We start from the raw sequence: 57,671 nt of genomic DNA on the forward strand, positions 1-57,671 counted from the left end.
TTTTGTTTGGTTTCTTGTTTTATTTTCAGCCCGATGTCAGATTGCGGACCCACTTCATCGATCGGATCCGCCAGACTCCCACCAGTGCTTCTAATACAATATTAATTTTAATGATTCCGATCACCGCCGCCGGTGGCCAATTGAATACAAAAGCACCTAATGATGCAAGCGGTATGGTAATCAGCCACATCGTAAAGATATCTGTGACCAGACCAGTCTTCCCATCTCCCCCGGCCCGCAGAGTAGCAATGATTCCGGTCATCTCGACACCGGAAAACGGCCAGATCAGTGCCAGAATCGCCATAAATTGTATGGCATAAGTACGTGTCTCATCAGTCAGCCGGTAAAGCTTTGTAAACGGTATCCCAAACAGAATCGTTATCATCCCCAGTATCATTCCTCCAACAAGTCCAAGAACCAGAACACTGTATGCCTGCTTTTTAATCTCCGTCTTCTTCTGACCTGAACCGATAGCTTTACCAATCGCAACACTGCAAGCCTGTAAAATTCCATTCATAACGCAGGCAACCAACTGGTAGAATGTATTTGCAATATTATAGCCGCCGACGACGCTGATACTCATCTGCCCGGTGATTGCACTTCCCGCTGTCGTTCCCGTTGACCAGATAAACTCATGGACAACAATCGGAATACCAACCAGGTAAAAATTTCGGCTTAACCGATTGTCCGTTTTCAGCAAATCTTTTACTTTCATCTGAATTCTTTTTTCTTTTTTAAAGACGAATACTCCCAGAATAGCAAATTCCACCAATCTGGCAATCACTGCCCCCAGGGCTGCTCCCTGTATTCCCATCTGAGGAAATCCAAACTTACCAAAAATCAGGCAATAATCCAGCAAAATGTTAATCGGATAAGAAATCACATTGGCAATAAATGATATCTTAACCTGTTCAATTCCCCGGCAGCAAGCAAACATCATAGTACTAACACCACACGGAAGATACATCCAGGCCGCGATCCGCAGATAAGAAGCCCCCAGTTCGATGATGGCCGGATCACTACTGTAAATCCGCATAAATATCCGGGGAAATGTCAGTACCAGAAATGAAATCACTGTACCGAAAACAGCAACTGCCCGAATACCTGTCGCAAATAGTATTCTTATTTCTTCCCTGCCCTGGCGCCCCCAATATTGGGCAATCAGTACGCAGCATCCGGCTGAAAAACCGTTGCATAAAGTATAAAAAATAAAAAATATCTGCTGCGCCTGGGAAACTGCTGACATTTGTACTTGATCAATCCGTCCCAGCATAATGCTGTCCGCCGTATCAACACTAACCCGCAAAAATTGCTGCAGGATGATCGGTACCGCTAATATCAGGATATTGGAATAAAACTGAGTCTCCTTAACAATCGGAAAGTACTTGCTCTTTACTGAACTCATAGTGTACGGCTGTTGCCAATGCAGCCAATCAACCACTCCTTAAATAAATCGACGTGGATGTCCACTGCTACTTTCACATTGGGCTGCCGTCCCAGGGTATTTCTTAAATCTACTGCCGTATGTCCCACCGTATAGGAATCCATGCACTCAACATCGACAAAGTAATCTTTATATACCAGACACTGCGGACACAACGCCGCCGCCAGGGCCAGGGCATCGTGCATCATCGCATCCTCACCGCCATTTTCATTCCGCCTGAACATATAATCCAGAATATCGGCTGTCAGCACCGCAGCTTTTGTTCCCATACTACTTAAAATTTTTGCATCCTGATGATTCAGAATTGCCAGTTCCGTCACATCCAGGCCAACCATTGTGCAAGGAATCCCGGATGCTAAAACCAGCCTGGCCGCTACCGGGTCCACCCAGATATTAAATTCAGCTGTGGTGGAAACATTTCCGCCTTTTACTGCCCCGCCCATGAACCAGATATGCTTGATCTTTTCTGCAATGTCCGGATAGAGCGAAAGAGCAATGGCAATATTGGTCATCGGGCCAATGACAAGCAGTTCCAACTCACCTTTCAGTTCGTCAGCTTTCCGACGGATCACCTCAATCGCATTTTCTTTTGCAAAATCACTAGTCGTGGCAGTTGGCAGCACGATATCACCAAGCCCTGTCTGGCCGTGAGTGTTACCATAGTGCGGTGCTCTTAGAAACAGGGGCTTCTCAGCTCCCCGGGCAACCATAATATCAGCGCCAAGATACTCCATCAGATTCAGATTATTCTGTGAAGTGTGCTGGTGCGATACATTTCCATTTACCGAAGTAATAGCCGCCAGTTCAATCTCCGGGCTGTATAAAGCAGCTATAATCGCAATTGCATCATCAGTACCCGTATCACAGTCAATAATAAATGTTCTCTTTGCCATTGCCGTCCTCCCTTTCCTCTTATGCCTTTGAACTATTTCAATAGGATAACGCTTTCCGAAAGTGTTTATTTTATTAAATAATATCACTTTTTTTCCATTTGTCAATTACTATTATATAATTTTAATAAAAATACACTTTAGGAAAACTATTTATTATGTACTTTTTTACATCTTTCATTATCTTCGTCGTTGACAAATATATCTTTCTGTATCATAATTCATTTATAACAATGAAATGGAGAGTTCTCATGACAATCAAAGAAATTGCCCAATTAGCGGGTGTATCTATATCAACCGTATCAAAAATCGTAAACGGCAAGGATGACAGCATTAATCCAAAAACCCGTAAGCGTGTTCTCGAGATTGTAAAAGAGTATAACTATACGCCTTATGCCAGTGTCAAACTTGTTTCCGAGGCCAAGACTTTTGTATTAGGGGTATTACTTAATTCCTTCACCAGATCGAGCCTGTTTTTGAATGGCGCTATTGCCGTAGCCCAAAAAAACGGCTATGGACTTCTGGTCTACGACAGTCTGGGGTCACTGGAAACCGAACTAAAAAACATCACTACACTATGTAAAAGTCAGGTAGACGGCGTAATCTGGGAACCGGTGAATAACGAAAGCAAAGAACACGAGCAATATTTTGAAAAATATAGAATTGAAGTCTGCCGCATTAATGCCCCATTTGATGCGAATCATTATTTTATCGATTTTTCCCAAATCAGCTATGAGGCGACCAAACTCCTCCTTTCTTATGGTCATACAAAAGTAGGATGCCTGATCAGGCGTGGCAGCATCCGTTCAAAATTAGCCCTTGAAGGTTTCAAAAAATGCCTTCTCGAACATGGGATTCCTTTTAGAGATAACATGATTCTTCCCGAGGAAAACGATGAATGGCACAATCAGATCTTTGCACATTTACTGACCGGCATTATCAGTACCCATTTTACTTCCGCTCAATTGCTGGTTGAAGATTTAGAAAAAAAAAGGCTGCAGATGCCATATAACCTTTCACTAATCAGCTTAAGGGATGATCTGCGGGGGATTACCCAGCCTTCGAAAATATCCAGCATCCGCATTCCTAATTATGAATTCGGTTCTTTTGTTTGTGAACGTCTCATTGAAAAATGTGAAAAGAGGCAGTTCAATACAGAAAATTTCCAAACCGCTTATCCGTTAGAGAACACACATAGCCTGGATGTTCCTTATTTTTCCCAGACCAAACAGATTGTTGTAGTTGGAAGTATTAACACAGATGTAATCCTGAATGTAACCGAACTGCCTCAGCCAGGCCAGGTTACCAGTACAAATACCAGCTTTACCAGTCCCGGCGGAAAAGGTGCCAATCAGGCCGTCGCTGTCGCCAAACTGGGACATCGGGTGTCCCTGATCGGAAAAGTAGGTAATGATTACGACTCTGCTCTCGTCTATTCGATTATAGAAGAAAACCACGTAAACACTCTGGGAATTCTGCGCGACCCCCAGGCCGAGACCGGCAAGGCGTATATCCACCTTCAGGACAACGGGGAAAGCACCATCACAATTTTGAACGGTGCCAACGAAACCCTATGCCCAGAAGAAATCCTGATGCATAAGGACCTCTTCCAAAATGCCAGCTATTGCTTATTACAAACAGAAATCCCGGAAAACACTGTTGAAGCAGCCGCCCGTCTGGCTCATGAATGCGGTGTAAGGAACATCCTGAAACCGGCAGCAATGAAGCGGTTGCTCCCGTCATTAATGAAGTACATAGATATCTTTGTACCCAATAAGACAGAAGCAGAGCTGCTGTGCCCGGAAGAAACCACAATAGAGGGAAAAGCAGAAGCATTTATCAGGCATGGTGCCAAGTCTGTTATTATTACCCTCGGACATTCAGGATGTTATATCAAAGATCCGACTTTTACCGGTTACCTGCCGGCGATCCATTTTTCGACTATTGATACCACCGGGGCCGCTGATGCTTTCATTGGCGCATTGGCCGCTTACTTAACCGATGGGTATCCGATTGAGCATGCTGCCCGAATCGCTACATATGCTGCCGCCTTCAGTGTTGCCAGACAAGGCGTCATACCGGCACTGATCGACCGCAATTCACTGGAAGCTTACATCAAAAAAGTGGAACCCGACCTTATTCAGATTGGAAATAGGGAGGTATTTACATGAAAATTAAAAAACAGATGCTGACCGATTCCTTAGAAAAACAAAAACAAGAACTAAAAGAGCTGGGCCGGACACTTTTTGCCTGTCCCGAAGTCGGATTCCGGGAAGAAAAGACCTCCGCTCATCTCCTGTCATTCTTTCAAAACAACGGTATCTCCTGTCAGGGCAATCAATCCCTGACCGGTGTCCGCGCAGATATTGGAGATCGAAATGGCTCCGGTTATCATATTGCTCTGGTCGCCGATATGGATGCCGTTTATGCCGGTAGCGGCGATAAAAAACAAGCAATTCACTCCTGCGGACACAGCATCCAAGTTGCTGATATGGCTTTTTCCATGAAGCTGATAAAAGAAAGCGGACTTCTTGATGAAACCGGCGGCAGCGTTACTTTTATCGCCACCCCGGCCGAAGAATTTATTGATCTGGAATATCGGGAAGCCCTTGTCCATGCCGGAAAAGTTCGTTTTTTTTCAGGAAAGCAGAATCTAATTGCCGATGGTTTCTTCGATGACCTTGACTGTATTTTATCAGCTCATGTAAATAGCGAAGAACATACCCTCTTTGATATTGGCAGCAGCCTCACCGGTTTTACAAAAAAGCGGATTATTTTCACCGGACAGGCCGCACATTCCGGAGCACTGGCCCACCAGGGGCGCAATGCCATGCATGGAGCAACGTTATTTATCAATGCATTATCTTTTTTAAAGGAACAGTTTCCACCAGAACAAGGAATTCATATTGCTCCGGTTATTACCAATTGCAGCGGCAGTGTCAATACGGTTCCAGACCAGGCCGTTTTGGAAACCTATATCCGGGCCAATTCGCTAAACAACCTGCTTGAAGCCTGTCAGTCACTAGATAGCTGTGCCAACCATTGCGCCCATGCACTAAATCTAAAAAGTTCTATTGAAAATCAGACCGGATATATGCCGCTTCAACAGTCTGAGCTGCTGCTTCAAGTTGTTTTCCAGAATTTGCTCACCGTTTGCACAGCCGAACGGATTCTTAAAAATCCAGTTTCTGGCGCATCCGGTGACATTGGCGATTTGAGTTACCTCATTCCCTCCGTGCAATTCGGATTTTCCGGTATTGAGGGTCAGATCCACAGTGCTAATTTCACGATTCGTGATGAAGAAAATGTCTACACAAATGTGGTCCAGGTAGTTTTAGGAACTATTTACGATCTGCTGACCGAGAAAGAACTGCAGATAAAATATGATGATTACGATATTCGTAAAAAAACATACTTAAAGGACTGGCTGGGGATATAAAGAACCAGATAAAAAAGATGATAGATACGGAAAAAGCCCAGCCTCAACGATTAATTCATCAACGAAAACGAGGATGAATTATTAATAATTTGGAAGGTACACAGAAGCCGCTTGTATCAATGGAAGAAGTTATGTGTGTGTTTAAAGTTATTAGGCATTACATTTTCTCGCAAAACACCCCATGAATTCATACAAATTCATGGGGTATCTTTACTTTCCATATCAGTTTGGGTAAGCCTTTACTCAAATTGGATCTAAACCGTTTCGCATAATGCTCATTTGCCATAGCGGCGTTTAACCCAATTATTTTTCTTTAACAGGCATTAGGTAATCTATGATTACCTTTTCGCTTCGGCTTAGCGGCTCAGAATAACGCTGATGGGTATAAACTTCACACCAATAGAAATTTTCATAGTCAATGACTCCACCGGTTTTTTCAATAGCTTCCGTAATCAACAAATATGCCGAATCGAGTATATCTGCAATATTATTGCCCTCAATTTGAACATGCGCAACTAAACCTTTAGGAATATATTTAGCAAACAGTCCTTCTGGTATTTTGGTATTGGTTTGTACAAAGTCACCAATGATGATATTGAAGTTCTGTTTATCGCCAAAATCATACATGAAGCCTATACCGTCATTTTCATCAATATCATCACAGCATTTGACATATGACAGCTTGTTAAGTATCTCAATTGTATCTCCTTGAAAAAAGTCCTGCCATGCATGACCAGCATTTGAAAAAGAAGTTTCACGGAACATACCAACCATTAGGCGTTCGTCCGCTTCCTTGTAGATAATTTTTTTCATTTCTGCCATTATTCGTTTTCCTCCTATAAATCTCATTTCAGAAAAGTTAATCGGAAGGTAATCATTAAGTTTTGCAGACCCGAGCTTTGCTTGCGAAGGCGTAATCCCATGATGCTCTTTGAATGCGCGGGTAAATGCAGAATGAGATTGAAAACCATATTTGAAATAAGGATGCCGGACTCATAGCAATTTTAGATATTTCATTATAATCAATATCACAACCATCAACTATAATCTTTTCCAGATACATTATAACGCCGTCAAAAGTTTTGCTGCTATTCATAATTACCTCCGTCATTTGATATATTAACAAATTTAAGGTTATGTGCTTTACATCTTGCGTACTTTTTTTGTGTAGTTACTCTACTTTATACTATATAAATAATATAAACTGCAACTTCCTATTTATATAAACATAATAAGAAGTTAAAATTCCAGACAAATAGGAATTACGGATTAAACTTTCCAATACACTCCATTCGGTAATTTACATAGATAACCAGAAATTTTTTCTTTTACCTTTCCCGTATCAAAATCTCTTATTATAACATTTTCATGATATTCCGGATCTTCATACCATTCGAAAAAATATAAATCATCTCCATCACGAAATAGTAATCCTTCCGTTTCCCCTATCTCTATTTTTTTATTTTCTGGCCAAACAATCTCATAGATTCCATTGTTCCCAGCCCGGCAGAGCATTAGAGGCGAAACTTTTAACATAAGATTATAACAATCTTCCACTATCCCCAAAGGTAGTTCTTTTATCATTTTAAGTCTTTGGCTATCTGGAAAATAGCTGTATATCTGTATTTTTTGTTTGTAAAAATCCACACCTAAAAAGTATAACGTTCCCTTGTCCCAGATTGGCTGCTCAATATATACATTTTCCTTCCGTTCAAATGGACTGTAAACAGTTCCTTCCGGAAAATGAATCAAATGACAGACCATACCAGAAAAAACTTCTCCAGATTTAACGATTTCTTCCGCCTCATATAAATCACAAAAACAATTATTGCTATCTTTGCAAAAATACCACTCGGTTGTACCATCTACCAGTTCAGGATATGAATCTGATACTCCCTCGATTTTTATTATATTCATCAAGTTCCCCCTTTTTAAGTACCTGTGTATTTGATCATAGCAAAGATGAAGTTAAAAATAAAGTACTAAATATTTATAACCAATATTAAGTGCTTATTTATAATTTACTTATTCTATAATTTACAAAGAGAATGACATAAGCTATTACTTTACCACTCTTCTTTATGAACTTCCCATTATGTAATAAAAAAGACCCCACACTCTCATGCGAAATCTTTTTATAGTCCAACTGCATTATATAAATAAGTACTGTATGCGCGAAAATATAAACTTATTATTAACTATAGAAAATAAAATCTTTAGGATCCTTCTTTAAGAATTCCTCTAAAACAATATTTTTATCGAAAATGACCGTTGTATATTTACAAATAGATCTGTTAAATGCTTTAGGTTGCAATAACTCGTAAATGTAAGAAGTGAAGTGACGTTGCAACTCCGTAGCATGTTGTAAATACTGTACTGCATCTGCTCGAATAAAAATATTATAGGAAAAAACCAGAAATTCAAGAGCTATATGACGATAACCTTGGTATGCTGTTGGTTTTTCTTTTCCAAAGGAATCGCCTTTATCTATATTTGGAAAGTAAAATCTTCCAAGTTCAATTTGTGAGGATAATTTTGAAAGTAATTCATATTTCTGTGATTCAACTAAACCGCCTGATTCTATCAGTAATTTAAGCTGTATCAGTATTATAGTAGTTTCTTGGTACCATTGCAGCAAATTATTTCTATATTGTTCGGTCAATTCGAATTTTTTTGTATTTGTTTTCCAAGTATATACAAATGAAACAATTGCTAATAGTAATGCTATACTAGCAATAATATTAGCAACAATCTCTGCTGTACTCATGGTTATTCCTCCTTAGATTCTCAAATTATTTTTATCTATCTACTGAAAATATATAGCACTATTGATATATATTTCAATTCATAATAAAACTTGATCCTATAATTAGCTATTATATACTATATTGCTACTTATTACCAGAATATGGCTATATTTTTAAACTATTATGTTTATCGCTTAATTACTCCATCAAATAAGACAAATGATATCATAAATAATAATATGTATCATACTTCATTCTTCAACAAATAAAGACAACAAAAAAGACCCCACATTCTCATGTGAAGTCCTTCTTATCACCGAACTCTTTTTTCAGTATCAAAACACTCCGAAAAAATCATCCCGATTTGTTTAAAATTGTTTAAACTCTATCTACCCTACTCGCAAACCCTTATAAAATAAGGATTTACTCCATAGTGTAAGGCATAAGAGCGATATGTCTTGCTCTCTTAATTGCAACAGTAAGCGCTCTCTGATGCTTTGCGCAGTTGCCAGTGATACGTCTAGGAAGGATTTTTCCTCTCTCAGATACATATCTTTTTAATTTGTTTACATCCTTGTAATCAATTACGCCGTTCTTCTCTCCGCAGAATACGCATACTTTTTTTCTTCTGCGCATGCCGCCTCTTTTGAACTTAGCGCCATCAGCTTTATCATTCTTATTATATGCCATTGGTACTACCTCCTGTTAGATTTAGTTGAATGGAAGTCCTTCGTCTTCGACTCCATCCGGAATATTCATAAATCCATCGCCGATTGCACTGGAGGGGGCCGGTCTGGAGACTGGCTGATAACCGCCGCCGCCTTCTCCGGAAGCTCCGCCCTTGCTGTCTGCGAATTCCTGATCTTCTACAACGATATCTGTTGTATAAACCTTAATGCCGTCTTTATTCGTATAACTTCCAGTCTGGATCCTTCCGGAAATCAGTACTCTCATGCCCTGACGGAAATATTTCTCCGCAAACTCTCCTGCTCTGTCAAATGCTACGCAATTGATAAAGTCGGCTGTCTGCTCATTGCCGTCCTGATTCCTGCGGCCTCTGCGGTCAACTGCAAGGGAATACCTTGCGACTGCCATAGCACGCTCTCCTTGGGAATATCTTACTTCTGGATCACGGGTCAATCTGCCCATAAGGATTACTTTGTTCATACGATCACGCTTTCTTTATCTATTATGCCTCTTGTCTAACGCATAAGTATCTGATGACAGGCTCCATAATACGAATGTGTGCTTCCAACTCGTTGGGAGTTGTGGAATCGCCATCAAATTTGATGAAGTAGTAGAATCCTTCTTTCATTTTCTGAATCTCGTAAGCTAATCTCTTCTTACCCCATTCATCAACGTTTGTTACAGCGCCACCGAAACGAGTGATGTAACCTGTAACTTTTTCCATGGCTGCTGCTCTCTCTTCATCTTCGAGCTTTGCGTTAATAACAACGGTTAACTCATACTTGTTCATGCTTCTTTACCTCCTTGTGGTCTCTGGCCCCTGCTTTCAGTTTCAGGAGCAAGGAATCTATATGTCACGGATTAATATTATACCGGAAACATCTGATAAAAGCAAGTCCTTTTCTCATTTTCCCGAACTTTTTCCTCTGTCTTCCATCATTTTAGGTCTTTGGCAGGCCATCCTGTCCTTTTAGGCCCCTGGTGTTCTTCTCGACCAGCTTCCTTGGCACCATGACCTGATGACTGCAGCCCATGCATCTTAAGCGGAAATCCGCACCGACTCTCAAAATTTCCCACTCCTGGCTTCCGCAGGGATGGGGTTTTTTAAGTTTCACAATATCTCCAACCACATAATTCATATCATTCGCTGCCCCTTCCATCCATGACAAATTTCCATTGCTTCTTACTTATTTTAAAATAGAATCAATCTTTTCCAATTCTTCCTGTGTAAATTTAAGATTATCAAGACAAGACACGCTGTCCTCCAGCTGTTTTACGCTGCTGGCTCCGATCAGAACGGAAGTCACTGCCTTTTCCCGAAGTACCCAGGAGAGAGCCATCCGGGCCAGTGTCTGTCCACGCTCAAGGGCCAACTCATTTAACTGTCTTATCTGCTCTAACTTTTCCTCTGACAGATAACGCCCGCCTACGGTCGTTCCCTGTCTTGCGGCTCTGGATTCCTGAGGGATTCCCTTTAAATACTTATCCGTCAGCGCTCCCTGAGCAAGAGGGCTGTAACAGATACAGCCTACGCCGTTTTCGAGAAGCGTGGAAAACAATCCATCTTCTGCCCCTCTTTCAAACATGTTGTATCTTGGCTGATGAATCAGGCAGGGGACTCCCATATCCTTTAACATAAGGACCGCATCTCTTGCCTCTTGATCACCGTAATTGGAGATTCCCACATAAAGAGCCTTTCCCTGTCTCACGATGTCAGCCAGCGCCCTCATGGTTTCCTCTAAGGGTGTCTCCGGATCCGGCCTGTGGTGGTAGAAAATGTCCACATAGTCCAGCCCCATCCGTATTAAGCTTTGGTCCAGGCTGGCCATTAAGTACTTTCTGGAACCCCAGTTTCCATAAGGTCCGGGCCACATATCAAATCCGGCCTTGGTGGAAATGATCAGCTCGTCCCGGTATCTTCCCAGGTCACTTTTAAAAATTTCTCCAAAATTCTCCTCCGCCTTCCCTAATGCCGGAGAGCCATAGTTGTTAGCCAGGTCAAAATGAGTGATTCCCATATCAAATGCCCTTAAAAGAATCTCACGCTGCTCCTGCAAAGGCTTCTCCAGGCCAAAATTCTGCCATAAACCCAGGGATACCATGGGAAGTAATACTCCGCTTCTTCCGCAACGCTTGTATTCCATTTTCTCATATCTGTTTTCCGCTGCCTGATACATACCTTTTCCTCCTAGTATTATTGTCATAGTCAATTCTTTTCTATGGGTTAGGCTATGTTGTTTTAAGATACTGTGGATTGGTTCTTTCCACCTACCACTAATGTTTTTCTACACTTTACTCAAAAGTTGAGCTTTTACTTGACTTTCTTTAATCGTTAGTCTTTTATTCATGTTTCTCACTACGCCCCAGCGGCAATTTCTGCTGCCGGACTTTTGCTAAAATATAAGGCGGATTCAAGCGAACCCGCCAAAGCCGACCTGTATCTTTTCCCTTCCAGCGAAAGTTCTTAAGTGATTTCGTCAAAAAAAACTCCCTTTAAAGGCCGGATTCGTTCCATCATAGACCTTCTGTCCTCTGGTACGGCTGGCATCCCATATCCAAACAGCCAGTAGGTCATTTCACTGATCCCCATGGACAGATGCGGTTTGATCCCATCCTCATCTTTTGCCGGGATAAGAGAGGAGCCTTCCTGGCTCAGCCTCCACCGGAACACTCCGTCATTCTGGCGGATAAAGTCATCCTTAACCTCAATAAACAGCTCCATCTCGCTGACCGGGCATTCGTCTTTTAAGCGTATCACAGAAACAAACTGTTCCAGATGAATGATCCTGCCCATAACAGCCGGCTTTAACGGACCTGTTTCCTTTACATAATCAGGAAGACCAATAAGCTCTCTTTGATTTTCTGCCGTTTCTCCGTAATAAGCCCACACACCGGCCAGTCTTTCTCTCTCATCTCTGGTGAAAAGAAGAATCAGATCTCCTCTGTCGCTTCTGACTTCCCTGCTTAAATTCAGATAATATTCCTCATCCCTGAGTGCATAGACCTCATATCTCTTTTCCAGCTGCCTTCCCACAAACCTTGCAGCTTCCCTGCATTCAGCCGACCGCTCCACAAAAGCGCGGCGGCTAAGGTGCAGCCGTCCTTTTTCGTTCAACGCCACTTCCGGCAAATCGCAGATATAGGTAAAATCAAAAGGAAAGTAAATTGCCGGATCGGCGGGCACCAGAAAACAAAACCCCATCCGCTCCATATACATATCGGAAAAACAGCGGCTTAAAAGCCGCCTCATATATCCCTGATGGCGGCATTCCGGATCCGTAGCAACCCCGGCAATATAGTCAATCTTCCATATACGGTCCTTGACCACCACCTCGTAAGGATTGCGGTGCAGCATGGCTGCCACCCGATTCTCTTTCCAGGCGGTGAGAATCTTATTTTTCCTTACCCTGTCCGAATAATAATAATCCATAAAGCTCTGGGAATCCTCAGAAAAAACCTTTTCCCACAGCGCCCGGCTCTCGCCTTTTTCTTCCTGCTTCAAATACCTTATCATAGTTAAAAGCCCTTCTGAACGACTCCGTACTTTCTTGCAAAATCAATGGGGTAATAAGACATTTTCGCCTTTCGCAGGCCTTCCATTCCAACATCATCTTCCCGGTTGATAAGCACCGGATTTTCCGGGAAAGCATGAATCAAAAACTGCTGGTTAATAAACTGATAAAGCCCCTTAACAGCTGGGTCAGCCTTTTCAATGTGGATGACTGCCATGTTTTCAAAGGGGTTGTAGGTACCGATGGTAAAGGCTTTTAAAGTTCCATCGATATAAACGCCTGCCATCCTCACGTTAAGCAAGGAACAGTTCTTTAATATATCATGGATCCCCATTACCTCATAGTCCAGCTGCCGGACAAATTCCGCAGCTTCCACCTTATTTTCCCACCAATCATCCAAAAATTCCAGCACATTATCCCGGTCTGAACAGCAAAGGGTCCGGTATTCATACCTGCCTTCGTATTCCCTTAAAAAGGAGTTTAAATGATTTTTCTTCTTATGAAGCTTTTTCCCCGCCAGGGTCCTCATGGCATCCCCGTCATAAAGATAATCCTTTAAATCCTCTTGTTCCTTAACTTCAAACTTTTCCGGATCCAGCTTTAAGAAATTAATTGCCTCTTCATCCGCAAGAAAGATACGAAGAGGCTTTTTTAAAACCTGATTAAAATAATCTACCATTTCCTGGAAATAGCGAGGAAGATCTTCCTCTTTGCACATGGGCATTGCGGAAAAAGGCTCTCCGTCCTTTTCCATCAAAAACTGCAATGCCTTATCATCGCTTATGGCATATTTAACATGGTAATAATCTCTCCAGATAAAACTGTCTAAATATACGCTGTCACAGGTCCTGTTGGGCCGCAAGGCATAAAAAGGCGCTATCTTCTTTATATCCTCTGCCTCAATCGGCTTAAATTGTAAATTCATAATTATTCCCTTCTATATTACTGTTAGCTTTTTTTTATAAAATCGGTGCCGCATTTCGGACAATGAATGCTGATCTTCCCTTTTCCTCTTGGAATCCTGATCTTCTGCCTGCAATTGGGGCATTTATAAATATGATATTTCCTGCTTTGCTGAAGCTTGAAACGCCACTTTCGGAATACTTCCGAGACCCGAAACCAGATGCGTTCAAATTTCTGGCTTTCTTCGAAGCGTCTTCCAATATTCTTTGAAAACACACGAAAATAGCATAAAACCAGAAAAACCAAGGCCGCAATATCCAGCCATCTGCTGCCATTGAACAATCCGGCCACTAGAAAAACACAAGCAGCAGCGTTTAAAAACTGTCCCAGCCTGTCCATGCCGTATCTTCCGATCATAAAACGTGCAAAACGTTCTCTAAATCCATTCATCCTGTATCTGCCGCCCCTTTTCACTTTGCATTAACTATAATAACGTACGGGTCGAAAGTCAATGTCCCTGGGAAATATTTCATAATCTTTTCAGAATTGGCACTTAGACTTATCTCTGTACTGCTTGGGTGTCATGCCATACCGTTCCTTAAACAGCCGGTGAAAATAGCTGCTGTTTTCATATCCAACTTCCACAATAATCTCTTCCACCGGTATCGATGTTGAGGTAAGAAGAACTGCCGCCTTCATCAAACGGATCAGCTGTAAGCATTCCGTAAACGTCACCTGATAATGCCGTTTAAACAAACGGCTGATATAATAAGGCGGCTGCATGGATAGGGTTGAAAACTCTTCCAGAGTTGCAGAAGGATAATTGTTCTCCAGATATTGATATGCAGTCATTGCAACTTTTTCCTCATATTGAGCCATGTCATGCAATTCTGCCTTATCTGCATTATGAAACAATTCCATGATCAGTATTCCCATAGTCGCCTGATTAATTTCCTGTCTGCCTTTTTTATCTTTCATCATCGACCAGATCATATTTTCTAACAGGTTCTTAGCAGGCAGCATATCCTGCAAGTGAAAGTGAAGATAGTCCGCCACAAGATGCTTTCCCGACGGATTCCTGGTAAAAAAATGGCGCAGTGCACTTCCAGCCTCTGTCATCATCTCCGGATAGAAAAAAAATTCTGGCAGTAAAAAGAAATGAACCGCAATACCATTCTCGCCCGCGGGCTCAATGGCATGGCTTGTTCCCTGTCTTAATAGTAAAAGATCATTGGTATCCAACCGCAGGATACTGGCCCCGTTAATCTTATGGACCGTAGATCCGCTATACATATAAACCAGTTCCACATAGTTGTGGCTATGATCCGGAATGGAAACATCAGGCGGCTGACAATGCATATCCATCAATTCTCCCTGACCTATTACCAAATCCTTATCAACCACATTGCTTCCCGGTTCCTTTTCATGATGGCATAAAATCGAAGATGTCTCTTTCCATATACCATTCTTCGCTTCCGATGCCTCCTTTAAGTATTTCAAAAGTTCCTCTTTCACGCTTCCCCTCCCAGTTACAAAATGGCAGGTTCCCCATGCCATTTTCCAATTCATTATACCATAATTTCTACATTATTTGCAAGAAAGGACGGTTTTTCTGCAAATTTAGACATACTTATTTATTACATACTATCTTATAATCATGTCAATAAAATATCTTGATGTAACTGGAAATTATTAATTGCGAGGTAATCCATATGAAAAAATACCCTATTCGTTTAAGAGGTATCGATGAAGCAACTGCATTTATTAAGGCAACTACCAAGTACGAATACGATATGGATTTGTGCAAAGGAGAAGTTATTATTGACGCAAAATCTATTCTCGGTGTTCTGTCCATTTGTTCCGATGATGATCTGGAACTTATCATCTATAATAATGATCACAAAGATATTCTGGAATCTTTGTCTGATTTTCTGATTAATAAAAAAACAGCTTGACCAATACATATAAACCATAGGATGCCCGGTAAACCAAAACATTTACCGGGCATCTTTTTTAGTTATTCATTAATGAAACTTAAATTCATTTACCAGATCCTTTAACAGCTCTGCCTGGTCGGAAAGCTCCTCGCTTGCAGCGGCCCCTTCCTCCGCAGTGGCCGAATTGGTCTGAACCACGCCTGATATCTGATCAATTCCCACAGAAACCTGACGGATCGCCTCCGACTGCTGTACCGAAGCCTCCGATACCCTTCCTATCATTTCGGAAACAGAACGTGTACTGTTCACAGCATTTGCCAGGGATTCAGCCGCTTCATCCACAAGCCTGGAGCCATTTGCCACCGCTAGAACGGACTCTTCTATCAAATGGGTCGTGCTTTTTGCTGCTTCTGAGCTTTTGGAAGCCAGATTCCTCACCTCATCGGCAACTACTGCAAAGCCTTTTCCAGCCTCTCCCGCACGGGCCGCTTCCACCGCCGCATTTAAGGCCAGAATGTTCGTCTGGAAGGCAATATCCTCAATGGCTTTAATGATCTTCCCGATCTCGCCGGAGCTTTCATTGATCTCCGCCATGGCTGAGACCAGCTCCCTCATGTGGTGGTTGCTGGTTTCCAGCTCCCCGGACGCAAGGAGTGCCTGTTCATTGGCCCCGGTGGAATCTTTTGCATTCTGATCGATCTTATGGGAAATATCACCGATCGTTGCCGCCAGTTCTTCCACGGAGCTGGCCTGTTCTGTTGCTCCCTGGGCCAGAGCCTGGGAACTGGCCGAAATGCTTTGGGAACCGTATGCCACCTGATCAGAAGTTACGGTGATCCGCTGCATGGTAGTGGTGAGCGTACCTCTGATCTTGAGCAGGGATCTTTTAATCTTCTCAAAATCCCCCTTATAATCGTATTGAAGCTGGAAAACCAGATCTTTCTCTGCAATCTGGTTTAATACCGCGGCGATTTCATCGATATAATTCACATAATTCTTTAGCTGGCTCACCGTATTCCCCAGGGACGCTGCTACCATACCGATCTCATCATCGCCGGTTACATCCACTTGAAGATCAAGCTCTCCCTCAGCGATCCTCTCCGCAATGACGGATAATTTTCTAAGGGGATTGGATATCCCCCTGGCCATTACAAAGATGATCAGAAAGAGGACAAAAGAGCCCAGCGTAAAGACCGTAGTTATAATGCCTACCACCTCTTTTTTAGAGGAAAGCACCTCTGACTGATGAATGCTTGATAAAACAAGCCAGCCCGAATCCCCTACCCGGTTAATGGAACCAAAATACGGAACTTTTTCCATGGTATAATCGTAATTTCCAACCGCCTGGCCTGCAAATGCATCCTTGATGTTCTGGGAAACGTCAATATCGGAAATCGTCTTCTGGATCAGATCATTGTTGGGGTGATAAACGATCTGGCCGCCTTCTGTTGCCAGGATAACGGAGCCGGTCTTTCCGATCTTATAATTTCCTAAAATCGTAACCAGCTGGGATAATTTTATATCAACTCCCATCACACCTAAGGGTTCCCCTGTTTTGCTGTCAAACACCCCGCTGACAGCGCTGACAATGGTCTGACCCGTGCTGACATCCACATAAGGCTCAGTCAGGACCGGATGATCCAGTTCCATGGCCCGGAACCAGGGCCTTTTTGAAATATCCCATCCGTCTTCCGAGGTGAAATTATCCGACTGGGTCACCTGGCTCACATCCAGGTCCGCAATCCATGCGGCAAGGATATTTTCCTTATCCGTTGCCTGAATATTATCGAGGGTTTTCTTTATCTCCGGATACCCCTCACAATCCGGCAGCCTTACCTTTCCGGTGGCATTTGTGAGAAAGGCTTCCGCCTGGCTGCTGGCAGCCGCACTCTTAACCTCAGCCAAATAAAAAGTCAGGAATGAATTCACCTGGTTTGCTGCCGCAAGGGAAGCTGAGTCCAGCGTCTGTATCGACTGGGCCTGCATGCTCTTTCCTGCCTTACCTGAAATGAAAACTCCTGACAAAATAAAAATGAATACAACTGGAATGGAGATACCGAATAGCAACTTTGTAAAAATATGCTTTTTTCTTTTGTGCTTCATAGACATCCGTCCTCCTTTGTTTAGTTACCATAAATATAGCACGGCGAAAACAGGTATGCAACTAAAACGATAACAAATTTAGATCCGTTACTGACTGCTATCCTGCAAATGTGGAAAATAAGACTTCATAACCTGTTTTAACGTATCTTTATCCTTATCCTTCATAGGGGTAAGAGGAAGCCTGTAGCTTTCCTCGCACAACCCCAGAAGGGACAGGGCCGCCTTAACCGGCACAGGGTTTACATCCATAAACAGAGCATTCATCATGGCAAGCAGCTCCAGCTGCAAATCTCTGCTCTTTTCTATTTCTCCTTCAAAAAAGTACTGGCATATCATATGTGTCTCAAATGGCATGATATTGGCTAACACGGAGATCACTCCCTTGCCTCCCAGGGAAAGGATGGGAACAATCTGGTCATCATTTCCCGAATAAAGGTCAAGCTTGTCGCCGCAAAGGGCAGCCGTTTTCGCGATACTGGAAATATTCCCACCTGCCTCCTTAATGGCCTGGATATTGGGATGCTCAGAAAGCTTTAAATACGTTTCCGGATTAATGTTCACCCCGGTGCGGGTCGGGACATTATAAAGTATGATGGGAATCTCCACGCTGTCTGCCACTGCCGTAAAATGCTCCACCAGCCCATGCTGGGAGGTTTTGTTATAGTACGGAGTCACCTGCAGAAGTGCGGACGCCCCTAATGACTGTGCCTTACGGGACAGACGCACGGCGTGGGACGTACAGTTGCTTCCGGTTCCCATGATCACGGGAACCCGATGGTTTACATAATGCACCACAAATTCGATCAGTTCCAGCTTTTCCTTTTCTTCCAGCGTGGCGGATTCCCCTGTGGTTCCATTGACCACAATGGCATCCGTGCCGTTTTCCAACTGAAATTTCAGTAATTTTTCCATTGCCTTAAAATCCAGGTTTCCATGCTCATCCATGGGCGTAACGATGGCTGCTGCTGAGCCTTTAAAAATCGCATCTTTCATAGGCACTCATTCCCAAAATTAGAGGTTCATACTAACAAAAGTATGACAAACATCCCCTGTTGGTACCATACACAAATCATTTTTTTTATCATATAAACCATTATAAGGAGTGATGACCGTATGTATAATTTTCTTCTTTTAGGCGGCGATTCTAGGCAGCTTTACCTAAACCAAATATTAACCAGAAACGGCTTTCAAACAACCCTTCACCATAGCAGCGAGGATTCCTCATTCTCCATGGAAAAAGCCATAAAAAACAACAATGTCATACTTTGTCCCATTCCATTTACCAGGGACAAAATCAACCTGTTTTCCGACAACAATATGAATGATCTGGGCATCGGGAATCTTTTAAACCTTTTGACCCCTGACCACACCCTTTTCGGCGGAAGCATCCCTACCTATGCAAAGGAATATGCCCGGGAAAATGGGATCGCATGTTTTGACTATATGGATATGGAGGATATCACCGTCAAAAATACAATTGCAACCGCAGAGGGCGCCATTGCCGAGGCCATCCGCTTAAGTCCCGGGTGCCTTCATAAAAGCAAATGCCTTGTAACCGGCTTTGGCCGGTGCGCAAAAACTCTGGCACTGAAATTAAAGGGTCTGGATGCCGAAGTGACCATTGCCGGCCGAAAGGAAACACAGCTTGTCCAGGCGGCCTCCATGGGTTTTCATGCCAGAGCGCTTTGTGATCTGTCCCCGGTCATAGGGGATTATGAATTTATCTTTAATACCATCCCAGCCCTTATCATTGAAAAAGAGCTGATCCAATCCATGAATCCTGACGTAACGATCGTTGACATCGCCTCCGCTCCCGGCGGCGTTGATTTTGATTTCTGCAGGCAGCAGAATATCCGTGCCAAGCTTTGCCCGGGACTGCCTGGGATCTACGCTCCCCAGTCATCTGCGGAAATTTTATTCGAAGCAATTGTTAAATCTCTGTCATAAAGGAGTGTCATATGAAGCTGGAAGGAATGAAAGTAGGCCTGGCGATCACCGGGTCCTTTTGTACTTTTGATAAAATAGAAAAAGAATTAAAAGTTCTGGTGGATCAAGGAGCCGATGTATACCCGATCTTTTCCACCAATGTGCAGACAACGGATTCCCGTTTCGGGGATACCGGGGAATACATGAAGCGGATCTCCGCCATGACAGGCAATAAGCCTATCCTGAACCTGGAGGAAGCGGAGCCTATCGGACCCAGAGGATATCTGGATATCCTGCTCATCGCTCCCTGTACCGGAAACACCCTGGCTAAGCTGGCCAACGGCATCACGGATACCCCGGTGCTCATGGCAGCCAAAGCCCATTTAAGAAATTCCAAGCCTCTGGTGATCTCACTTTCCACCAATGATGCCCTTGGAATCAACTTTAAGAATGTGGGAGAATTGTTTAACGTAAAAAATATTTATTTTGTTCCCTTTGGCCAGGATGACCCGGTGAAAAAGCCAAATTCCATGGTCGCACACACCGACCTCATTGCCGATACACTGGAATACGCTTTAGAAGGGAAACAAATTCAGCCAGTCATTTTTTAATCCCTGTGATAAGGCTGTTGCAAGGTGAATTTGCAACCTCAAATAGTGCAGATTTATCTTGCAGCAGCCTCAGGTGTAATATCATTTGGATTATGCTTTCCCACCATATGAAAATGAGCTATAATAAGAAAAATTACATGCTGAAAGGAGCCTGTTTATGAACCGAACGTCAGTAGGGATCACGCTTAACAGCATTAAAAACATACTGCCCCACACCCACAGCGGTCTGGAGTGTGTGTTGTTGCTTAAGGGAAAGTTACAAGTGGAAATCAACGGCGATATTTATCACATGTCCCCGGATGATATTGTGCTGATCAATTGCAGGGATATCCATTCCTACTCTGCCCAATATGACAACCTGGCCATTATGCTGCTCATAGAAGAAGATTTCCTTAAGAATGAATGCGAAGAGGTATTAAACTGCACCTTTCAGTGTAATTCCATCCTACAATTGGATTCGGACAATTTTTACGAAATAAAACGTCACCTCACCCGTATGCTCCTGGTACATATGAAGAAGGAAGAAGGTTCTGATTTAGAGTTCCGTGCCCTGCTATTCCGCTTTTTGGTCACCCTTATGCAGCGCTTTAAAGCCACGAACAATTCCCCTCATGGAAAGCAGAGGCAAAATACAGCATCTCTCAGCCATGTTGTGGATTATATCCAACGCAACTACGCTTCCACCATCTCATTGGCGGATACAGCCAAGCAGATGTACTTATCCCCCCAGTATTTTTCCAAATACTTTAAAAGCAAAATGGGGACAAGCTTTTTGCAATATTTGAACCAGGTACGCTTAGAACACGCCGTCGTGAGCTTGCTTGGTACCAATCAGCCAATTATCAAGGTTGCCATGGATCATGGGTTTGCCAATGCCAAAGCCTTTTCAGCCGCCTTTCAAAAACAATATGGAAAATCTCCGGGAGAATACCGGAAATTATATGCAAGACCTAAGGAAAAGAAGACAAGCAGTCTGGAAGAAATCACGTCGGATATACAGGACAACCTGCTGGAACTGGTCAAGTATATGAAACGGCATGATATGCATCATGATACGGCCCTGTATTCTCCTGATGCAATTAAGCTGGACATGTGCCAGGCATCCCACATCCAGTTAAAAAAACCAAAAAAAATGATTCATATCGGCCGCATGACGGATATTCTTCAGTCAGAGATCATGGATCAGCTCAGGGAGATGCAGCGGCTTTCCTTTGACTTTATTTATTTTGAATCCTTTGATTTAGATGAGATCAAAATAAAGGATGACACCTTTTATTCCAATTATATTTATAACCAGTGCATACATCAGATTGAAGAGCTTAAGCTCATTCCTTACGTACAAATTGATGTGTCCCGACAATTGGAGCGCTGTCAGAGTAATTTAAACGGTTATATGGAACGCTTAACCTCTTTTGCCGGCATACTGCGTTCTAATACCAGCTGCCAGACCATGGAGCCCTGGAGGTTTGAAATTGCATGCAAGGATCGGTCACACTTAAATAGCCTTGCCGATTTTTATAATTCACTTTGGAATCTGTTTAAGCAGGAAGGACTTAAGGTCCAATTAGGCATCCTGATACCGGACTGGGCGTTAATGCCAGGGGAGGGGCATGAGGCTTTTTATGAAACTCTTAAAGACCTTATTACCCCGGCCTGTTTTGCCGGATTTCATGGATTTCCCCATCCTGTCCCGGAACAGGACGATTCAAGAACAAAACAACAGCTGGAAGATTTCTACGTATGCCGTGTGGAAGCCATAGAAGCGTCTTTTAACGCTCATAAGCTGCCCATTCCCTCTTTGTATATGACCCGCTGGAATACCCTTGCAGGCACCGGTGTGGCAGAATCCGGAACCTTCTTCCGCTCCGCCCTGATATTTGATACTATGATGAAATTATGCGGAAAAGTAGAGGCGATTGGGTTTCTCATCAGCACTTATCACATCCAGGAGTTTGAAGGGATCCATGATTTTGGTATACTTGGTTTATTTCTTCTGAAAAAGGTCAAACGACCGGTTTACTTTGTGTTGGAAACATTTAATTATGTAAACGGTGGGCTAATATTTTATGACAACAATATTGTAGTCACCAAAGAAGGAGAAGAGGAGTTTCATATTGTCATATACAGCCCTTATTACATGAATCCCCTTTACTCTGTGGATCTGTATTTGATCGAACACGAGATCCATCAGATAACACTCATCCTGCAGGGACTGATACCGGGCAATTACCGGATCAAGAGATTCATATTTGACCAGGGAAGTGCAGGCATCTTCAACCGCTGGTCAGGAGCCGGACTGCCGGATCTTAACGATCCGGATGTTGTAGATTATTTAGAGCGGGTAATACAGCCGGATTTCTATTTCTTAGAACAGAAAGTGGACGGTGAATGCTCCCTGCATGCAAGTCTTACATTTAACGGCTTAGTGCTTTACGTCGTAAAAAAACAGTAAAATTATTAAAAAATGACCTCCTTTTTTTATTCTAATTCTATTACAAGCCTAAAAAAGGCTTGAAACCTCCTACATTATATACAATTAATCATTTATTTTTTGTGATTTTTTATATAAAATTTACCTATCAAGGGTGAGGTCACCCGAAAAAAGGAAAGAGGAGGTCTTTTATGAACAATTATTTGGACATTGCAAACGGCGGTGTGGTATTTCTGCTCTGCGCTGTTGTTATTGCATATGTGCTTGCACAAGCCGTCATATTCATGCGCAAGGCATGGGCCAGAGGCCTGGAACTGGGTATGGAGAAAAAATCCATGAAAAAGGTCATGATCAACAGCTGCGTGGTGTCAATTCTGCCAAGTTTACCGATCCTGATCATCCTGTTGCTGTTAATGCCTTCCCTGGGGCGTTATTTCCCATGGCTACGTCTAAGCGTGATCGGTTCCGGTGTATATGAAAATATGGCGGCAGACGTTACTGCAAAGGCTTTTGGCCTTGAAGGCATTGCCGATAACCGTTTTTCCCTTGAAATCTTTGTCAGTGCCATGTGGGTGATGACCATCGGCATCATCTGGGGCCCATTATACACCGCCTTTGGTTCCAAGCTGATCCAAAAGGGAATTAAGGTTTTAAAGGGAAAACAGGAAAAACGATTCCAGGCAATTTTCGCCTCCATGTTCATTGCCCTGCTTTGTGTTTTTTCAGGACCTTATTTATCCACTCCTTTCCGGTTAGGGACTACCGGTGCCATCGGCCTTGTACCGCTTCTGGTGGTAATTACATCCATGGTGATCAGCTGGCTTTTAGATATTGCCGCTAAAAAAAGCAATATCAAGGCACTGTCGGAATTTTGTTTTCCTATCAGTCTAGTGCTGGGTATGGTCTCCGCAATCATATTCAGTCAGATATTAGGATAAAGGAGGAAAAATAAATGAAACAGAACGATTACTACAGTTCCATACACCGGTTAGGCCGCTGGTCCACCCTGATCGGCATTGCACTTATGTTTATGGTACCGATTGCTACAACCATCATTTATGATGTAAAGCTGAACACTGCAGCCGTAATAGCCGCAGCCATACAGCTTTGCATTGTATTTATTCCCACTCAGCTTACAGAAGTTATTTCTTTCTCACCGATCCTGGGAGCCGGCGGAACTTACCTTTCCTTTATTACCGGTAATGTGATGAACATGAAGCTTCCTGCTGCCGCCGCAGGCCACCGCCTTATGAATGTGGAGCCTCACAGCGACGAAGGAGAGGTGGTTTCTGTGCTTGCCATTGGTATGTCCTCCATTACCACCACATTAATTATATTTGCAGGTATGTTCTTATTCACCCCCTTTATACACTATTTAGACAATCCCATATTAAAGCCAGGCTTCAACAGCGTTATGCCGGCGCTTCTTGGAACCATGCTGCTGCCTTATCTGCGCAAAAACTTTCCTTTGGCAGTCACACCGCTTATTATCAGCACCTTGTCAGGAGTCCTTTTCGCTGCCAATTACGGGCAGGTTCAGGGGTATCTGCTTCTTGTCACAATGATTCTTTCAGTGGGTGCATCTATTTTAATTACCAATGGGAAAAATAAATAAGATGATAACGAGGAAGGGAGATTCGCTATGAGCGGCAAAAAACGGATTATAGAATTAATTGAACAAAAAAAGGATGTGTTTACGGATATCTCCAATCAGGTATGGGAATTTGCGGAGACACGTTTTGCCTTAAATAAATCTGCAGATTTACTATGTGCTGCAATGAAAAAAGAAGGCTTTAAAATAACCAGAGGCCTTGCAGGAATGATGGATGCTTTCATTGCCGAATATGGCCAGGGAAGTCCTGTGATCGGGATTCTTGCCGAATACGATGCTTTGACTAACATGAGCCAGGAATCCGATGTTGCGGCTCCATGTCCCATCAAAGCAGGGGAAAGCGGCCATGGCTGCGGGCATCACCTGTTAGGCGCCGGAGCGGCTGCGGGAGCTGTGGGCATTAAGGATTACATGGAAGAGGCTAAACTTTCAGGCACCATCCGACTGTTTGGCTGCCCTGCAGAGGAAAGCGGCTATGGGAAGGCATTTATGGCAAGGGACGGCATTTTTAATGGTACTGACGTTGCCATTACATGGCATCCCATGGATTCTACAGGCATTTGGGATTTCAGCTCCCTGGCAGTCTTCCAGACATACTTCCGGTTCAAGGGACGTGCTGCCCATGCTGCTGCCGCGCCGGAACATGGGCGCAGCGCACTGGATGCCGCAGAATTGATGAACATCGGCGTGAATTTCTTAAGAGAACATATGATCGACGAAGGACGGGTTCATTACGCCTTTACCGATGCAGGCGGAACCTCAGCTAACGTGGTGCAGCCTACGGCGGAGCTTTACTATTTTGTACGTGCACCCAAAACAGACCAGGCAAAAGAAATTTACGACCGTGTCGTTAAGATTGCCCAGGGCGCAGCAATGATGACGGAAACAGAACTGGAAATTGATTTTGACTCCGCATGTGCCAGCTATTTGGTCAATCAGGAACTGGGCAGGGTCATGTATGACAACTTAAAGCAGGTAAGCCCCATTAAATATACACCGGAGGAAATGACATATGCAAAGCAGTTCTATGACCAGCTTCCAGAGGCCACCAAGAACCAGATTGCAAGAAAGATTGAAGCCTTCCTCCCTGGGGAAGAGAAAAGGGTTATAGAAGAGGAAGCCAAAAGCTCTATTAACCGTCTTGTCGCTCCACTTATTTTCCCAAGTAAGCCTATGAGCGGCTCCACGGACGTAGGGGATGTGAGCTGGACGATCCCAACGGTTACCGCAGTGGTCACGACTGCGCCCAACGGAACTCCTGCCCATTCCTGGCAGTGGGTTGCCACCGGCAAATCAAGCATTGCTCATAAGGGAATGATCACTGCCGGAAAGACCATTGCAATGACCGCCCTTGATCTTTTGGAGAACCCTGAGATTATAAATAAAGCAAAAGAAGAACATATAAGAAACCTTGGCGGTAAGCCTTATCAGAGCGCTATTCCGCCGGAGGTATCTCCTCGTTAGAAACTACCGTTCAAACAGAGGGGGAGTTTACGTCCGCCTTGATGGATTTCATTCGGGGTGAATCATGGCATGGGATCAGCGATTCAGGAAACAAGCCGATAACAGCCAGCCTTTTAATATTTGCTATTAGCATAAAAAGGCTGGCTGTTTTTTATACACGCTCTTACTATCCCTTTATTAAAATGCGGTTTATATAGCTTCTGGAATCATAAGATTGATTTATATCATTTGTATTGTCTTGATTAAAGCTCAATAAATAATGTGCCCTTGATTGGTCATAAATTTTAAATCCGAATTGCTTATACAGTTCTTGAACTGGATCAGATTTATAAACATATAAGAATATTGGCTTGTTTACCTGTTTGGAAAGGATTGTAATATGCCTTAGATAAAATGCTTCTATCCCTTTCTGCCGAACAGGTTCGGTAAGAAGTAGGGATATTTCGCTTATCTTATCCGGCAGTTCGTTAAATGCGAAAAAGCCAACCGTTGCATTGTATAGCTGTATCTTTTTAAAACAACTATATTTTAACATTCTATGAAAACTGTCAGTGTTTATTATAACTTGTATATCCTCGATCCAGCCACCATAGTAATTGTCTATATATTTCTTATGGCAGGTTCTTTTTATATCTATGTATTTTTCCAAGTCATTTTCATCTGCATCCTGTAAGGAAAATCCTTTACCAATTAAGTCCTCCGATAATACCATATGTCCTCCCGACTGCCTGCTGCCATCAACCTGTTAACAAACTCATGATTCATTGCTCATGAGACAGGTAATGGCAGGTGGGCTATTTTGAATTATTATATTGGTATTATCATAATAGCTTGGGCAAATAAATATTACCATGTTTTTATTTTGTACTATATCAGTTACATCTTACAGGATATGGCGACCTAACGATAGGAATCCTGTCCGTTAAATAAATTGAAATTTGGCCAAGAATGACAGGTACTTTTCCGTTTCCTAAGCATAACATAAGACAAATTGTTTTATTGAAAGGCAGTAATATTATGGCTACTTGTCCTCAAGGACTGTTTCCTTACACCATTCGACGCGGTGATACACTATGGATGATTGCTCAACGTTACTATACTTCCGTTGCTGCTATTAGAGCGGCAAATCCAGGTTTAAATCCACAAAACTTAACAGTGGGGCAGACCATTTGCGTACCGGCAAGAAGAGCTCCCCGTCCTCCTGTTCCAACTCCAACTCCGCCTTCCGGCGGCCGTTGTCCCGTAGGTCTTCGAACCTATACCATTCAGCGGAATGATACTTTATGGCAAATTGCCCAACGATTCTGCACTACCGTAGATACCATTATGGCCGTAAATCGCGGCTTATCACCCAGTAATCTGAGAGCTGGTCAAACAATCTTAATACCAGCCGGATACAGCCTGCCCAATCTACCTTTCTGGTTCCGTTCCCAGGAGGTCCAGGATTACCAGTATATCTTACCGGAGGAAATGATCAGCGGCAGAGATTTGAACTTCTATCCGGAAGAAACATATTCTTATACTGATGATTCTGACGATGCACAATAACTGCCTTTAGATGAACTGTATTCCCAAGCGGCGGAATAATGATTTTCCGTTATTGGCTGTACCATAGCCAATAACGCAGCCGGTACACCGGTCACGCAATTTACAGATAAAACCGCCCTCTTTTTACCTTTTGGTAAATAAGAGGGCGCATAGTTTAAATAGCTCCTTTCACTTTTTGCAGATAAGCGGCTGGCTGCTGCTGTTTTAACTGCTCCTGCTTTAGACGTTTACTGTCAGCTGATTTCAAACAAGGACACCTCCAGTTTGCCTTTCCATCTGATCGTATCATAAGGAGTATCAGGGAATACAACCATGGTAACCATATTAAGCCCACCGTCTGCAAATACCTCCAGAACCGATACATCAAAGATTACTTCAAGGTCCCAGTTTCCTTCCTTCAGACGTTTTGATGAGACGATCGAACACTCCGGCGTCATAAACTGTTCATCAAACTCCCGGTATCCGGCAATCGCCCGGTTCACAGTTATAATATCTTCCGCCACTTCTATCTCCAGCCTCTGCCCATCACTGTTTGAAAGCCGGATCTTCCCATTCCCCTCTCCTATGATTCTTAAACCAAAGGTTTCTGTCATCAGATGGGCACCACTGCTCACAGGATATGCCATATGCCGGAACTTATCAAGGCCTTCCGCATGTCCGGCAATCCGGTATCCAGCCTTCGTATTACAAATAGATAAGCTTCTAGCCAGCGTCGCCTGTCCACAGTATTCATTGGTAGGAACCTTGGAGGCATAAGCCCAATTCATGGCCCAGCCCATAAGCAGAGGAACATCATAATTCTGGAACGTAACGCCTGCATAATTGTCAAAGCCGTCATCAAGCCAGATCGCCTCATCAGAAGGGTAAGTGCAGATAAACTTATCTCCGTCAAAATCTCCGATAAAATACTGGGTTCTCCAGCGCCCTTCATCCGTCTTGGTCATGCTGACTACCAAAATCCAGAACACTTTATCCTCATACTTAATCTGAAATAAATCCGGACATTCCCATACACCGTTTGCATGATTGCCTTCAGGACCGAATTCTCCCGTTTTTTCCCATCTCTTCAAATCCCTGGAACCGTAAAAATAAACCCGGTCCTGAGCTGCCAAAACCAACCCCCAGCAGCGATGTACAGGATTCCAGAATACCTTTGGATCCCTGAAATCAGGAATCCCGGGATTTTCGATGACCGGATTCAAATAAGATTTCTCAAAGTGTCTTCCCCCATCAACGCTGTAAGCAATACTTTGTTGTTCCAGCCCCGTCTCATTGTTATGGCTGGTAAAAACGGAAATGATGGGCGAATTTTCTTTGGTTCCGTAACCGGAAGTATTATACTTATCATAAACGCTGCTGCCCGAGAATATGTAACCCAGTTCATCAGGATACAATGCCATAGGGAGATGCTCCCAATGCAGTAAATCCTTTGTCACCGCATGTCCCCAGTGCATAGGTCCCCATACCGTATCATAGGGGTACTTCTGATAGCAAAAATGGTAAGTTCCATTTATATACACCATGCCATTAGGATCATTCATCCAGTGATCCTGCGGGGTAAAGTGAATCCTGGGGCGAAAATCTCTTATTCCTTTTGAACTCATAGTGATCCTCCTCTTTCCACTTTATTTTTACTGCTGAATCTGGTAAATCTGCGCAGTTAAATTCCCTTGTATGGAGATTTTCTCAAAAGGAACATCCGGGTACACTGTCATAGATGCCGTTTCCAGCCCCTTGTCTGCAAATACTTCCAAATAGGATACATCAAACAATAGTTCCATATCAACATCTCCTCGCAAAAGGCGCTTTGTTTCCCCTACGGAATGAAGCTTATCACAATATTTCTCCGAAAAATCACTGGCTCCTGCCAGGGACCGGTCAATCCTGATGCTCTCCTCTTCTATCTCAATTACCAGCTTTTGTTTCTTTCCATTTGTAAAAATTATTTTACCGGATTGTCCATGCACTTTTAATCCAAAGCATTCACTGATTAACGAGCCCCCGTCAGCGACAGGGTAAGCGGCAGCACGAAATCTATCCAGCCCAAAAGGCTTTGCCGCCAGGCGGTAGCCCCATTCCGTTTTTATCAGAGAAAGCTCTCTGGCTACGGTCATCAATCCTGCAAATTCTCCGGTGGGTACCTGATTGGCATACTCCGGACTAACTCCCCAGCCTAAATAGATTGGTTTGTCATAATTGTGGAAAGTAACCCCGGCATAATTGTCAAATCCAAAATCCAGCCAAAGAGGTTCTTTTCCCTGCTCCTTGGCATGGAATGTGTTTCCGTCAAATTCCCCAATAAAATACTGGATATTGGCACAGCCCTTTCCCGGACGGGCCATCATGCTGACCAACATTACCCACTTTTCTCCTTCTTCCGTCTGTAGGGGGAATAAATCCGTACATTCCCAGGTACTTTCTACCAAATTCTCTTTTCTGCCGAACTCACCTGTCTTTTCCCATTTTTTCAAGTCAATGGAAGCATAAATAAAAGCACAGTTTTCGGCTGCCAAAATCATACTCCAGCAATTACGCTTCCCATTCCAGAATACCTTTGGATCTCTGAAGTCTGACAGACCCGGATTATCAATGACTGGATTGCCATAATATTTTTCAAAATGGAATCCACCATCCAGACTGTAAGCAATGCTTTGGCATTCATGTCTATCTTCCGGGCGGTGGCTGGTATACATAGCAACTACGGGAATCGCTCCATCCTTGCCAAAGCCAGATGTATTTTCTTTATCATAAGCCATACTTCCGGAAAAAATATATCCCATCTCATCCGGATGCATGGCGATTGGATGATGTTCCCAGTACAGCAGATCCCTGCTGACAGCATGCCCCCAATGCATTGGTCCCCAGACAGGCCTTTCCGGATGATACTGGTAATAAAGATGCCAGAAACCATCCATATAAACCATTCCATTGGGATCATTGCTCCAGTTGTTTAGCGGTGTAAAATGTATTTTAGGTCTGAAATCACGTACACCCTTTGTGCTCATATTCCGTCCTCCTAGTAATATAGCAGAAGCTGCCGTACAGCCTCTATTCTGTGTGGCAGCCCTGTTAGTCTTTTATTGTTTTACAGCATTTTTAGCTCTGTCTACAGCGCCTTGATAAATATCAACGATATCCTTTACTCCAGCTGATTCCAGTTCACTCTTATAGCTTCCCCAGCTTGCATCATCAACGCCTTCCGTCACCCATTTTGCTATATAACGATCTACAATATTGGAAACTGTCGGCTGAACCTGTGCAAGTCTTGTAATCTCGTCTGTTGTCATCATTACCTTTGGAATTGTCTCATATTCCTTCAGAATGTCTTCTTTGCCGTTAACTACCTGATATTCATAAAGTTTCACAGCGTCAAACGTATATTTTACAACCGTGTCATAGTAGCCGTTCAATACTGCCATTGGAGTACGGCTAATTGTTGTATTGGCACGCTGTTGTCCAAAATCTGACCATGGCTCCTTGGTAATGATATGGCCCTTATCATCTAAAGGTGTTTCCATGATTCCCTTGTCATTTTTCACATAGTTATATCCGATTGCCCCCCAGTTAGTCTGGATAGAGATCTCCGGATTACCATAGATATAGTCATAAAATCTTGCCACCAGATGAGGGAATTTACAGTCCGTCGTAATAGCACCGATAGAAGAATCCTGCATCTCCGACTGGTTCAGTGCAAAACCTACCTTACCTGCCTCCCCCTGTAATCTGGGAAGGGGAACATATTCATCATGAACATCCAGATTCACAATTTCCTGATCTGCCCAAACACCAAAGGAACCGATCCTTGCTACATCTTCTTTTATCAGTGAGCTCTTAAATGCAGCACTTTCTGCATTTTCAAAAGAACCGTTCCATAACAATCCTTCTTTGTAAAGCATGTTAAAGAGTTCTGCTGTTTTCTTGATGGATTCATCCATGGCTGTAAAGGTTACTTTACCGTCAATAATTCTTAAATGGTCCGCATATGGATTACCGCCGCAGTAAGAATCTGCATTTCCGAAAGCTCCGGTAAATCGATAGAACAGGTTATAAGAACCGAAGCCATCCTGGTTATGCTGACCAAACCAGCATGCCATTGGAATCTCATCGGCTTTGCCGTTTCCGTTTAAATCTCCGCCATCACGGAATGCTTTCAGACAGTCTACCCATTCATCCACCGTCGTAGGCACATCCTTTCCCACCTTATCCAGCCAGGTCTTGTTAATTAAGAACGGCCCAGGTGTCAGGATTAACCCTTTCATCTGTTCAATCCATGGAAAGCCATACATATGTCCGTCGGGGCTCTGTACTTCCATCATGTAAGATGGGTTCTCATCCAGGATTTTCTTTAAGTTCGGCATGTAATCCTTTACAATCGTATCTGTTGGAAGGAAGATGTTCTGATCTGCATATTGAGCTACCGTAATACCGGATTGGGATCCTTCAAAATTCCAGAACACATCAGGAAGTTCGTTGCCTGCAGTCAGCATTAAGTTGATCTTTTCTCCTGCATTTTCCGATGGAATGGTTGTCCACTCAAAAGAAACACCTGTATCTTCCGCCCATTTCTTTACCATTTCAATATCTCCAGGTTTCGTCACACGCTGGGCATCACCAACATTTAATACTTTAATTTTGCCGTATTTTTCTTCAAACTTGACAGGATCCTTAATAATAGGAAGAGAACCATCCAACTGGATAATACCCGCATCCACTGCTTCCTGTTCCTCAGCCGTCAGTTCTACTGCCGCTTTTTCCGCATCAACTGCCTTATTGCTGGTTTTGGAACCGCCGCAGCCGGAAAGCAGGGTTGCTGCCATTGCCACAGAAAGAATACCCGCCATTACTTTTCTTTTCATAATTTGTTCCTCCTTTTAAAATAATTTTTATTTGCTTTTATACCATATTTATCATCCTTTTACCGCGCCAATGGTAACGCCCTTTGCAAAATACTTCTGAAGGAATGGATACGCAGCCAGTAACGGGAAAGCCGAAACAACTACAATGCAATATTTTAACTGCTCTGCAAGCTTTTGCTTGGCCACCAGTTCCGCCGGAGACGCTCCTATATTTCCAGCCTGATTCATCAGTACCAGATTCCTTAATATAACCTGTAAGGGCATCTTATTTTCATCTCCCAGGAACATCAGCGCATTGAAAAATTGATTCCACATGGCGGTTGCATAGAACAGTGTGATAACCGCAATGATGGTCTTGGAAAGAGGAATGGCAATTTTGAAAAAGAATCCAAAATCGCTGCATCCATCTAATTTCGCTGCTTCTAAAAGTTCTGCAGGAATTCCGCTTTCAAAGAAGGAACGGCTGACGATCAGGTTGTAGGCTGACACGGCCACCGGAAGCACCATTGCCCAAATGGAATTGTAGATTTTCAGCTGTGATATGGTCAAATATAGCGGAATGATACCGCCGCTGAAAAACATGGTAAAGGTAAACAGGAACATCAGTACCCGATTTCCTACCAAATCTTTTCTGGAAAGTGCATATCCGGCAGGTATGGTACATATCAGGGATATTACGGTACCTACCACCGTGTACTTAATGGTATTCCAATATCCGCTCCAAATCGGTGCATAGCTCAATGTTTTCCTATAACCTTCTATATACAGGGATTCAGGAAATAAGAGCAGTTTACCGGAGTTAACAATTACCGGATCGGTAAAGGATGCCAGAACCACGTAATAAAGCGGATACACAATGGAAATACATACTACCAGCATCACAACCACATTCACTGCGACAAATATTCTGTCACCTGCCGATAGCTTTACCTTATTCTTTTTTGTCTTCATCTAATTCCCCCTCACCCTTAAAAGATACTGATATCACTGGTTTTCTTGGAAATGAAGTTTGCAATCAACAGGATAGCGAAATTAACCAATGCATTAAATAAACCAACTGCAGTAGCAAAACTATACTGTGCACTTTTCAAACCAACTTTGTACACGTAGGTGGATATGAGTTCGCTCACTACCGTATTGGTGCCATTCTGCATCAGGAATGCTTTCTCGTAACCCACGTTCATAATATTTCCTACCGTCAGAATGAACATCAAAATGATCGTCGGCAGGATTAGTGGGATATCTATGTACAATATCCTCTGAAATCTGGATGCCCCGTCAATAATTGCCGCCTCATAATAGTCAGGGCTAATTCCTATGAGCGCTGCAATGAATATGATGGCATTAAATCCCATAGTCTGCCAGATGTTTGATCCTATGAACAAAATTCGGAACCAGTCTGCCGAACTGGTAAACAGGATTTCCTGCCCTCCCGCACCTCTGATCAAGTTGTTAACCAAACCATTTGCAGAAAATAAAACGGTAATAATACTTACCACAACCACGTTTGACATAAAGTAAGGTGCATAAGAGATTGTCTGAATCGCCTTTCTTGGCCCGTTTCTGGTGATCTGGTTTAACAAAAGCGCAAAGACGATCGGTATCGGGAATGCAATGACCAAACTCTCCAAACTGATAATTACCGTATTCTTAATGGCGGTCATGGCAATGCTGGTGCTGAAAAATGTCTGGAAGTGCTTAAACAGCGGCATCGCCCAGGGACTGTCGATAATTCCAACTCTCGGCTTAAAATCCTTAAAGGCTATAATCAACCCGTACATAGGATAGTAAGCAAACACCGCAAGCCAGATCAAAGCGGGGATCAAAAGTACATACAGCTGCCAACAAGCCAACGCTTTTTTCAGACTCCCCTTAAAATCCCTCTTGCTTTTCAGCATGACCTTTGTTTCTTTAAGACTTTTACTCATACCTGATTTCTCCTCCTTTCCTTTTACGGAACTATGAATGGATGGCGGATTTTTTCCCTAAGCAGTCTGCACATATTCCCTATATGGATATTTCTTTGTGACATTTTTTATGTGAAACCCGTTCCACATCTTGTACTATAGTTTAATTTGTATATTATGTCAATATATCTGTAAAATAAAAAATATATTTATTTATTAGTCCTAATTTTTACTCATTTTATTTGTGCATTTATTACAATACAACTAGATATACTTATGTATCTCAACCTCTTTGGTTATTCTTATTCAGTTCCATTACCCTATTTAAAGCTACTGTTCCACATCTGTTCTACATTAATTTTGTATTAAACCGCATTTGTTATGGATTTGTTCTATATCAGCTCTATACCAGTTCCTCACCTTTAATCCGGTATCATGGCTCTCTAATTCTATATATAAATATATTTTAATGCAGAAGTTCTATCTTCACTGTCAGATATACAAGTCCTAAGTCTTTTTAACTTTACCGTTTTTAGCGGAACATGCGTAATGAAAGTTTGTTTATTTGTAGAGTCTTTCACTGTATGAAATTTAATTAAGGTGTAAAACTATAGAATTTCAAAACAAAGCCGCTCCATGAAGAATCTAAGACATTTCTTCATGGAGCGGCTTCACTATATAAAAGCGATATGTTGTATTATAAAGCATATCGTCATATTTTCTTTTTTTCATATCTTTTTCGCAGTCTGCTTAAACAGTTCCGCCTTCCTGGAAACTCACATCCACAATCTGTTCCAGCTCTATAAGCTTAGCGCCTTCAATTTCCTGCATAATCGTATTTACACACCGTTTCGCTATCTCAGGGAGGTTCTGACATACTGTTGTAATGGTGGGATGTATGATTCTGGTAAGAGGTATTCCATCGTACCCCACAATTTTAAGCTTTCCGGGTACATCAATCTGATGCTCCCTGGCTACCTTCAGACAAGTAATAGCTGCTATATCATCTGCAAAAATACCATCTGCATAATCAATAAACCTTGCACACTCCTGCTTCACCCAATCACTATATTCAAAAACCATACGGTCTGTAGGGGTATATACCTCCAGAACACTCCGTCCCTCACCTTCCATTCTCTCCCGAAATACTTTGTGCCTTTCTAAAAAACCCCAATTATCAAATGGCATGGGCATGAATTGCACCACTTTTTGGCATCCTCCTTTTACTAAGGCTTCGGCTGCCATCAGACCTCCCCGGCGATGATCTGAATGAATATTCGCCACATTAGGCCCCCAGCTTCTATCCATACATACAATAGGACGCCGTATATTACTTATATCTGTATCCACGGCCAGGTCTACACAGCTGATCAGCCCATCCATAACGTTTCTCTGCAGCATCTCCAGATACTCTTCCTGTTTTAAGAATTTCTTGTCAACACCACAGGTCATGCATTTATAACCATGTTTGTACAGTTCATTCTCTATGTATTTTGTCAAACCCGAAAAAAAAGGATGCTCCAGATCCGGAACCATGACTCCTACAAAGCCGGAACGTTTACGATATAGATTCTGAGCCAATTCATTGGGAACATACTCCAGTTCTTTTACTGCATCAAGAATCTTTTTCTTAGTTTCCTCTGCTATATAACCAGTCCCATTCAAAGCCCTGGAAACCGTTCCTATCCCAACTCCAGCTTTTAATGCAACATCTCGTATACTGGCCATATTTCATTTACTCCTTTCATCCTGCATCATAGGTTTTAACAAATTATTTTAATCTTATCTTATCCTGGAATAAAATGCAAGATGGCATTTGAAATGTAGATTTGTAAGTAATAATTATATAATGATAAACCTCTGGATATAGCCCATTTGATTGCAGCAAGTGTATCTGACTAACTAGTATAACTGGATTATACTAAATGGTCACGCTTAATAAGCGATCTGTGAAACTGCTGACAGTCCTGGATCTCTAATATCCTTTGATAAAAAATTAACTATAATTACTTATCTAGATTGACATTTATGTATAATAAAAATATAATATATTATACCGGTAAATAATTATCGATATATAACTATCAAACTAACAATCTAAGGAGGAATTAACATGGCTAATATAATTGGCAGCCCTGAACGTTACGTTCAAGGCAGAGGGATATTAGGTGAGCTATGTAAACATTTGCAAAATATAGGAAAGGCGCCTTTTATTTTAGTTAGCGAATCAGGTAAGGGACGTGTTAAAGAACCTATCGCAAAGAGTGCAAAAGAATATAATACAAAATTATTTTTCGAAACCTTTCAAGGCGAGTGCTCTCGCAATGAAATTGATCGCTTAGTGAAAATATATAAGGAATCTGGTTGCGATGTAGTAGTTGGAATTGGCGGAGGAAAGATCCACGATACAGCCAAAGCTCTTGCTTTTTATGCAGAAGCTCCTGTAGTAATCGTTCCTACCATTGCCGGAACAGATGCTCCATGCAGTGCTTTATCAGTTATCTATACGGATGATGGCGCATTTGAAGAGTATCTTTTCCTTCCTAAAAATCCAAATATGGTTTTGGTCGATACTGAAGTAATTAGTTCTGCTCCGGCACGTTTACTTGTATCTGGAATGGGAGATGCGTTGGCAACCTATTTTGAAGCTCGTGCATGTATGCAGTCAAACAGTCCTAACTTTATTGGCGGCTACTATACCATCACCTCTATGGCAATCGCCAAATTATGCTATGATACATTACTTACTAACGGTATTAAGGCTCTTGTTTCAGCACAAGCAAAAGTATGTACAAAAGCACTGGAAAACATTGTTGAAGCAAATACATATCTTTCAGGTATTGGTTTTGAAAGCTGTGGTATCGCAGCAGCCCATGCGATTCATAATGGATTTACAGCTATACATGAAACACATCAGTGTTACCATGGTGAGAAAGTGGCTTTTGGTACTTTAACTCAATTAGTACTTGAAAACGCTTCTCCGGAAGAATTTGAAGAAGTGATGAATTTTTGTTTAGATGTTGGATTGCCTACAACTCTGGAGGATCTTGGGATTCATGAGATTAAAATAGATGAATTAATGAAAGTTGCCGAATTAGCATGTAGCCCTAATGATACAATGGGAAATATGCCATTAACATTAACTCCTGAAATAGTTTGTGATGCAATTATTGCTACAGATAAACTTGGACATTACTTTAAAGCTAAGCGACATTAATTAGAGCCCCCTTCAAAGTCGGTGTAAACTCATAAAACCAACATAAAAATTAACATTTATGGGCAAGACCATTTCTATGGTTCTTGCCCTTGCTTGTATTATAAATCTGTTTTTGAGGTTGTTAGATAGAACACTATTCTGAATTTGGATACCAGACTCCTAGCTGAATCTATGCTAAAAAGGTAGATACGAAAATTATCACTTGTTACAATTAAGTTTACAGTTCACTTCTATTCCTATTACAGTATAAATATTTATATATTAGTATGATAAAAACTTTAAATATAACTTAGCAATAATAGGAGGAAGGATAAAATTTATGATAGGAAAAGTCATCAATATAATAAAAGGATTGGTAACAAACAAAGAATTTATGAATCGTACTATATCTTCCATAATTTACTCGTTAATTGCTACACTCTTATTTGGGATCATTTTTAATCATTTACAAGACAAATTTAGAGAGATTTGAAGAGGAATATAATGATATACTTTGCCCCACCTGCCTCAACCTTTGCTCTGTTGTAGTAACTCTTATGACGAACGAAGGCTAAAAGCAGGTCTTGTTAACTGGAACGAACGTCATTTACCAGTTTCGGATTCTACACGGTTTTAAGAATATCTGGTCCGTTGTTTTCAAAAATGGCACAATGGCGCTGAAATCAACGGCACGATGGTCAAAAGCCAGACACATTGGTAGTACTTTCCTTATACCAATTGTCTTTTCTCCTTTATCGTCAATATAAACGCCTGGTTTCTCCTGAACTGCCCCTAGTCCGATAACAAAGACTTGAGGCGGAATGATCTCAAGCAAGCCAAAAGAGCCTTTCTGATCTTTATATAGAGAGCCTATATTTGAAACCGTAACCGTGCCGCTCAGTAAATTTCGTGCCGTTAGCCGTTTGTCCTCTGGAATTTTGTAATATTCCGATTTTTCCTTTCCCGTAAGCCCTTTTACGCGGTGAATGCTTATCTTCGCAGCGATTATCCTTCTCAAAACGCCCAACTGACATCGCTTAATGGCCGCGAGCGTATCGTCTTGTGCTGCACGGTAAAGCAGCTCGTCTATATTTGTATTTTGAATTTTTTCTCCCAGTTCCGATATCGCATCCGAGAGTTCATTTAAGGTTTTTGTTTGTGCTTTCAGAAGAACCGGAGTAATCATTCTTCCATCTGGGAGAAGCCAAGGGATACTGATGTTTATATCATCCTGTATTTTTAAACTTCCTTCCACCTTTTTGTGATGATAGGAAATAGCAGCATTAAGTTGCGGAGCTGATTTCAAGCCTTCTACAATGACACGAAGCATTATCGTGTTGAACGATATTTGGGGGCCCTCCTTCTTTCGTTCTTTGGTAAGTTCTTTATACTCATGATAAAACGTTGTAATATCTGGTTCGTACAAATAAGATACATGGGGAATATTTTGCCACGAGGTTGTCACCACGTGTGATACGACTCTCCTTTGCATATCAAACCTTTCAATCTTACTCATAAAATTGCCCCTTTCCATGGATCCTTCTGCTATAGTATTCCTTGCTTTCTTTCCCTGTTCTGCTATTTCCTCTTTTCTTCAAGTTCCTTTATTGAAACTGACCCATCATAGCTGTTCCTCCATGGCCGGATATGATGATCCCTATTATTTCAGCAATGTATTCAAGCGGATCACGCAAATGACGCCCAGCGGATATATTGCCCGGAATTAAACCCAACTCCCCTATCCCTTTAGACCGCTGGCAGACACGCCTTCATACGGAGCTTCAGAAACTCCTGGGCCATACTAGTCTAAACATGACCCACCACTACCTTAGAAGCCTCTCTTCCCAGGAAGAAACTGCAGCAAAAATAAGGGCAATCCTTGGTTGATTGCCCTCAAGCTTACCTTTTATTGTTAACCTCCGTCTTGCTCAGTCAAATTCAGGACCGGTATGCTTTTCAAACGTATACCGGTTGTTGGAGCCGATGAGACGCATATAGGCTTTGATAAAATCTTTCATGGATTCTTCAACCCTTTCGTTTAACTCCATGTACTGAATACCTGGCTCCTCCTCCAGTGCCCTTAGTAAACTGGTTTTCGCGTGGTTCATCAAGTCCGTGCAGACATTGATCTTGTTAATTCCGCAAGCAACCGCTCTGGTAATATTTTCTTCTCCGGCACCGCTTCCCCCGTGAAGTACCAACGGGACATTTATGGTTTTTCTTAATTCCTTTAACCGATCAAAATCCAGCTTTGGGATTCTGTCTTTTGGATAACTGCCGTGGGCGGTTCCGACCGCCACTGCAAGACAGTCACAGCCCGACCGCTCTACAAATTCTCTGGCCTGTGCCACATTTGTGTAATAATCCGTATTTTCCCCATCTGCGTCTGCAGCCACCCCCACATGACCAAGCTCTGCTTCCACTGAGATTCCTTTGGCATGAGCCAAGGAAACAACTGCACGAACACGGCGAATATTCTCTTCAAATTCATAGCTGGAGGCATCCACCATGACACTGGAATACCCGCATTGAATTGCCTTTGTGATATCCTCCATGTTTACACCGTGGTCAACATTCAGGGCGATGGGAACACCGGCAGACTCCGCCAGATTTTTTACCATGGGCGCGATGATGTAAGGATAAGCATGGGCCTTCATCTGCCTGGGTGAAACATTGAGAATTACGGCAGATTTTTCTTCCTCCGCACTTTCAATACAAGCCTTTACTTGTTCCATATTAACTACATTGATTGCCATGACAGCATAATTGTTATCATGGGCATGCTGCAGCATGTCTTTCATTGATACGTACATAAATTTCTCCTTATTTTGAAAGAAGGGTGCTGGAAGCACCCTTTCCGTTTATGATTGACCGTCAGTTTCCTTTTCTTTAACAGGTAAGGGTTTTTTCAGGACCGCATATAAGACACCTGTAATACAGCTTCCCAGCAGCCACAATCCTATGAAAAGCAGCGGATTGGAAGTCATGGCGATAACGAATGCCCCTCCATGCACAGCGGGAGACTCAAGCATGGTCACCATGCATAATCCGCCGGTAACCGCACCACCGATCATACAGGAAGCTATAACCCTGACCGGATCTTTCACCAGATAAGGAATAACCGCTTCCTCTATATAGCAGAAGGATAGTAGAAAAGCAGATTTCGCATTTTCCCTGTCAACATCATCAAATTTCTTTTTACCACCTAAAAAGGTGGCAAATGCAATACCTAACGGAGCCGTCATGCCTGAACACATTTTGGCTGATGTGGGTATGAAGAAACCATCAGCATTAAGGCCATTGGTAAACATAGCCGCGGTTTTTGAAATAGGTCCTCCCATATCAAAACACATCATGGCACCGATTACTGCACCCAATATAAATTTAGAACCGTTATTAAGGCTCATCAGCCAGTTTTGCAAACTCGTCATCCCCCAGCTAATCGGGCGGCCAAGGATATAATACATAATGAGCCCGCAAATCAGCGTTGCAAATACCGGAATGATCAGAATAGGCATAATTCCCTGCAGGTTTTTTGGAACCTTGATTTTTTTTATCGCAAGGACCACATATCCCGCCAGAATACCGCCTAGCAAACCACCCACAAAACCGGTGTTTATGGAATTGGCAAGGGCTCCCATGGCAAGACCGGGAGCGATCCCCGGCTTATCCGCCATGGCATAAGCGGTAAATGCGGCTACTGCTGGTACGGTAAATTGCCATAAGCTGGATCCAATCAGATAAATTACCTTTGCAAAAGAGTCAATGGTAGCCATATCTGCTCCAATATTGTAGCCTCCCATCATCTTTGCAATCGCCTGTAAAACGCCCCCTCCAACGATGACCGGAATCATATAAGAAATACCTGTCATAAAGGAATCCTTTATAAAAGCTCCGGTACTTTTCTTTTTCGCATTTTTTCTCTTGATCTCAGCCATAATTAACTCAATGCCTCCATTAATTCAGATACTATGCCTTCCGGATCCTTTACTGCTTCCTGTACAGCAACCGTCATGGTGGGAACATTATCAAAGCGTTCTATATTTTTGATTCTGATATCACTTGCAATAATGGCTGCATCTGCCCTTTTTAAATCCTCCTCCGTAATCTCATTTTCAAGTCCCTGTGCTCCCTGTGTTTCAACCTTTACCTCATGCCCCGCTTTTTTGAAAGCCTTCTCAAGGTTTGTCGCTGCCATGTAAGTGTGGGCAATTCCTACCGGACAAGCTGTGACGCATACAATGTACATAAATTATACCCCCTTCTCTTTTAAAACTTTTTTTATATCTTCAATGGATTCTGACTGCAGAAGACCTGCCCGGAATTCATCCTCCATTAAATTCTTAGCCAGTGTAGACAGCATTGTCAAATGAATGTTGTCCCCGTCATCCGGAGCTGCCAGCATGATAACAAGTTTTACTGGTTTATTATCGAAAGAACCCCAGTCGATCTCTTTTTTTAACTTGACCAAAGCGAATGCCGCTTCCTTAACCACGCTGCTTTTACAGTGCGGAATCGCAACGTGCATGCCAATCCCGGTAGAGAATTCCTTTTCTCTTTCAAAGACTCCCTGTGTATATGCGTCCTTATCCGCCACTTTGCCCGAATCATACATCAGAGATGCTATTTTTAAGATAGCCTCCTCCTTCGTATCCGCATCTAAATCAAATTGAACCAGCCTTTGGTCGACCATTTTACTTAAATCCATGCTATATCCTCCAGTGAGCTTAAATTATTTCGTATTCATGCATAAATCATAGCAAGGATAGGACTTATTAACAAATCAATTTTTTGCACCAGATTAGTGTAATTCTTATTCACGGCCTGACCTACCCCCTACTCCAACAGTGTTCACGTGGATATTTTATATATTTGTGGCCTTTTCATAAAAATAAGTGAAAACTTTAAATCTTACCTAACTATTCGGATAATATCCCGCACTATAATGGTGCAATTTAATAATTATTATTTTTATAGGAAAGCACTTATAATCGAATGAGCAACAGATAAAATAATAAAAAGGGAGATTGAACTATGGAAAATTTTGAATTTTATAATCCTACCAAAGTCATTTTCGGAAAAGGTGCCGAGACCCGTGTCGGTGCGGAAATCGCTTCCCGAGGTTTCAAAAAGGTGCTGGTCCATTTCGGCGGTACTTATTTAAGTGAAACCGGTGTCCTGGACCGGATCCATGAGAGCCTTAAAACTGCCGGAATTGAATATGTTGATTTCGGCGGTGTTGTTCCAAATCCAAGGCTCTCTCATGTAAAGGAAGGCGTCGCACTCTGCAAAAAGGAAAGCATTGATTTTATCCTGGGTGTAGGAGGCGGAAGCGCCATCGATTCCTCCAAGGCCATTGCATATGGTCTTGCAAATGAATTTGACCTTGAGGATCTGTTTGTGGGCAAAACTACAACAACCAGGATCGCGCCGGTGGGCTGTATCACAACCATTGCGGCAACAGGCTCAGAAACCAGCAATTCAACAGTTGTGACCATAGAAACAAAGGACCGGGGCATATTAAAGCGTTCTTACAATCATGACTGTGCAAGGCCCCTGTTTGCAGCCATGAATCCAGAGCTCACTTACACGCTGCCTGATTATCAGACGGCAAGCGGTGGTGCGGATATTATGATGCATACCATGGAACGCTATTTCACCCAGGCAAAGGATGTGGAATTATCTGACCGGGTATCGGAAGGGCTGCTTGTAACGGTAAGGGATACCGTGGGGAAGGCCTTGAAAAATCCGCAGGATTATGAAGCCCGAGCCAATCTTATGTGGGCAGGAAGCTTATCCCATAACGGTTTGACCGGTACCGGGCGTATCAATGATTTTCCGGTCCATAAGATCGGACATGAGCTGAGTGCCATGTTCGATGCCACTCACGGGGCAAGCCTTACCGCCACATGGGCCACATGGGCAAAATCCGTATACAAAAGCAATCCTGCCCGGTTTGCCCGGTTTGCCGTGAAAGTGTTTGGGGTAGAATTAAATTTTGACAATCCGGAAGAAACAGCCCTTGCCGGAATAGAGGCATGGGAACGCTGGTGTAAGTCCATTGGAATGCCCACGACCCTTACAGAGTTAGGCTGTGTGCCAACGGAGGCTCAGATTGAGGAAATGGCGGAAAAAGCGGCGTCTACAGGCGGAGGACGGATTGGGCTTTTTCATTCCCTTGATAAAAAAGATCTGGCGGACATATACAGAAGGGCGCTATAATAGAGTAATAACCGTAATCAAAAGAAAGCAGAAGAAGGGGTTTCGCTATGTTGTTGCCAAGAGAAAAAAGAGTAATCGAATTGCTATATAGAAGTAAAGGTGAATTAACAACAACAGAACTGGCAAATTCACTGAATATCAGCCAACGTACAGTCAAAACCGATGTAAAGAAAATAAAAGAAGAATTAAAATCTACAGGGTGCATGATACATGCAAAGGCTGGAAAAGGTCTGTGGCTTTCTTATGATGAAGACGGAAGAAAATTTTTAGACAATCTGCTGCTGAATCAGCGGAATCTGTCTTCTTTTATTCCCGAGGTACGAAAATATTATATTGCACTGCAGCTTCTTGACAGTGATGATTTCGTTTCAATGGAATCTATATCCCACTCCTTATACGTCAGTAAGGGGACTATTGTCAACGATATAAAAAAGCTGGAAATATTTCTTGAAAAGCAAGGCCTGGAGCTTGAGAAAAAAGTGAAATACGGGGTCAGGATTCACGGAGAAGAAAACCGATTAAGGATAGCAAAGGCAAATGTGATCCGCTCCATTATTGTGGCTCAGGGAAATGAAGCTTCCTTAAAGCTTCAGCCCTTTTTTGAGGGAATTGATTTAAAGAGCATTAATGAAATCCTGCAGCAGAGTGAAGAAAAATTTGGTTTTGTATTAACCGATACATCCTATTCCGAAATGCTGACCAACCTGTCAATTATTGTTAAAAGACTGTTCCGCAGGAAGACCTGTTTCATTGATGAGGAAAAGCTTCAGGAATACAGGGAAAAAGATGAATGGACGATCTGTGAATTCATGGCCAGGAAATTACTGGATACTTTCGGTGTTGAACTGTCAAATGGGGATATAACATATATTTACATGAATCTGACCGCCGCAAAATTATTAAGAGAGGCTTTGGTCTATTCACAGGAACCTTTGTGCCTGAGAGAGACCTCTCCTCAGACGCTTGATACATGGGAGCGGATCGTAGGGCAAGTCGGCGAGATGTATGAGGAGAATCTTCTCACCGATAGCATGTTTAAAAGTGCGCTTTTCGTTCATCTGAATGCCATGTTTAACCGTCTGAAAAATAAAATTCATATGGAAAATCCTTTAAAAAGCATGATAAAGGAAGAGCTTGCATATGAATTCGAGGTTGCGGCATACATGGCAGGGCTGCTATATGCAGAGTACAATATCGAATTAGGGGAGAATGAAATATGCGATATTGCACTTTATATCGGAGCCAGCCTTGAAAGAGAAAAAGCCCAACGCAAAATAGAGCAGCCCAGGGTGACCATTATATGCGGTACCGGAATGGGCACCTCCCAATTTGTGGTAGCAAAATTAAAATTATTTTTTCCTGACATGATCATTGATAAGATCATTCCGGTGTCAAGAACCGAAAAAATCTTAGACAGCCATGGACTAAATTTTGTTATTTCTACGGTACCGTTAAAATGTGAGGGCATTGAGGTCATCAATGTCTCTCCTTTGTTAAATGAAAATGACATAAGCAAAATCAAGGCCGCCATCAATCCCAGCCATATAAAAGCTGAAAAGGCGGCAAACGGCAGATATGCCAACCTGTTTCACCTAATGAATACCAGAATATCGATTCTGAAATGCGACTGCCGTTCAAAAGAAGAAGCTATCCGCCTTTTGGGAGGAAGGCTGTACCACGAGGGCTATGTTGATGAAGGTTTTATTGACTCCGTATTCGTAAGAGAAGACCTTGCACCCACATCTATCGGATATACTTTTGCAATCCCTCATGCTTATGAAGGGCATGTCAAAAAACAGGGGATTGGTCTGATGACATTAAAGCATCCGGTCATCTGGGATAACGAAGAAAAGGTCCAGATCATCCTGATGCTGTCCATAGATGTGAAATTAAAAGAATCCTTTAAGGTGATATTTAATGAGCTTGCCAATATTACAAAAGACATGATGGCAGTAGATCAGATATTGAACGCGGATAAATTCAGCGATATTTCAAAGATATTTAAATAAAATATATCATTTAGAATACATTCGAGGTAAAATTTATGGATGTTTTAAAGAAGCGATGGGGATATTTGGCGATAGCAGTTCTCATCCTGCTTTTTATGGGAATTGGATACGCATTTTCCTTATTTGTGGTACCGATTGAAAAGGATCTGGGCCTTACAAGAGCGGATACTTCCTTTGTATTCACTCTATGCTTTATATTCTTTGCGCTCGGATCCCTGATAACCGGTTTTTTAGTTCAAAAAATACCGCCAGCGGTCCTGCTAAGGACCGCGGCAGTTATGTTTGCCTTAGGCTTCTATACTTCCGCACAGGCAGACAGACTGTGGCAGTTATATCTTACATACAGCATATGCTGCGGCCTGTCCATTGGAATTTCATATAATATAATGATCAGTCTTCTGCCTCTATATTTTCATGATAAAATAGGCCTGGCTACCGGGGCACTCCTCATGGGATTTGCTATGAGCACAACTGTATTGGGCCCCATCTGCGGGATCGGCCTGTCGACCATAGGCTGGAAAGGCGTATTTGTAATCCTCGGAATCCTTGGAGGGATAGTCCTTCTCACCGGAAGTGTGGTAATCCATACACCGACTGATGATCAAATGAGCCATTTGCCTGAAGGAAACAAAAAAATAAACACTGTTACAGAGCTTCCTCCATCAGGAATATTAAAAACAAAATCATATTACGTATTCGTCATAATATATATTGCCATTGGTGGAGTCGGCATGGCCCTCATCAATCATGCGGCAATGACGCTTCAGGAGGACCTAAATCAAAGTCTCTCCCTAAGCACCCTGATCGTCAGTTTTGTATGCCTTTTCAATGGAATTGGGCGGATCTTCTGGGGAATTGCTTATGACCGGACGGGAGGTGCGACCGCTTTAAGGAAATTGGGAATTATATTAATTGTGGCAATGGCGGCAATTTTACTGTCATTATTATTAAAAAAGCCTTTGTTATTCACCGCTGGCACTGGTGCGGCCCTGTTCTGCTATGGTGGAAGCTCCAGCCTGGCTCCCATCATTGTGAGAGCGCTGTTCGGAGATAAGTATTTCTCTAAAAATTTTGCAGTTACAAATATAGGAACCATGATACTATCTAGTGTACCAGCTCTGATCGGCGCGTTGCAGACCAGATTCGGAAACTATACTCTGCCGTATTCTGTTCTTCTGCTTTTTGCAACATTGTCCCTTATCATGGCACATTTATACCGGCCGATTGTTGAAAAAGAACTGCATACAGTGTGTTGACGAAGTCAAGATTACCCTAAAAAAGCAGACAAGGTGGTTATACTCCTTGTCTGCTTTCATTTTATACATACGTCTCTCTTACTGAATGGTCATAATTTTGCTTAAATCACCGTCGCATAAGGCTTCAAGATTATTAAAGATTTTTTCCGCAGTCCAGTCCCACCACTTCAAATCAATAAGATAGTCAATCAGCTTATCATCAAATCTCTTTTTAATAATTTTACAGGGATTGCCTCCCGCAATGTGGTAAGCCGGCACATCTTTTGTTACAACAGAATTAGCCGCAATGATCGCACCATCACCAATATGAATTCCCGGCATAACGGTGACATTCTGTCCAATCCATACATCATTCCCTACAACGGTGTCGCCCTTCAGCGGCAAATCCTCCAGGGACGGAGTACACTTTTCCCACCCATGTCCCATGATGTTAAAGGGATAGGTCGTGACACTGTTCATTCTATGATTTGCTCCATTCATTATGAATTCAATCCCCTTAGCTATAGCACAAAACTTGCCGATGATAAGCTTATCACCTAAGAATTCATAATGGTGGGTGACATGTCTTTCGAAATCTTCAGCTCCATTTACATCATCATAGTAGCTATAGTCGCCTACAATAATATTAGGGCGGGTAATCACGTTTTTAATATAGCAAACACTTTTGATTTCTTCATTCGGGTATACGGCATTAGGATCAGGTCCATATTGCATGGTATTCCTCCCATCTCTTATAGAAAATACATACATCTTACTATAGTTTAACAGTTTTGTCCATCTCACTTACGAATAGAATAACTGGCAAACTGGCAAAAAGCTAAAAAATCTACAGCACGGGTAATTAATGAACGAATCATCATTGACACAAAGCAAAAACCCCAGAACCTTGATTTACAGGGTTTCTGAGGCTTTTATAAGAGAGGCGACAACCAGATTTGAACTGGAGTTCGCCTGAAAAACGTAGGAAAAAGGAGGGTTTGGCGTGCCGGGATGGGTTTGCGCAAGCAGGGGGCAAACAAAAAGATTCTCCTGCCAGAATCAAATATTCGTAAAATATATCTCTGATAAAGTACAACATGCAAGGAACTACACCGGGTAACTCTCTGATAGGTCCTCCAGAAAAATTTCCATGTCATGTTCGAGCTATCGCTTGTAGCGGTGATAATGATGTGGCTAGAAGCTAGTAGCCTCCCTTGGCATCGGATAAACCCTTTAAAAATCTCCCTCCTGCGATTAATTTTCGAACGAAATCTTGAGCTATTTTTAAAAATCACTATTAAATATAATCCCTATCATAATAAAAAATTCATGAAACTGATTGCTAAACAATTTTTATTATTAAAATTGATGTATCCATTGAATCCATCTTCAAATAGATGGCAAGCCATACTGATTTTCCTTCAGTTTCATCATAACGATGGTTTACATCTTGTACTTCAAAATCTACCGACAGTGCCACATCAAATTGGATTTTCATTTCGGGCAAATCATCAACCCAGACGTGTTCCACATGAACATTCTGAATCTCGAATTCTCCTGGTCTATGAATCCTATAATAATCAATATCCAAAGCATTCATATTTTCTTTTAGAAAATTCTCCGTTGCTCCCCAAAATTGATTATCAAATGCTTTTCCAACATATTCTGTAAATGAGTGGTTGTCAACCATATGCAATCCCCCGATCTTATACATTTTAACTTACTTTAGTCTTCATGAAATGTTTCTCTTCTCCGTAAGTCGTTTTATAGTTCCAATAAACCAATATTAATCTTTGTCTGTGAAAGGTAGCAGTCATACATTTTTGCAGCTGGCATTAATCTAATTTGAATATTTTCAAGACCAAGAGCCTCAAGCATAGGCATCCTCGCCGTTCCCTTTTTTACAATCTCACTTTTTTCTGTCGGCATCAGGAAACAATTCTTCACTGATGCAATATTGTGTGCCTTAATGAAATCTTTGTATGCAAGCTGATATAAATACTGCTTGGTCACATCCCCGACACCTGGATTTCCTTGTAATGACCGTCCTTTTTCCAATTGAATGTTATAGTACTTTGCATCAAAAATATAAAAATAATCTACACCATCAACATGAGAAATACTGATTAAATCTGGTATCAAAGTATCTCCTGCTGTCTCTGTTGTGTCCGTACCTTCCCATATTGGTTTTTCTATAATATCTATTAATGATTTCTTCTTTCCCTCTTGGTATTCGCTTGCAAGCGGAACTGACATCTTAAGCTGCCCAAGAAAAGTGTTTAATTTATTATCAAATACATCCGCACATACTTTTTCCCACACAGCATGATATGCAGTTGTTCCGAACATACTAATGCCATCATTCTCCTCAAGCATTTTTCTGTCTTGGGAAACATAGGTATAGAGGGTCTTCAAGAGAATCTGCCTGTGGGTAATAAACTGTATATTTAATTCCTTGTGAATACGTTCAAGAACATAATCTCTATCACCGAAGTCCATCAATGACTCCTCTGATAATTCGATAGCGTTCAAATCAAATAACGTGTCTAACTGTGCATCTTGCAGTTGATTCGAGCATTCAGTAATAACACATTCATGTAACCGCTTGAAGTAGTCCATATCATCATCTAATGTTTTGCCAGTATAGAGTTCTATGTAATACGGGCGATTATTTTCCAACAGAGCAAAACTTTCATCGATGGTTTTACCCCACAGAATTTCTCCTTCTCCATTGACTTCTACAATATCTTCACTATTTGTGTAAATGCCGTATTCGTAATAATCGTTCAATAGGAATAGAATCACCGCTAATATATTAAAACTACGATTCTCTCCATCTCCATTAAATACATTGATTATCTGTTTTTCAGAATAGCTATACCGCTCTAGCACCTTAACCACCTGCTTCATTTCTCCAAGTGGTTCATCCTTATTGGATAGCAGATACTTCGGATACACTTTAATGATTCTGCTACCACATGAGATGATACCCACATAAGTAAACACATACAGACAGTCACCACTTTCTGCTGCTTCATCTGTAATTTCGATGTCTTCATCCATTAAATCGGACATTTCCATCTGCTCTGTGTTATTACTTACACTTTTTAGAACGCCATAGGCTTTCAGGCTCTTTATGAATTTTTCGACACCTGCCTCATCAAAGGAAAATAGAATCTTTAAATCGTTCTTCGTATAGCGTTTCTGCTCTCTTACATACTTAGAAACTATTCTCATTAATCATCATTCCTTTGTTTGTCATAATATGTTTCTCTGAAGCCTACACCGAAGATACCTATTCCTATTTTATCAAATGACTCACACACGGATGAATATTTACTATTGTCGCACCCCTCAAAGAATCTGTGCTTGCCCTGTTTTACAGCATCCTCATATAAGTACATAATTACCTTACTCTTTAAGGCATCAATGAACTTGTCCTGATCAGTAATCATTCCATTTTCATCTGATGCAATTACCTTCTTTGACAGGAAGAATGGACCCATCAGTTTGTCTTCATTTATCTTGAAATCTGCAGAGGATAATTTGGCATTGATGGCTTTCCTCAGAACATTCCATTCTATCTCTTTCTCTGAGCCTTCGAGTGCAATCTTTCCAATTCCGGCAATTTCTTCCTCGTTCTTATTGATTCCAAGATACTCAAAGTTCCATCTTCTCTTGAATGCCGTATCCATAGGAAATACTCCTTGGTCCGCACTGTTCATAGTAGCCCATATGAACATATTGTTTGGTATCCTGATTCTCTTATAGTTTTCGGCTGTGCCACCAAGTTCTGATGCAAGATATCTTCTTATGTCCTCAGATACCTGAATTTCATATTCACTCACGCCATCTGCATCCCTGTCAAGCAACTGGAACACATCTCCAAACACCGCTGCCACCTTTGCTCTGTTAATCTCTTCAATCAAAAGAAGGTGAGGCTGTGGTTCTTCGGTTCTTCCGCTCTTCAATGCCTCCACATATACTCTCATGAATGGTCCTGGTACAAAATCATATCGGATGCTTCTTCCGTCTGCATCCATAACAGGCTTATACGTACCAACAAACTGTGAATAAGAATAATCTGGATGAAAAGTTACTCTTTCATAAGAACCTGCAGTCTCTGCCATCAGGTATTCACAATCGCTTTTTAATCCGTAACTCTTACCAGTTCCAGGTGCTCCGAATACGATACGATTTCTTTCATATTTAGTTTGAATTTTTGTATTAAATATTAAATCCATATCTTCTTCCACCTCTGCTATATCTTCATCTTTCTGATAAGTGCCTCGCAATAAATCCGCTACTACAGACTTGTAATCATTAAGTGCCCATATTGACATTGCTGTCTTAAGGGAATTATGAAAGTCTGACGAGAGAACACTTCTGCTGATATTTTTCTTAAGCCATATTACTTTTCTGGTATTCTTGTAATCATCACTTTGATTCGGATTTTCATTTTCATCATAATAATAATCGGACTCAATCCGTCCAATGTGGAATACGGAGTTTTCTGCAAAGATGATATAATCTCCAACTTTTATATCATTCAGGAATCTCCAAATCTGGCCTATATCCTGCCCTCTGCCTATTCCGGTTTTATCCATGTGTTCATCGTATAAGACACCAAGCGCATCTCTGCTATCTACACTTGCAATATCACCTAGACATGACCACCCAATACAGACATGAGGATTCTCTTCTGACAGGGCATCATTTTTTTCTTTTATGTGAATGCCGAACAACCCGTGATTGTATACTTCCTCACAATCCTCTTGGGAGACTATAGTCTGAAGGTATTCCATGTACTTTTTTACAGCACTTCTCTGTGTATTATTTTTCTTTTCAGAATTATCAAGCACTTCTATCGTAGCTTGAACATCACCAATGCTTGTAGTATAGAAAACGCTCTTATTCGGCACACTTGAAAGAGGAGTATTTGCAACATTACTTACATACTGGTCAATTGATGTGCTGCTATATGGATTACCCGCATCAGAGTCACCTCCTGGCTTAACCTGCAATCCCATCCAGTAACGAAATAATCGCTTATTACGCTCTTCTAAATTTTCCTCATCTATTTCAATATTGTCCTCAAACAAATAAGGTCTATTATCAAAAAAATTGAGGTAGTCGGATAACCCCTCCTTTTTGATGGCCGCTATGTATATCCCAAGTCGATTTTTAATGCGTTCAAATCTGCGTTTTGGGACATAATCATTAGGGATAATTATCTGGTTGCCTTTTCCATTTCTCACACCGTCTTTTGTCCCGGAAATTTTTTCTATAATTGTTTCATTGCATTCCAAGCTAAAAACACAGTCATCAAACTTATCCACCTGATCATTTACACCAAAGCAAAAATACTTTAAGCCATTTCTCAATGCATATTTCCAAGCCACACTTCTTTCATATGCACCACTATCTCTTGTATCAAAAAAATTCTTTGTATTATCCTGCTTATGTACAAGCGGATAAACAAAAATCACAATCTTTTCTCCAGAAACAAGCGTCAATACAAAGCCTCTATTTTTAGTATCCTCAATATATTCCTTTTTATCATCTTGAATACCCAAATATCCATCTAAAGTATCAACAGCTTGCTGAGTAGTATATGCCATCCCAATACCTCCTCATTATTCTCCATCGTGTTTTCGCAAAACATCATATACTGCTTTAGCACAACAATTTGCAAACTTTGGTGGAACTGCGTTACCAATCATCTTGTAAAGTTCCATATTACTGCCATTAAAAATGTAATCATCCGGAAACGTCTGGAGTCTAGCCGCTTCTCTTACTGTTAGGGTCCTCTGTTGCGTTGAGTCTGGATGAATATGCCTTAGTCCATCCTTATATAGATGTGCAGGAATAAGGTTACTTGGTGCATCCCATCTAATCACATGGTATTTATGCACATTAGATGTTTTTCCCGTTACATCTGTATAGAGTTGTTTCAGAGCATCGGTAGAAGTATACTCACACTTTCCTGACTCAATGTCCTCAGTTAACAATTTGAATATTCCAACATCTCTATCACTTTGCCACCTGGCAATATGATTTGCCACTTCTGGTTCTGGTAATGAATGTCGAGTACGAGTACCATTAATTCTTATATCATCTGCTACAGGATACAATTTAGGTAAATCTCCAATGGCTTCAAACACAGTTTTTTTCTTCTGTTTGTACTTAGGAAGTTCTTCTGTATAAAACTGGTTAACAATTTTCTCTGCATTCTCTCCAAAATACTCTTTTCTTACTCCAAAAATTATTATTCTTTTTCTGTTTTGAGGAACTCCATATTCCGTAAAATCAATAACTGCTTTACTTAAATTTTCTAATAAGCAGTATCCCGCTTTATCAAAACTTTCTTGAATAATTTCTATGATATTACGGTCACCCGGCTTTGCACTTAATATCCCAGGCACATTTTCAAATACAAACACCTTGGGTTTATATCTCTCCAATACATTAATATAGCTTTCAAAAAGATAATTTCTATAATCATCTTTCATACCATTTTGGTCTCTTACTCGCCCCGCGATAGAATATGCCTGACAAGGAGGACCACCTATAATTACATCAATGCCACCCGCCTCATTTATAAGTTTATCAAGACCTACTGAGTCCCCGTAATCTGGGTCATCATTCCATCCTGAAAACAATTCTTCCGTTCTCTGTATATCAAAGCGAAGTACTCTCTGATCAGCATCCTGATACTTCCATTTTTCCCTTAATCTTTTTTCAAGATTTCTGCATGGTGCTCTTTCCCACTCGACTGCTGCAATGGTATCATAGTGACCAAACTGTTCAAAACCATCCATCAATCCTCCACATCCTGCAAACAAATCTATGGACTTAATTTTCTTATTTTTCATTGTTTCCATTCTCCTGAATTATTTCTAATACAGCTTTTCCCAATGCCTGTCCAAGAAGAGGTGGTACTGCATTTCCAACCTGTCTACTCTGCTGTGTCTTAGTTCCAGTAAACACAAAATCATCTGGGAAAGATTGAAGTCTTGCACTTTCTCGTACTGTAGGCACTCTATTATATTGATAATGGAAGTGATTTCTATGTCCTGTATCAATAGTATTTGATGGCTTATTTCCATCATATCTAGTCCAGGCCACATGAAACTTTCTACTTTCACCCCAACCTTCTGGGAGGTCTTTATAATTACCGCCTTCTGGAACAAGTGCAATCGTATCCTTTACCATCTGCGTATGGTTTGTTCCCAGATGGTTATGAAGTACTTTACAATTCCCTCGCATTAGCTTCTGATACTCAGTTAATGGTTTCTTAATATATTTTGCTTCTTCTGCTCCCAAATCAGCCTCTAAAGACGGTAAATCACTCAATGCATCCCTACATGTTCGATAATTATCTGCTGTGAATTGTGCATCTGGAAATTTTGGCTTGCCTAAATCTTTTCTAATCCCCATGAAAATAAGTCTTTTTCGCATCTGTGGTACACCATAATCAGCTGCACACAAAATCCTACATTCAATGTTATATCCCATTTTTCTGAAACGGCGTAGGATTTCGTCTTTAATCTGTCCTTCATATAACGTTGCCATCCCAGGAACATTCTCGATAACAAATGCTTTTGGCTGATACTGCTTTACCATTTCAATAACTGCCAAATATAATTTGTTTCTTTTGTCATCGAAATTACGTGGCCCAGTAAGGGAAAATCCCTGACAAGGCGGACCTGCAATGATTACATCAATTTCTCTACCTTTTGCGATTTTCTTTATCTCGTCAATTGTCTCCTGTTGTGATAAATCAGCATTCACAGCAACAGCACCATTATGATTCTTTGCAAATGTACTTAATGCTGCCTGGTCATTATCAACTCCAACAATAATGTTAAACCCGGCATCCATAAATCCTTTTGAAAGTCCACCACACCCGGCAAATAAATCTATTGCGTTCATCTTATCAATCTCCTTTAGTCTTCTTTTGTGAACTCACAAATATCTGAAATGTCACAATCAAGCTTGTTGCAAATTTTCATAAGGACTTCCATACTTACCTGTTTATTTTTACTAAGCTTCGCTAATGTGTTTGTTCCAATGCCCGTCAAAGTTCTTAAGTCACTCTTATTGGACATTCCTTTATCTATCATTAATTTCCACAATTTGTTATAATTCACTTCCATTTCCAACCTCCTTTGCATTTTACTCAACGTATACCATTATAAAGGGAGAAACAAATTTTATCAACGGAGAAATAAAATATTTCTCAATCTATATATTTTCCTGATTTTGTATGATATAATTTGTATATCCTATTCAATTGGAGGTATACTATGGCAATTTCGGTAGACAATTTAGACTCGCTTGTAATGTCGAATGTATCGGCAAGCGATGAAATAGTAATAATTAGTGGTTATTTCTCTATTGATATATTAGAAAATATTGCAAAAAGAGGAATTCCAACAACATATTATTATGGCATGTATTTAAAAAATAGCATAAGCGCCATTAACTATGCTGCTTTCAAACGATTGGAAGCAACATACTCGAACCTCACTATAAATATTCCAATAACATATCATGTACATACGAAATGCTATCTGTTTAGAAATAGTGGTGCTATTATCAATGCACTTGTAGGTTCTGCTAACTGCTCAAGTTCTGCACTATCAGCAACACCAAATAGCGAATTACTGATGCCTGTTGATACTTTATCTGACAGAGCCTTTCTAGGCAGTTATGCAAACGATATCGCTAGTGCATCTGTACACTTTGATAATCCAATAATTCTTCCAACAACAAATTCTAAGGCTCTATCCGTATCAAGTGCCAGATCAAAAGCTGCTCCAAAAAGTTGGGATAAATACACCGGAAATCCTTTTTCTGCAATAATTCCGCTTTACTACATGAAAAAAGGAAAACCAGTTGTTCATGATGTCGATGGTCTTAATTGGGGAAATGGACCTCATGCTTCAAAAGCTCCTGAGATGGAATCCGTTATTCCAATCAGAAAATTTCAAATTCAAAATTATCCTTCCCTAATTCCGTTTAATGGTTCTGTAGGTTCTGGAACTGGCGGAAAAATCACAAGAATGCAAAGCCCTATAGATGTCACATGGGACGATGGCACCTTGATGCGTATGGTTTTCCAACAAGGTGGACCCGAGGTTCCATCAGCAAGCAAACGATCACCAGGAGCCCCATATAGAGTATATCCAAAAGCCTTAACAGCTGACTCAGGCGGTGTAGAACTAGGGGTATATCTAAGAAAGCGACTCGGGCTTCCAAGCACCGCAACTGTTACATATAAAGACTTAAGAAAATATGGCAGAGATTATGTCACTTTGACGCTAACCAATGCTGGTAACTATGAACTTGATTTTGATAACCGGTAAACACAATTGTGGGATAATGCATTATCTGAATGCATTATCTGAATGCGTTATCCCATATTCTCTTTTCCATACATATATGCCAATACCTGTCTAATATCCATTTCACATTCTCACCCTACCCAAATATCTATAGCGTCGCCACAACCCCTAAAATAACAGTTCTGTCAACACAACCTACCGAAAAACAATCCTATCAACACAACCCTATACCACTTCCAAGCATAGTTAATAAATAAAAGAAAAGAGATTCCCGGCATCCGGCAATCAGCCGTCCGATACCAGAAATCCCTCATATAAGCCGTTTCTCGGCACTTTATTTGTCTACCCGCGACATCAACACCACACTCTCAACGGTATTACCAAAGGCCCACAAAGCTCCAGATAGCTATATTAACATAACCGCAGCCTTTGGTCATAGGTCCTATCTATTTTCTTTTTCAAAAAATAAATCTCTTTTACAAATATGTCTATGATATTCAACCATAGGGACATTGATTAACACACAGCCACTTTATTCTATAAGACCCATCTTGCAAAATTTTCTTTTATGGAGGACACTATAGTTTCCCAAACACAACAGCCGCATGTTTTTTCAATTCAATTAATTACCCGTTCAGATTTTGCCCTATACTGTTCACTCTGGAATAATCCATATTTTAGTCCCATTAAAAATCCTCTCTTTCCGTAAAAGTATTCTTTTTTGTCCATGTCCAAAATTTGTGAAAAGCACCCTATCAGACATAATTTTTATGCTGAATCCAATATCCAATAAGGTGCACCTTTTAACCATTCTGTAATCTACATTCGTTTCCGGGAAATTTCTCCGAGCTATGTTCTTAAAAATCCAACCAAAACTACTTTATACTGAGCAAGCCCCACTTACTCCGCAATACGGACAATTCTCAACCTCATAACTAAGGAATATCTTTCTGCAAGCATCACAGATTGTCATTTCACCCGTGGCGTACTGTTCATCCAAGTACGTCTCCGGATGCTGCCAATCAACTGCTTCAAATACAATTTCAGCTATATCAGCCTGATTATTACACATATTCAGAAAATCTTCTCTGTTGTAATTGGAATTGGACATTTCCGGAACATAACATGGTTTTGGGGCTCATTTTTAAATGCATAGGGATTCTTAAATATCCAGCCCTGCCGGTAATATGACCTTTTAAATTCCTGCAGTATTCCGTCACCGTTTACAATACAAATACCAATAACTTCATTCCCCTTTTGAGAGCTATCTTTGCAATTACATTTTGACTGATCCACTGCATCAATAAATTGTTCCCAGGCCGGGAAAGCAAGCACCTTGTTTTTGCAGCGGAGCATAATGTCCTCTCCACCCTTTACTTCCGTCTATCTGAAGTGCATGATTAGGGTCGAATGTGGCCATTATATAACCAATATTGTCATAAAATACCACCCTTTGATTATTTTTCAGCAGATGTATATAATTGCAGAAATACAAATGAAATTAAAACTCATGTAATAAATAACCAAAGATAACTGCCGCGTAATTGGTTTCATGTATCACTTTCTTGCCTGAAAACCACGTTGATACTGCTCCGGCCACGGATATTCCACATCCAGATCACGAACTGTATGCAACACCCAG

52 protein-coding genes and 1 pseudogene (1 of these 53 running past the window's edge) are annotated in these 57,671 nt (G+C 41.6%); 16 read left to right on the plus strand and 37 right to left on the minus strand.

All coding sequences use genetic code 11. The features are described from left to right. Positions 1-25: 25 nt before the first annotated feature. Entirely contained in the window at positions 26-1,405 is a 1,380-nt protein-coding gene (locus AC27IJ_RS25925; RefSeq protein WP_487151452.1) for an MATE family efflux transporter, read from the minus strand. Next, on the minus strand, positions 1,402-2,337 hold the full coding sequence (locus AC27IJ_RS25930; protein ID WP_312443764.1) for a nucleoside hydrolase: 936 nt from the start codon (positions 2,335-2,337) through the stop codon (positions 1,402-1,404). The genes AC27IJ_RS25925 and AC27IJ_RS25930 overlap by 4 nt, the downstream gene beginning before the upstream one ends. 248 nt (positions 2,338-2,585) lie before the next feature. On the opposite strand from AC27IJ_RS25930, the gene AC27IJ_RS25935 reads away from it, so the two are divergent. After that, positions 2,586-4,505: a PfkB family carbohydrate kinase gene (locus AC27IJ_RS25935; RefSeq protein WP_312443762.1), complete on the plus strand. Its 1,920-nt coding sequence runs from the start codon at positions 2,586-2,588 to the stop codon at positions 4,503-4,505. Then, entirely contained in the window at positions 4,502-5,773 is a 1,272-nt protein-coding gene (locus tag AC27IJ_RS25940; RefSeq protein ID WP_487151455.1) for a M20/M25/M40 family metallo-hydrolase, read from the plus strand. Before AC27IJ_RS25935 ends, AC27IJ_RS25940 begins: the two co-directional genes overlap by 4 nt. Before the next feature lie 303 nt (positions 5,774-6,076). Here the strand turns inward: AC27IJ_RS25940 and AC27IJ_RS25945 are convergent, their stop codons facing one another. The 12 genes from AC27IJ_RS25945 to AC27IJ_RS26000 form a co-directional block, all read right to left on the minus strand. Next, a complete protein-coding gene (locus tag AC27IJ_RS25945) occupies positions 6,077-6,595 on the minus strand; it encodes a hypothetical protein (RefSeq protein WP_487151457.1) in 519 nt (172 codons plus the stop codon). Between the two features lie 447 nt (positions 6,596-7,042). Then, positions 7,043-7,690, minus strand: a complete 648-nt coding sequence (locus AC27IJ_RS25950) for a hypothetical protein (protein WP_487151459.1) — start codon at positions 7,688-7,690, stop codon at positions 7,043-7,045. A 277-nt stretch (positions 7,691-7,967) separates the two neighbouring features. Continuing rightward, on the minus strand, positions 7,968-8,540 hold the full coding sequence (locus tag AC27IJ_RS25955; protein ID WP_312443756.1) for a hypothetical protein: 573 nt from the start codon (positions 8,538-8,540) through the stop codon (positions 7,968-7,970). A 403-nt stretch (positions 8,541-8,943) separates the two neighbouring features. Next, positions 8,944-9,210, minus strand: coding sequence for a 30S ribosomal protein S18 (gene rpsR, locus AC27IJ_RS25960; RefSeq protein WP_100306367.1), 267 nt, complete (start codon positions 9,208-9,210; stop codon positions 8,944-8,946). Between the two features lie 21 nt (positions 9,211-9,231). Beyond that, positions 9,232-9,687 carry a single-stranded DNA-binding protein gene (locus tag AC27IJ_RS25965; protein WP_312443754.1) on the minus strand — a complete coding sequence of 152 codons (456 nt, stop codon included), beginning with the start codon at positions 9,685-9,687 and terminating at the stop codon, positions 9,232-9,234. Positions 9,688-9,709: 22 nt separating this feature from the next. Next, positions 9,710-9,997: a 30S ribosomal protein S6 gene (gene rpsF, locus AC27IJ_RS25970; protein WP_312443752.1), complete on the minus strand. Its 288-nt coding sequence runs from the start codon at positions 9,995-9,997 to the stop codon at positions 9,710-9,712. 151 nt (positions 9,998-10,148) lie between these two features. Next, positions 10,149-10,346 (minus strand): DUF951 domain-containing protein, encoded by a 198-nt coding sequence (locus AC27IJ_RS25975; protein ID WP_312443751.1) that lies wholly within the window; start codon positions 10,344-10,346, stop codon positions 10,149-10,151. 48 nt (positions 10,347-10,394) lie between these two features. Next, on the minus strand, positions 10,395-11,384 hold the full coding sequence (locus AC27IJ_RS25980; protein ID WP_312502991.1) for an aldo/keto reductase: 990 nt from the start codon (positions 11,382-11,384) through the stop codon (positions 10,395-10,397). Between the two features lie 287 nt (positions 11,385-11,671). Continuing rightward, positions 11,672-12,721 (minus strand): GNAT family N-acetyltransferase, encoded by a 1,050-nt coding sequence (locus AC27IJ_RS25985; RefSeq protein WP_312502988.1) that lies wholly within the window; start codon positions 12,719-12,721, stop codon positions 11,672-11,674. A 2-nt stretch (positions 12,722-12,723) separates the two neighbouring features. Continuing rightward, the gene (locus tag AC27IJ_RS25990) at positions 12,724-13,644 is read right to left on the minus strand and encodes a DUF2156 domain-containing protein (RefSeq protein ID WP_312502987.1); all 921 of its coding nucleotides are present in this window, start codon (positions 13,642-13,644) and stop codon (positions 12,724-12,726) included. 23 nt (positions 13,645-13,667) lie between these two features. Then, complete coding sequence (locus AC27IJ_RS25995; protein ID WP_312443746.1) at positions 13,668-14,072, minus strand: hypothetical protein; 405 nt, start codon at positions 14,070-14,072, stop codon at positions 13,668-13,670. A gap of 90 nt (positions 14,073-14,162) precedes the next feature. After that, positions 14,163-15,137, minus strand: a complete 975-nt coding sequence (locus AC27IJ_RS26000) for a helix-turn-helix transcriptional regulator (protein WP_487151464.1) — start codon at positions 15,135-15,137, stop codon at positions 14,163-14,165. A gap of 197 nt (positions 15,138-15,334) precedes the next feature. On the opposite strand from AC27IJ_RS26000, the gene AC27IJ_RS26005 reads away from it, so the two are divergent. Further along, on the plus strand, positions 15,335-15,577 hold the full coding sequence (locus AC27IJ_RS26005) for an HPr family phosphocarrier protein (RefSeq protein WP_312443742.1): 243 nt from the start codon (positions 15,335-15,337) through the stop codon (positions 15,575-15,577). A gap of 69 nt (positions 15,578-15,646) precedes the next feature. On the opposite strand, the gene AC27IJ_RS26010 is transcribed toward AC27IJ_RS26005, so the two are convergent. Beyond that, the gene (locus tag AC27IJ_RS26010) at positions 15,647-17,662 is read right to left on the minus strand and encodes a methyl-accepting chemotaxis protein (protein WP_312502984.1); all 2,016 of its coding nucleotides are present in this window, start codon (positions 17,660-17,662) and stop codon (positions 15,647-15,649) included. A gap of 87 nt (positions 17,663-17,749) precedes the next feature. Next, on the minus strand, positions 17,750-18,655 hold the full coding sequence (dapA, locus tag AC27IJ_RS26015) for a 4-hydroxy-tetrahydrodipicolinate synthase (protein WP_312502982.1): 906 nt from the start codon (positions 18,653-18,655) through the stop codon (positions 17,750-17,752). Between the two features lie 120 nt (positions 18,656-18,775). Between dapA and dpsA the strand changes: the two genes are divergently transcribed. The 6 genes from dpsA to AC27IJ_RS26045 all read left to right on the plus strand — a co-directional run bounded on the left by dpsA (position 18,776) and on the right by AC27IJ_RS26045 (position 25,706). Continuing rightward, positions 18,776-19,609: a dipicolinate synthase subunit DpsA gene (dpsA, locus tag AC27IJ_RS26020; RefSeq protein WP_312502980.1), complete on the plus strand. Its 834-nt coding sequence runs from the start codon at positions 18,776-18,778 to the stop codon at positions 19,607-19,609. Positions 19,610-19,620: 11 nt separating this feature from the next. After that, entirely contained in the window at positions 19,621-20,199 is a 579-nt protein-coding gene (locus tag AC27IJ_RS26025) for a dipicolinate synthase subunit B (protein WP_312443737.1), read from the plus strand. A 157-nt stretch (positions 20,200-20,356) separates the two neighbouring features. Then, positions 20,357-22,651 carry an AraC family transcriptional regulator gene (locus AC27IJ_RS26030; protein ID WP_487151467.1) on the plus strand — a complete coding sequence of 765 codons (2,295 nt, stop codon included), beginning with the start codon at positions 20,357-20,359 and terminating at the stop codon, positions 22,649-22,651. Positions 22,652-22,821: 170 nt separating this feature from the next. Further along, the gene (locus AC27IJ_RS26035) at positions 22,822-23,568 is read left to right on the plus strand and encodes a DUF5058 family protein (protein ID WP_312502977.1); all 747 of its coding nucleotides are present in this window, start codon (positions 22,822-22,824) and stop codon (positions 23,566-23,568) included. Between the two features lie 14 nt (positions 23,569-23,582). Continuing rightward, positions 23,583-24,245, plus strand: a complete 663-nt coding sequence (locus AC27IJ_RS26040; protein WP_312443732.1) for a hypothetical protein — start codon at positions 23,583-23,585, stop codon at positions 24,243-24,245. 27 nt (positions 24,246-24,272) lie between these two features. Continuing rightward, positions 24,273-25,706, plus strand: a complete 1,434-nt coding sequence (locus AC27IJ_RS26045) for an amidohydrolase (protein WP_312502975.1) — start codon at positions 24,273-24,275, stop codon at positions 25,704-25,706. A gap of 166 nt (positions 25,707-25,872) precedes the next feature. On the opposite strand, the gene AC27IJ_RS26050 is transcribed toward AC27IJ_RS26045, so the two are convergent. After that, on the minus strand, positions 25,873-26,418 hold the full coding sequence (locus tag AC27IJ_RS26050) for a hypothetical protein (protein ID WP_487151470.1): 546 nt from the start codon (positions 26,416-26,418) through the stop codon (positions 25,873-25,875). Between the two features lie 365 nt (positions 26,419-26,783). Between AC27IJ_RS26050 and AC27IJ_RS26055 the strand changes: the two genes are divergently transcribed. Beyond that, on the plus strand, positions 26,784-27,254 hold the full coding sequence (locus AC27IJ_RS26055; RefSeq protein ID WP_442913605.1) for a LysM peptidoglycan-binding domain-containing protein: 471 nt from the start codon (positions 26,784-26,786) through the stop codon (positions 27,252-27,254). Positions 27,255-27,487: 233 nt separating this feature from the next. On the opposite strand, the gene AC27IJ_RS26060 is transcribed toward AC27IJ_RS26055, so the two are convergent. The 6 genes from AC27IJ_RS26060 to AC27IJ_RS26085 form a co-directional block, all read right to left on the minus strand. Then, entirely contained in the window at positions 27,488-28,858 is a 1,371-nt protein-coding gene (locus tag AC27IJ_RS26060; RefSeq protein ID WP_312443728.1) for a glycoside hydrolase family 32 protein, read from the minus strand. Positions 28,859-28,885: 27 nt separating this feature from the next. Beyond that, on the minus strand, positions 28,886-30,259 hold the full coding sequence (locus AC27IJ_RS26065) for a glycoside hydrolase family 32 protein (RefSeq protein ID WP_312443727.1): 1,374 nt from the start codon (positions 30,257-30,259) through the stop codon (positions 28,886-28,888). A gap of 72 nt (positions 30,260-30,331) precedes the next feature. Then, complete coding sequence (locus AC27IJ_RS26070; RefSeq protein WP_312443725.1) at positions 30,332-32,110, minus strand: extracellular solute-binding protein; 1,779 nt, start codon at positions 32,108-32,110, stop codon at positions 30,332-30,334. Positions 32,111-32,161: 51 nt separating this feature from the next. After that, a complete protein-coding gene (locus AC27IJ_RS26075) occupies positions 32,162-33,061 on the minus strand; it encodes a carbohydrate ABC transporter permease (RefSeq protein WP_312443724.1) in 900 nt (299 codons plus the stop codon). A 17-nt stretch (positions 33,062-33,078) separates the two neighbouring features. Continuing rightward, positions 33,079-34,038 carry an ABC transporter permease gene (locus AC27IJ_RS26080; RefSeq protein WP_312443723.1) on the minus strand — a complete coding sequence of 320 codons (960 nt, stop codon included), beginning with the start codon at positions 34,036-34,038 and terminating at the stop codon, positions 33,079-33,081. A gap of 729 nt (positions 34,039-34,767) precedes the next feature. Beyond that, entirely contained in the window at positions 34,768-35,745 is a 978-nt protein-coding gene (locus AC27IJ_RS26085; protein ID WP_312502969.1) for a LacI family DNA-binding transcriptional regulator, read from the minus strand. Between the two features lie 385 nt (positions 35,746-36,130). Here AC27IJ_RS26085 and AC27IJ_RS26090 point away from each other — a divergent pair, with 385 nt between their 5' ends. Beyond that, entirely contained in the window at positions 36,131-37,234 is a 1,104-nt protein-coding gene (locus AC27IJ_RS26090) for a glycerol dehydrogenase (protein ID WP_313151669.1), read from the plus strand. 586 nt (positions 37,235-37,820) lie between these two features. On the opposite strand, the gene AC27IJ_RS26095 is transcribed toward AC27IJ_RS26090, so the two are convergent. Beyond that, positions 37,821-38,729 carry a 2-oxo acid dehydrogenase subunit E2 gene (locus AC27IJ_RS26095; protein WP_487151475.1) on the minus strand — a complete coding sequence of 303 codons (909 nt, stop codon included), beginning with the start codon at positions 38,727-38,729 and terminating at the stop codon, positions 37,821-37,823. Between the two features lie 121 nt (positions 38,730-38,850). On the opposite strand from AC27IJ_RS26095, the gene AC27IJ_RS26100 reads away from it, so the two are divergent. Further along, a complete protein-coding gene (locus AC27IJ_RS26100) occupies positions 38,851-38,940 on the plus strand; it encodes an AraC family transcriptional regulator (RefSeq protein ID WP_487151477.1) in 90 nt (29 codons plus the stop codon). A gap of 201 nt (positions 38,941-39,141) precedes the next feature. Here the strand turns inward: AC27IJ_RS26100 and AC27IJ_RS26105 are convergent, their stop codons facing one another. Genes AC27IJ_RS26105 through AC27IJ_RS26120 form a run of 4 tightly spaced genes read right to left on the minus strand, consistent with a single transcriptional unit; the run spans position 39,142 to position 41,921 of the window. Continuing rightward, complete coding sequence (locus AC27IJ_RS26105) at positions 39,142-40,026, minus strand: class II fructose-bisphosphate aldolase (protein WP_487151479.1); 885 nt, start codon at positions 40,024-40,026, stop codon at positions 39,142-39,144. A gap of 48 nt (positions 40,027-40,074) precedes the next feature. Further along, entirely contained in the window at positions 40,075-41,151 is a 1,077-nt protein-coding gene (locus tag AC27IJ_RS26110; RefSeq protein WP_312443713.1) for a PTS fructose transporter subunit IIC, read from the minus strand. A 2-nt stretch (positions 41,152-41,153) separates the two neighbouring features. Further along, positions 41,154-41,462, minus strand: a complete 309-nt coding sequence (locus AC27IJ_RS26115; RefSeq protein WP_312443711.1) for a PTS fructose transporter subunit IIB — start codon at positions 41,460-41,462, stop codon at positions 41,154-41,156. 3 nt (positions 41,463-41,465) lie between these two features. Continuing rightward, positions 41,466-41,921 carry a PTS sugar transporter subunit IIA gene (locus AC27IJ_RS26120; protein WP_487151482.1) on the minus strand — a complete coding sequence of 152 codons (456 nt, stop codon included), beginning with the start codon at positions 41,919-41,921 and terminating at the stop codon, positions 41,466-41,468. Between the two features lie 326 nt (positions 41,922-42,247). Between AC27IJ_RS26120 and AC27IJ_RS26125 the strand changes: the two genes are divergently transcribed. The 3 genes from AC27IJ_RS26125 to AC27IJ_RS26135 are packed head-to-tail and all read left to right on the plus strand — an operon-like array spanning position 42,248 to position 46,700. Beyond that, a complete protein-coding gene (locus tag AC27IJ_RS26125) occupies positions 42,248-43,435 on the plus strand; it encodes an iron-containing alcohol dehydrogenase (protein WP_487151484.1) in 1,188 nt (395 codons plus the stop codon). 47 nt (positions 43,436-43,482) lie between these two features. Next, positions 43,483-45,444: a BglG family transcription antiterminator gene (locus AC27IJ_RS26130; protein ID WP_487151486.1), complete on the plus strand. Its 1,962-nt coding sequence runs from the start codon at positions 43,483-43,485 to the stop codon at positions 45,442-45,444. 35 nt (positions 45,445-45,479) lie between these two features. Continuing rightward, the gene (locus AC27IJ_RS26135; protein WP_487151488.1) at positions 45,480-46,700 is read left to right on the plus strand and encodes an MFS transporter; all 1,221 of its coding nucleotides are present in this window, start codon (positions 45,480-45,482) and stop codon (positions 46,698-46,700) included. A gap of 78 nt (positions 46,701-46,778) precedes the next feature. On the opposite strand, the gene AC27IJ_RS26140 is transcribed toward AC27IJ_RS26135, so the two are convergent. From AC27IJ_RS26140 to AC27IJ_RS26170, 7 genes are all read right to left on the minus strand, one after another. Further along, a complete protein-coding gene (locus AC27IJ_RS26140) occupies positions 46,779-47,414 on the minus strand; it encodes a Vat family streptogramin A O-acetyltransferase (protein ID WP_487151490.1) in 636 nt (211 codons plus the stop codon). Between the two features lie 607 nt (positions 47,415-48,021). Beyond that, a complete protein-coding gene (locus tag AC27IJ_RS26145; protein WP_487151492.1) occupies positions 48,022-48,369 on the minus strand; it encodes a hypothetical protein in 348 nt (115 codons plus the stop codon). Positions 48,370-48,443: 74 nt separating this feature from the next. After that, positions 48,444-49,916, minus strand: a complete 1,473-nt coding sequence (locus tag AC27IJ_RS26150) for an LlaJI family restriction endonuclease (protein ID WP_487151494.1) — start codon at positions 49,914-49,916, stop codon at positions 48,444-48,446. Beyond that, positions 49,916-52,300, minus strand: coding sequence for an McrB family protein (locus AC27IJ_RS26155; protein WP_487151496.1), 2,385 nt, complete (start codon positions 52,298-52,300; stop codon positions 49,916-49,918). Before AC27IJ_RS26155 ends, AC27IJ_RS26150 begins: the two co-directional genes overlap by 1 nt. 15 nt (positions 52,301-52,315) lie before the next feature. Then, positions 52,316-53,554 (minus strand): DNA cytosine methyltransferase, encoded by a 1,239-nt coding sequence (locus tag AC27IJ_RS26160; protein ID WP_487151497.1) that lies wholly within the window; start codon positions 53,552-53,554, stop codon positions 52,316-52,318. Continuing rightward, positions 53,544-54,614, minus strand: a complete 1,071-nt coding sequence (locus AC27IJ_RS26165; protein ID WP_487151498.1) for a DNA cytosine methyltransferase — start codon at positions 54,612-54,614, stop codon at positions 53,544-53,546. Before AC27IJ_RS26165 ends, AC27IJ_RS26160 begins: the two co-directional genes overlap by 11 nt. Before the next feature lie 14 nt (positions 54,615-54,628). Beyond that, on the minus strand, positions 54,629-54,838 hold the full coding sequence (locus tag AC27IJ_RS26170; RefSeq protein WP_487151499.1) for a helix-turn-helix domain-containing protein: 210 nt from the start codon (positions 54,836-54,838) through the stop codon (positions 54,629-54,631). 150 nt (positions 54,839-54,988) lie between these two features. On the opposite strand from AC27IJ_RS26170, the gene AC27IJ_RS26175 reads away from it, so the two are divergent. Then, positions 54,989-56,050, plus strand: coding sequence for a restriction endonuclease PLD domain-containing protein (locus AC27IJ_RS26175; protein ID WP_487151500.1), 1,062 nt, complete (start codon positions 54,989-54,991; stop codon positions 56,048-56,050). A gap of 1,053 nt (positions 56,051-57,103) precedes the next feature. On the opposite strand, the gene AC27IJ_RS26180 is transcribed toward AC27IJ_RS26175, so the two are convergent. Together AC27IJ_RS26180 and AC27IJ_RS26185 are read right to left on the minus strand one after the other, a co-directional pair. Further along, positions 57,104-57,385: a hypothetical protein gene (locus tag AC27IJ_RS26180; protein ID WP_487151502.1), complete on the minus strand. Its 282-nt coding sequence runs from the start codon at positions 57,383-57,385 to the stop codon at positions 57,104-57,106. Between the two features lie 201 nt (positions 57,386-57,586). Continuing rightward, a pseudogene (locus tag AC27IJ_RS26185) lies at positions 57,587-57,671 on the minus strand (oxidoreductase) (its annotated part continues 500 nt past the right edge of the window); the annotation flags it as partial.

The organism is Lacrimispora sp. YZC11 (assembly GCF_057543815.1).

Coding starts and splice junctions, on each gene's coding strand:
- AC27IJ_RS26070 (WP_312443725.1), bottom strand. CDS start 32,110: ATGAAAAGAAAAGTAATGGCGGGTATTCTTTCTGTGGCAATGGCAGCA.
- AC27IJ_RS26160 (WP_487151497.1), bottom strand. CDS start 53,554: ATGAAAAATAAGAAAATTAAGTCCATAGATTTGTTTGCAGGATGTGGA.
- AC27IJ_RS26180 (WP_487151502.1), bottom strand. CDS start 57,385: ATGCTCCGCTGCAAAAACAAGGTGCTTGCTTTCCCGGCCTGGGAACAA.
- AC27IJ_RS25995 (WP_312443746.1), bottom strand. CDS start 14,072: ATGAATGGATTTAGAGAACGTTTTGCACGTTTTATGATCGGAAGATAC.
- AC27IJ_RS26060 (WP_312443728.1), bottom strand. CDS start 28,858: ATGAGTTCAAAAGGAATAAGAGATTTTCGCCCCAGGATTCACTTTACC.
- AC27IJ_RS26165 (WP_487151498.1), bottom strand. CDS start 54,614: ATGAACGCAATAGATTTATTTGCCGGGTGTGGTGGACTTTCAAAAGGA.
- AC27IJ_RS26030 (WP_487151467.1), top strand. CDS start 20,357: ATGAACCGAACGTCAGTAGGGATCACGCTTAACAGCATTAAAAACATA.
- AC27IJ_RS26130 (WP_487151486.1), top strand. CDS start 43,483: ATGTTGTTGCCAAGAGAAAAAAGAGTAATCGAATTGCTATATAGAAGT.
- AC27IJ_RS26120 (WP_487151482.1), bottom strand. CDS start 41,921: ATGGATTTAAGTAAAATGGTCGACCAAAGGCTGGTTCAATTTGATTTA.
- AC27IJ_RS26175 (WP_487151500.1), top strand. CDS start 54,989: ATGGCAATTTCGGTAGACAATTTAGACTCGCTTGTAATGTCGAATGTA.
- AC27IJ_RS25945 (WP_487151457.1), bottom strand. CDS start 6,595: ATGGCAGAAATGAAAAAAATTATCTACAAGGAAGCGGACGAACGCCTA.
- AC27IJ_RS25940 (WP_487151455.1), top strand. CDS start 4,502: ATGAAAATTAAAAAACAGATGCTGACCGATTCCTTAGAAAAACAAAAA.
- AC27IJ_RS25985 (WP_312502988.1), bottom strand. CDS start 12,721: ATGATAAGGTATTTGAAGCAGGAAGAAAAAGGCGAGAGCCGGGCGCTG.
- AC27IJ_RS25980 (WP_312502991.1), bottom strand. CDS start 11,384: ATGTATCAGGCAGCGGAAAACAGATATGAGAAAATGGAATACAAGCGT.
- AC27IJ_RS26065 (WP_312443727.1), bottom strand. CDS start 30,259: ATGAGCACAAAGGGTGTACGTGATTTCAGACCTAAAATACATTTTACA.
- AC27IJ_RS26140 (WP_487151490.1), bottom strand. CDS start 47,414: ATGCAATATGGACCTGATCCTAATGCCGTATACCCGAATGAAGAAATC.
- AC27IJ_RS26125 (WP_487151484.1), top strand. CDS start 42,248: ATGGAAAATTTTGAATTTTATAATCCTACCAAAGTCATTTTCGGAAAA.
- rpsR (WP_100306367.1), bottom strand. CDS start 9,210: ATGGCATATAATAAGAATGATAAAGCTGATGGCGCTAAGTTCAAAAGA.
- AC27IJ_RS26045 (WP_312502975.1), top strand. CDS start 24,273: ATGAGCGGCAAAAAACGGATTATAGAATTAATTGAACAAAAAAAGGAT.
- AC27IJ_RS26115 (WP_312443711.1), bottom strand. CDS start 41,462: ATGTACATTGTATGCGTCACAGCTTGTCCGGTAGGAATTGCCCACACT.
- AC27IJ_RS26035 (WP_312502977.1), top strand. CDS start 22,822: ATGAACAATTATTTGGACATTGCAAACGGCGGTGTGGTATTTCTGCTC.
- AC27IJ_RS26135 (WP_487151488.1), top strand. CDS start 45,480: ATGGATGTTTTAAAGAAGCGATGGGGATATTTGGCGATAGCAGTTCTC.
- AC27IJ_RS26150 (WP_487151494.1), bottom strand. CDS start 49,916: ATGAGAATAGTTTCTAAGTATGTAAGAGAGCAGAAACGCTATACGAAG.
- AC27IJ_RS25950 (WP_487151459.1), bottom strand. CDS start 7,690: ATGAATATAATAAAAATCGAGGGAGTATCAGATTCATATCCTGAACTG.
- AC27IJ_RS26155 (WP_487151496.1), bottom strand. CDS start 52,300: ATGGCATATACTACTCAGCAAGCTGTTGATACTTTAGATGGATATTTG.
- AC27IJ_RS26005 (WP_312443742.1), top strand. CDS start 15,335: ATGAAAAAATACCCTATTCGTTTAAGAGGTATCGATGAAGCAACTGCA.
- dpsA (WP_312502980.1), top strand. CDS start 18,776: ATGTATAATTTTCTTCTTTTAGGCGGCGATTCTAGGCAGCTTTACCTA.
- AC27IJ_RS25990 (WP_312502987.1), bottom strand. CDS start 13,644: ATGAATTTACAATTTAAGCCGATTGAGGCAGAGGATATAAAGAAGATA.
- AC27IJ_RS26080 (WP_312443723.1), bottom strand. CDS start 34,038: ATGAGTAAAAGTCTTAAAGAAACAAAGGTCATGCTGAAAAGCAAGAGG.
- AC27IJ_RS25965 (WP_312443754.1), bottom strand. CDS start 9,687: ATGAACAAAGTAATCCTTATGGGCAGATTGACCCGTGATCCAGAAGTA.
- AC27IJ_RS26145 (WP_487151492.1), bottom strand. CDS start 48,369: ATGGTTGACAACCACTCATTTACAGAATATGTTGGAAAAGCATTTGAT.
- AC27IJ_RS25955 (WP_312443756.1), bottom strand. CDS start 8,540: ATGAGTACAGCAGAGATTGTTGCTAATATTATTGCTAGTATAGCATTA.
- AC27IJ_RS25975 (WP_312443751.1), bottom strand. CDS start 10,346: ATGAATTATGTGGTTGGAGATATTGTGAAACTTAAAAAACCCCATCCC.
- AC27IJ_RS26170 (WP_487151499.1), bottom strand. CDS start 54,838: ATGGAAGTGAATTATAACAAATTGTGGAAATTAATGATAGATAAAGGA.
- AC27IJ_RS26095 (WP_487151475.1), bottom strand. CDS start 38,729: ATGAGTAAGATTGAAAGGTTTGATATGCAAAGGAGAGTCGTATCACAC.
- AC27IJ_RS26105 (WP_487151479.1), bottom strand. CDS start 40,026: ATGTACGTATCAATGAAAGACATGCTGCAGCATGCCCATGATAACAAT.
- AC27IJ_RS26110 (WP_312443713.1), bottom strand. CDS start 41,151: ATGGCTGAGATCAAGAGAAAAAATGCGAAAAAGAAAAGTACCGGAGCT.
- AC27IJ_RS26040 (WP_312443732.1), top strand. CDS start 23,583: ATGAAACAGAACGATTACTACAGTTCCATACACCGGTTAGGCCGCTGG.
- AC27IJ_RS26050 (WP_487151470.1), bottom strand. CDS start 26,418: ATGGTATTATCGGAGGACTTAATTGGTAAAGGATTTTCCTTACAGGAT.
- rpsF (WP_312443752.1), bottom strand. CDS start 9,997: ATGAACAAGTATGAGTTAACCGTTGTTATTAACGCAAAGCTCGAAGAT.
- AC27IJ_RS25925 (WP_487151452.1), bottom strand. CDS start 1,405: ATGAGTTCAGTAAAGAGCAAGTACTTTCCGATTGTTAAGGAGACTCAG.
- AC27IJ_RS26090 (WP_313151669.1), top strand. CDS start 36,131: ATGGCTAATATAATTGGCAGCCCTGAACGTTACGTTCAAGGCAGAGGG.
- AC27IJ_RS26010 (WP_312502984.1), bottom strand. CDS start 17,662: ATGAAGCACAAAAGAAAAAAGCATATTTTTACAAAGTTGCTATTCGGT.
- AC27IJ_RS26025 (WP_312443737.1), top strand. CDS start 19,621: ATGAAGCTGGAAGGAATGAAAGTAGGCCTGGCGATCACCGGGTCCTTT.
- dapA (WP_312502982.1), bottom strand. CDS start 18,655: ATGAAAGATGCGATTTTTAAAGGCTCAGCAGCAGCCATCGTTACGCCC.
- AC27IJ_RS26075 (WP_312443724.1), bottom strand. CDS start 33,061: ATGAAGACAAAAAAGAATAAGGTAAAGCTATCGGCAGGTGACAGAATA.
- AC27IJ_RS26085 (WP_312502969.1), bottom strand. CDS start 35,745: ATGGCCAGTATACGAGATGTTGCATTAAAAGCTGGAGTTGGGATAGGA.
- AC27IJ_RS25930 (WP_312443764.1), bottom strand. CDS start 2,337: ATGGCAAAGAGAACATTTATTATTGACTGTGATACGGGTACTGATGAT.
- AC27IJ_RS25935 (WP_312443762.1), top strand. CDS start 2,586: ATGACAATCAAAGAAATTGCCCAATTAGCGGGTGTATCTATATCAACC.
- AC27IJ_RS26100 (WP_487151477.1), top strand. CDS start 38,851: ATGGCCGGATATGATGATCCCTATTATTTCAGCAATGTATTCAAGCGG.
- AC27IJ_RS26055 (WP_442913605.1), top strand. CDS start 26,784: ATGATTGCTCAACGTTACTATACTTCCGTTGCTGCTATTAGAGCGGCA.